Annotated in this window: 50 protein-coding genes, 1 tRNA gene and 1 pseudogene (1 of these 52 cut by a window edge); 31 read left to right on the top strand and 21 right to left on the bottom strand. The window is 72.7% G+C overall.

Annotated elements, in window-relative coordinates; all coding sequences use genetic code 11:
* From ACIPK3_RS12370 to ACIPK3_RS12360, 3 genes are all read left to right on the top strand, one after another.
* Positions 1-668: the 3' portion of a hypothetical protein gene (locus ACIPK3_RS12370; protein WP_402568782.1), read on the top strand. It extends 169 nt beyond the left edge of the window; only the last 668 of its 837 coding nucleotides appear in the window; its start codon lies beyond the left edge, outside the window; it ends in the stop codon at positions 666-668.
* 67 nt (positions 669-735) lie between these two features.
* The gene (locus tag ACIPK3_RS12365) at positions 736-1,983 is read left to right on the top strand and encodes an aminotransferase class I/II-fold pyridoxal phosphate-dependent enzyme (RefSeq protein ID WP_402568780.1); all 1,248 of its coding nucleotides are present in this window, start codon (positions 736-738) and stop codon (positions 1,981-1,983) included.
* Positions 1,980-3,167: an MBL fold metallo-hydrolase gene (locus ACIPK3_RS12360; RefSeq protein WP_402568778.1), complete on the top strand. Its 1,188-nt coding sequence runs from the start codon at positions 1,980-1,982 to the stop codon at positions 3,165-3,167. Before ACIPK3_RS12365 ends, ACIPK3_RS12360 begins: the two co-directional genes overlap by 4 nt.
* A gap of 50 nt (positions 3,168-3,217) precedes the next feature.
* Here the strand turns inward: ACIPK3_RS12360 and ACIPK3_RS12355 are convergent, their stop codons facing one another.
* Together ACIPK3_RS12355 and ACIPK3_RS12350 are read right to left on the bottom strand one after the other, a co-directional pair.
* On the bottom strand, positions 3,218-3,859 hold the full coding sequence (locus tag ACIPK3_RS12355; RefSeq protein WP_402568776.1) for a DedA family protein: 642 nt from the start codon (positions 3,857-3,859) through the stop codon (positions 3,218-3,220).
* On the bottom strand, positions 3,856-4,629 hold the full coding sequence (locus tag ACIPK3_RS12350) for an MBL fold metallo-hydrolase (protein WP_402568774.1): 774 nt from the start codon (positions 4,627-4,629) through the stop codon (positions 3,856-3,858). Before ACIPK3_RS12350 ends, ACIPK3_RS12355 begins: the two co-directional genes overlap by 4 nt.
* 86 nt (positions 4,630-4,715) lie before the next feature.
* Here ACIPK3_RS12350 and ACIPK3_RS12345 point away from each other — a divergent pair, with 86 nt between their 5' ends.
* The 3 genes from ACIPK3_RS12345 to ACIPK3_RS12335 all read left to right on the top strand — a co-directional run bounded on the left by ACIPK3_RS12345 (position 4,716) and on the right by ACIPK3_RS12335 (position 7,889).
* Positions 4,716-5,117, top strand: a complete 402-nt coding sequence (locus ACIPK3_RS12345; RefSeq protein ID WP_402568772.1) for a hypothetical protein — start codon at positions 4,716-4,718, stop codon at positions 5,115-5,117.
* A 158-nt stretch (positions 5,118-5,275) separates the two neighbouring features.
* Positions 5,276-7,348 (top strand): alkaline phosphatase family protein, encoded by a 2,073-nt coding sequence (locus ACIPK3_RS12340; RefSeq protein WP_402568770.1) that lies wholly within the window; start codon positions 5,276-5,278, stop codon positions 7,346-7,348.
* Between the two features lie 115 nt (positions 7,349-7,463).
* Entirely contained in the window at positions 7,464-7,889 is a 426-nt protein-coding gene (locus ACIPK3_RS12335) for an OsmC family protein (RefSeq protein WP_402568768.1), read from the top strand.
* A gap of 52 nt (positions 7,890-7,941) precedes the next feature.
* Here the strand turns inward: ACIPK3_RS12335 and ACIPK3_RS12330 are convergent, their stop codons facing one another.
* The 3 genes from ACIPK3_RS12330 to ACIPK3_RS12320 form a co-directional block, all read right to left on the bottom strand.
* A complete protein-coding gene (locus ACIPK3_RS12330; protein WP_402568766.1) occupies positions 7,942-8,406 on the bottom strand; it encodes a nitrate reductase molybdenum cofactor assembly chaperone in 465 nt (154 codons plus the stop codon).
* A 108-nt stretch (positions 8,407-8,514) separates the two neighbouring features.
* On the bottom strand, positions 8,515-9,378 hold the full coding sequence (locus ACIPK3_RS12325; protein ID WP_402568765.1) for a helix-turn-helix domain-containing protein: 864 nt from the start codon (positions 9,376-9,378) through the stop codon (positions 8,515-8,517).
* 97 nt (positions 9,379-9,475) lie between these two features.
* Entirely contained in the window at positions 9,476-10,297 is an 822-nt protein-coding gene (locus ACIPK3_RS12320; protein WP_402568763.1) for a helix-turn-helix domain-containing protein, read from the bottom strand.
* Positions 10,298-10,408: 111 nt separating this feature from the next.
* On the opposite strand from ACIPK3_RS12320, the gene ACIPK3_RS12315 reads away from it, so the two are divergent.
* The 4 genes from ACIPK3_RS12315 (at position 10,409) to ACIPK3_RS12300 (ending at position 13,189) form a co-directional block, all read left to right on the top strand.
* The gene (locus tag ACIPK3_RS12315; RefSeq protein ID WP_402568761.1) at positions 10,409-10,714 is read left to right on the top strand and encodes a 4a-hydroxytetrahydrobiopterin dehydratase; all 306 of its coding nucleotides are present in this window, start codon (positions 10,409-10,411) and stop codon (positions 10,712-10,714) included.
* Positions 10,715-10,719: 5 nt separating this feature from the next.
* Positions 10,720-11,460 (top strand): methyltransferase domain-containing protein, encoded by a 741-nt coding sequence (locus tag ACIPK3_RS12310; protein ID WP_402568759.1) that lies wholly within the window; start codon positions 10,720-10,722, stop codon positions 11,458-11,460.
* Between the two features lie 111 nt (positions 11,461-11,571).
* Positions 11,572-12,435 (top strand): class I SAM-dependent methyltransferase, encoded by an 864-nt coding sequence (locus tag ACIPK3_RS12305; RefSeq protein WP_402568757.1) that lies wholly within the window; start codon positions 11,572-11,574, stop codon positions 12,433-12,435.
* Between the two features lie 142 nt (positions 12,436-12,577).
* Positions 12,578-13,189 carry an antibiotic biosynthesis monooxygenase gene (locus tag ACIPK3_RS12300; RefSeq protein WP_402568755.1) on the top strand — a complete coding sequence of 204 codons (612 nt, stop codon included), beginning with the start codon at positions 12,578-12,580 and terminating at the stop codon, positions 13,187-13,189.
* Positions 13,190-13,226: 37 nt separating this feature from the next.
* On the opposite strand, the gene ACIPK3_RS12295 is transcribed toward ACIPK3_RS12300, so the two are convergent.
* The 3 genes from ACIPK3_RS12295 to ACIPK3_RS12285 form a co-directional block, all read right to left on the bottom strand.
* Positions 13,227-14,063: an aldo/keto reductase gene (locus ACIPK3_RS12295; RefSeq protein ID WP_402568753.1), complete on the bottom strand. Its 837-nt coding sequence runs from the start codon at positions 14,061-14,063 to the stop codon at positions 13,227-13,229.
* Between the two features lie 78 nt (positions 14,064-14,141).
* On the bottom strand, positions 14,142-15,968 hold the full coding sequence (locus tag ACIPK3_RS12290; RefSeq protein ID WP_402568751.1) for an AMP-dependent synthetase/ligase: 1,827 nt from the start codon (positions 15,966-15,968) through the stop codon (positions 14,142-14,144).
* A 305-nt stretch (positions 15,969-16,273) separates the two neighbouring features.
* Entirely contained in the window at positions 16,274-17,149 is an 876-nt protein-coding gene (locus ACIPK3_RS12285) for a LysR substrate-binding domain-containing protein (protein ID WP_402568749.1), read from the bottom strand.
* Positions 17,150-17,274: 125 nt separating this feature from the next.
* Here ACIPK3_RS12285 and ACIPK3_RS12280 point away from each other — a divergent pair, with 125 nt between their 5' ends.
* The gene (locus ACIPK3_RS12280) at positions 17,275-18,312 is read left to right on the top strand and encodes a bile acid:sodium symporter family protein (protein ID WP_402568747.1); all 1,038 of its coding nucleotides are present in this window, start codon (positions 17,275-17,277) and stop codon (positions 18,310-18,312) included.
* A 147-nt stretch (positions 18,313-18,459) separates the two neighbouring features.
* Positions 18,460-18,987 (top strand): isochorismatase family protein, encoded by a 528-nt coding sequence (locus ACIPK3_RS12275; RefSeq protein ID WP_402568745.1) that lies wholly within the window; start codon positions 18,460-18,462, stop codon positions 18,985-18,987.
* A gap of 33 nt (positions 18,988-19,020) precedes the next feature.
* On the opposite strand, the gene fdhD is transcribed toward ACIPK3_RS12275, so the two are convergent.
* Positions 19,021-19,872 (bottom strand): formate dehydrogenase accessory sulfurtransferase FdhD, encoded by an 852-nt coding sequence (gene fdhD / locus ACIPK3_RS12270; RefSeq protein ID WP_402568744.1) that lies wholly within the window; start codon positions 19,870-19,872, stop codon positions 19,021-19,023.
* 211 nt (positions 19,873-20,083) lie between these two features.
* Here fdhD and ACIPK3_RS12265 point away from each other — a divergent pair, with 211 nt between their 5' ends.
* The 6 genes from ACIPK3_RS12265 (at position 20,084) to ACIPK3_RS12240 (ending at position 26,234) form a co-directional block, all read left to right on the top strand.
* Positions 20,084-21,646, top strand: coding sequence for an aldehyde dehydrogenase family protein (locus tag ACIPK3_RS12265; protein ID WP_402568742.1), 1,563 nt, complete (start codon positions 20,084-20,086; stop codon positions 21,644-21,646).
* Between the two features lie 149 nt (positions 21,647-21,795).
* Positions 21,796-21,880, top strand: a tRNA-Leu gene (locus ACIPK3_RS12260).
* Between the two features lie 109 nt (positions 21,881-21,989).
* Positions 21,990-22,199 carry a hypothetical protein gene (locus tag ACIPK3_RS12255; RefSeq protein WP_402568740.1) on the top strand — a complete coding sequence of 70 codons (210 nt, stop codon included), beginning with the start codon at positions 21,990-21,992 and terminating at the stop codon, positions 22,197-22,199.
* A gap of 490 nt (positions 22,200-22,689) precedes the next feature.
* On the top strand, positions 22,690-24,732 hold the full coding sequence (gene fusA, locus ACIPK3_RS12250; protein WP_402569413.1) for an elongation factor G: 2,043 nt from the start codon (positions 22,690-22,692) through the stop codon (positions 24,730-24,732).
* Between the two features lie 142 nt (positions 24,733-24,874).
* Positions 24,875-25,480 carry a hypothetical protein gene (locus ACIPK3_RS12245; protein ID WP_402568739.1) on the top strand — a complete coding sequence of 202 codons (606 nt, stop codon included), beginning with the start codon at positions 24,875-24,877 and terminating at the stop codon, positions 25,478-25,480.
* Between the two features lie 43 nt (positions 25,481-25,523).
* Complete coding sequence (locus ACIPK3_RS12240) at positions 25,524-26,234, top strand: YcnI family protein (RefSeq protein ID WP_402568737.1); 711 nt, start codon at positions 25,524-25,526, stop codon at positions 26,232-26,234.
* A 63-nt stretch (positions 26,235-26,297) separates the two neighbouring features.
* On the opposite strand, the gene ACIPK3_RS12235 is transcribed toward ACIPK3_RS12240, so the two are convergent.
* A complete protein-coding gene (locus ACIPK3_RS12235; protein ID WP_402568735.1) occupies positions 26,298-27,080 on the bottom strand; it encodes a CDP-alcohol phosphatidyltransferase family protein in 783 nt (260 codons plus the stop codon).
* Between the two features lie 107 nt (positions 27,081-27,187).
* Here ACIPK3_RS12235 and ACIPK3_RS12230 point away from each other — a divergent pair, with 107 nt between their 5' ends.
* The 5 genes from ACIPK3_RS12230 to ACIPK3_RS12210 all read left to right on the top strand — a co-directional run bounded on the left by ACIPK3_RS12230 (position 27,188) and on the right by ACIPK3_RS12210 (position 32,065).
* Positions 27,188-28,162, top strand: a complete 975-nt coding sequence (locus tag ACIPK3_RS12230) for a zinc-binding alcohol dehydrogenase (protein WP_402568733.1) — start codon at positions 27,188-27,190, stop codon at positions 28,160-28,162.
* 165 nt (positions 28,163-28,327) lie between these two features.
* The gene (locus ACIPK3_RS12225) at positions 28,328-28,726 is read left to right on the top strand and encodes a 6-pyruvoyl tetrahydropterin synthase family protein (protein WP_384764896.1); all 399 of its coding nucleotides are present in this window, start codon (positions 28,328-28,330) and stop codon (positions 28,724-28,726) included.
* A complete protein-coding gene (locus tag ACIPK3_RS12220) occupies positions 28,723-29,910 on the top strand; it encodes a glycosyltransferase family 4 protein (RefSeq protein ID WP_402568731.1) in 1,188 nt (395 codons plus the stop codon). The genes ACIPK3_RS12225 and ACIPK3_RS12220 overlap by 4 nt, the downstream gene beginning before the upstream one ends.
* Positions 29,907-30,860: a methyltransferase domain-containing protein gene (locus ACIPK3_RS12215; RefSeq protein ID WP_402568730.1), complete on the top strand. Its 954-nt coding sequence runs from the start codon at positions 29,907-29,909 to the stop codon at positions 30,858-30,860. Before ACIPK3_RS12220 ends, ACIPK3_RS12215 begins: the two co-directional genes overlap by 4 nt.
* Positions 30,857-32,065 (top strand): YbhN family protein, encoded by a 1,209-nt coding sequence (locus ACIPK3_RS12210; protein ID WP_402568728.1) that lies wholly within the window; start codon positions 30,857-30,859, stop codon positions 32,063-32,065. Before ACIPK3_RS12215 ends, ACIPK3_RS12210 begins: the two co-directional genes overlap by 4 nt.
* Here the strand turns inward: ACIPK3_RS12210 and ACIPK3_RS12205 are convergent.
* Positions 31,948-32,697: pseudogene (locus tag ACIPK3_RS12205) on the bottom strand (creatininase family protein); the annotation flags it as partial. The gene ACIPK3_RS12210 and the pseudogene ACIPK3_RS12205 overlap by 118 nt on opposite strands.
* 37 nt (positions 32,698-32,734) lie before the next feature.
* On the opposite strand from ACIPK3_RS12205, the gene ribA reads away from it, so the two are divergent.
* A complete protein-coding gene (gene ribA / locus ACIPK3_RS12200; protein WP_402568726.1) occupies positions 32,735-33,394 on the top strand; it encodes a GTP cyclohydrolase II in 660 nt (219 codons plus the stop codon).
* Between the two features lie 11 nt (positions 33,395-33,405).
* On the opposite strand, the gene ACIPK3_RS12195 is transcribed toward ribA, so the two are convergent.
* From ACIPK3_RS12195 to ACIPK3_RS12185, 3 genes are all read right to left on the bottom strand, one after another.
* Entirely contained in the window at positions 33,406-34,629 is a 1,224-nt protein-coding gene (locus ACIPK3_RS12195) for a serine hydrolase domain-containing protein (RefSeq protein ID WP_402568724.1), read from the bottom strand.
* 65 nt (positions 34,630-34,694) lie between these two features.
* A complete protein-coding gene (locus ACIPK3_RS12190) occupies positions 34,695-36,005 on the bottom strand; it encodes an MFS transporter (RefSeq protein ID WP_402569411.1) in 1,311 nt (436 codons plus the stop codon).
* A gap of 29 nt (positions 36,006-36,034) precedes the next feature.
* Positions 36,035-36,616: a TetR/AcrR family transcriptional regulator gene (locus tag ACIPK3_RS12185; protein WP_402568722.1), complete on the bottom strand. Its 582-nt coding sequence runs from the start codon at positions 36,614-36,616 to the stop codon at positions 36,035-36,037.
* A gap of 96 nt (positions 36,617-36,712) precedes the next feature.
* Between ACIPK3_RS12185 and ACIPK3_RS12180 the strand changes: the two genes are divergently transcribed.
* Complete coding sequence (locus ACIPK3_RS12180; RefSeq protein WP_402568720.1) at positions 36,713-37,150, top strand: PPOX class F420-dependent oxidoreductase; 438 nt, start codon at positions 36,713-36,715, stop codon at positions 37,148-37,150.
* A gap of 15 nt (positions 37,151-37,165) precedes the next feature.
* Here the strand turns inward: ACIPK3_RS12180 and ACIPK3_RS12175 are convergent, their stop codons facing one another.
* The 3 genes from ACIPK3_RS12175 to ACIPK3_RS12165 form a co-directional block, all read right to left on the bottom strand.
* Entirely contained in the window at positions 37,166-38,296 is a 1,131-nt protein-coding gene (locus ACIPK3_RS12175) for a glycosyltransferase (protein WP_402568719.1), read from the bottom strand.
* 10 nt (positions 38,297-38,306) lie between these two features.
* Positions 38,307-39,599 (bottom strand): nucleotide sugar dehydrogenase, encoded by a 1,293-nt coding sequence (locus ACIPK3_RS12170; protein WP_402568717.1) that lies wholly within the window; start codon positions 39,597-39,599, stop codon positions 38,307-38,309.
* 92 nt (positions 39,600-39,691) lie between these two features.
* The gene (locus tag ACIPK3_RS12165; protein ID WP_402568715.1) at positions 39,692-41,143 is read right to left on the bottom strand and encodes a glycosyltransferase family 4 protein; all 1,452 of its coding nucleotides are present in this window, start codon (positions 41,141-41,143) and stop codon (positions 39,692-39,694) included.
* A 112-nt stretch (positions 41,144-41,255) separates the two neighbouring features.
* Between ACIPK3_RS12165 and wecB the strand changes: the two genes are divergently transcribed.
* From wecB to ACIPK3_RS12145, 4 genes are read left to right on the top strand one after another with little or no spacing between them, the layout of a single operon-like run.
* The gene (gene wecB / locus ACIPK3_RS12160; RefSeq protein ID WP_402568713.1) at positions 41,256-42,344 is read left to right on the top strand and encodes a non-hydrolyzing UDP-N-acetylglucosamine 2-epimerase; all 1,089 of its coding nucleotides are present in this window, start codon (positions 41,256-41,258) and stop codon (positions 42,342-42,344) included.
* On the top strand, positions 42,337-43,017 hold the full coding sequence (locus tag ACIPK3_RS12155) for a class I SAM-dependent methyltransferase (protein WP_402568711.1): 681 nt from the start codon (positions 42,337-42,339) through the stop codon (positions 43,015-43,017). Before wecB ends, ACIPK3_RS12155 begins: the two co-directional genes overlap by 8 nt.
* Positions 43,017-44,825 (top strand): hypothetical protein, encoded by a 1,809-nt coding sequence (locus ACIPK3_RS12150; RefSeq protein ID WP_402568709.1) that lies wholly within the window; start codon positions 43,017-43,019, stop codon positions 44,823-44,825. The genes ACIPK3_RS12155 and ACIPK3_RS12150 overlap by 1 nt, the downstream gene beginning before the upstream one ends.
* Positions 44,822-47,011 carry a glycosyltransferase gene (locus ACIPK3_RS12145; protein ID WP_402568707.1) on the top strand — a complete coding sequence of 730 codons (2,190 nt, stop codon included), beginning with the start codon at positions 44,822-44,824 and terminating at the stop codon, positions 47,009-47,011. The genes ACIPK3_RS12150 and ACIPK3_RS12145 overlap by 4 nt, the downstream gene beginning before the upstream one ends.
* A 175-nt stretch (positions 47,012-47,186) precedes the next feature.
* On the opposite strand, the gene gnd is transcribed toward ACIPK3_RS12145, so the two are convergent.
* The 4 genes from gnd to ACIPK3_RS12125 all read right to left on the bottom strand — a co-directional run bounded on the left by gnd (position 47,187) and on the right by ACIPK3_RS12125 (position 52,139).
* Positions 47,187-48,068, bottom strand: coding sequence for a phosphogluconate dehydrogenase (NAD(+)-dependent, decarboxylating) (gene gnd / locus ACIPK3_RS12140; RefSeq protein WP_402568706.1), 882 nt, complete (start codon positions 48,066-48,068; stop codon positions 47,187-47,189).
* A 44-nt stretch (positions 48,069-48,112) separates the two neighbouring features.
* Positions 48,113-49,039, bottom strand: coding sequence for a glucose-6-phosphate dehydrogenase assembly protein OpcA (opcA, locus tag ACIPK3_RS12135; RefSeq protein WP_402568704.1), 927 nt, complete (start codon positions 49,037-49,039; stop codon positions 48,113-48,115).
* Positions 49,036-50,610, bottom strand: coding sequence for a glucose-6-phosphate dehydrogenase (zwf, locus tag ACIPK3_RS12130; RefSeq protein WP_402568702.1), 1,575 nt, complete (start codon positions 50,608-50,610; stop codon positions 49,036-49,038). Before zwf ends, opcA begins: the two co-directional genes overlap by 4 nt.
* Before the next feature lie 143 nt (positions 50,611-50,753).
* Positions 50,754-52,139 carry a glycoside hydrolase family 16 protein gene (locus ACIPK3_RS12125; RefSeq protein WP_402568700.1) on the bottom strand — a complete coding sequence of 462 codons (1,386 nt, stop codon included), beginning with the start codon at positions 52,137-52,139 and terminating at the stop codon, positions 50,754-50,756.
* Positions 52,140-52,444: 305 nt separating this feature from the next.
* Here ACIPK3_RS12125 and ACIPK3_RS12120 point away from each other — a divergent pair, with 305 nt between their 5' ends.
* The gene (locus ACIPK3_RS12120) at positions 52,445-55,129 is read left to right on the top strand and encodes an FAD/NAD(P)-binding protein (RefSeq protein WP_402568698.1); all 2,685 of its coding nucleotides are present in this window, start codon (positions 52,445-52,447) and stop codon (positions 55,127-55,129) included.
* Positions 55,130-55,265: 136 nt separating this feature from the next.
* Entirely contained in the window at positions 55,266-56,822 is a 1,557-nt protein-coding gene (locus tag ACIPK3_RS12115; RefSeq protein WP_402568696.1) for a hypothetical protein, read from the top strand.
* Positions 56,823-56,914 lie beyond the last annotated feature (92 nt).

Below are 56,914 nucleotides of genomic sequence, written 5' to 3'. Positions count from 1 at the left end.
ATGCCGGTACGGATGCCCTCGGCGGCCCGGGCACGGTGGAGAACCCGGGCACGGTGGAGAACCCGGTTGCGATCGAAACCCCGGTCGCCGTGGAGACCCCCGTCGCGGTGGAGAGTGCAGGGGTTGTCGCCGACACAAGCGCGGGGGCCGTCGCAGACACAGGGGCCGTCGGAGCCGGGGCACTGGGTGACGCGGGTGCCGCGGGAGTCGACGCCGCCGCCAAGACCGGGGCCGTCGCGGACACCGGTACGGGCCCGGCCACCGTGCCGACCGCGGCCGCGGACGCGGCGGCCGCAGGCGCATCGGTCGCGGGCGCGGAGGCAACCGCTCCGGCCGCCGCCGCTCCCGGCGAGGCCCCCGCCGCCCCCGGCACCGGCGCCAAGACCGGCACTGACCCCGCAACCACCGGCACCGGCACCACGCCTAACACCGGCCACGAGCAGGCCCAGGGACAGAACAACGGCGGCCAGGGCCAGAACAACGGCGGCGGGGACTGTGCCGCCTCCCGGACCGGCGGCTCCACCTGCGGCCCGGCGACGGTCCAGCACGGCGTACATGCTGGAGAGGGCGGCACCTTCAACGGGTCCGTTCCGGCGTTGGTGGCCGGGGCTCTGCTGATCGCGGGCGCGCTCGGCGCCGCCGCGCACCGGCTGGCGCGCTCCCGATAGGCGGCCGGGCGCGGAGCACGGACCGTACGGGACGGCACAGGGCACGATGGACTGCGCGGAGGCGGGCATGCGGCGGACGGACCCCGAGGGCCACGGCCCGGTCCGCTTCGGACCGCACTTTCCCGGCGACGGACTCCCGGTGCCGGCCGCCCTCGCCGCCGTAATCGCGGCGGCCGCGGACCGACCGGGGGAGGAACCGGTCGGCGGCGGCCCGGCACTCGTCGAGGCGGCCCACGGCTACTGGGCGCGACGCGGGCTGCCCACGGCACCCGGCCGTCTGGTGGCCGGTCCCGGAGCGCCGCCCCTGCTGCTCGCCATGACCGCCGCACTCGGCGGTGACGTCCTGGTCCCGAGGCCGTGCGCCGCCTGGTGGGCGCCGTACGCACGGCTACTGGGCAGACCCGCCTTCCCGGTGGCCACTCCGGCCGAGTGCGGTGGCGTACCCGACCCGTACGCCCTGCTGGAGACCGTGCGCCGGGTGCGTGCCGAGGGCGGCGACCCGCGGCTGCTCGTGCTCTCCGTCGCGGACGACCCGACCGCCACCGTCGCGCCGCCCGAGCTGCTGCACGAGACCGCCGAGGCCGCCGAGGACGCGGGACTGCACCTGGTCAGCGACGAGACATGGCGCGACACCCTGCACGACCCGCACGCCACCGTGCTGCTCAGTCCGGCCGAGATGCTGCCCGACCGGGTCACCGTCGTCAGCGACCTGGCGGGCGCCCTGCTGCCGCCCGGCTGGCCCGCCGCCGTCGCCCGCTTCCCCGCGTCGGACGCCGGACGGGCACTGCACTCGCGCGTGCTCGACGTGCTCACCGCGCTCGGGGCGCGTGTCGCCGCACCGGTCGCCGCGGCCGCCGCGTACGCGTTGGGGGAACCCGAGCCGATCACCACCCACCGCGACACCGCCGTACGCCTGCACGCGCGCCTGGCCGCCGCCGCGCACGCCGCCGTCGTGGCCGCCGGTGCCCTGTCCCGGCCACCGCAGGCCGGGCGGCACCTCTACGTCGACCTCGGCGAGCTGCGCTCCGCGCTCGCCGCGCGCGGCGTCGGCGACGCGCAGGAACTGGAGGACTTCCTCACCGCCCGGCTCGGCATGCCCGCGCCGGGCGGCCACCGCTTCGGCGACGACCTCCTGGCCCTGCGCGTGCGGCTGTCCACGGGCCCGCTGCTGGCCGGTACGGACGAGGAGCGCGAGGCGAGCCTCACGTCACCCGCGCCGTTGGAACTGCCACACGTGCAACACGCGTTGAACTCCTTGAGGTCGGTCTTCGACGACCTCCGCGACGACGCTCAGCGATGGGAGCCTCCTCGATGACGCAGCAGACGCCGCTGTCCGGGTCCATCTCCATGACCGCGCCCACGAGTACGAGAACGAGTACCACCACGGTCACGCCCACGACAGCGACCAGGGAAGCCGCCACCGCGCCGCCCCTCGCAACCCCGGCGCCTCTCGCGGTCCCGGCCGCTCCCGCCCCCCTCGCGCCCGCGTCCCCGCCCCTGGCCGAACCCCGCCCGCTGGGCGAACTCCGTTTCTGGCCGCGGACCTTCCACGACCGGCTCACCGCCCCGCTGCCCGGCTTCAAGGCCATGGCCCGCTTCGCCCGCGAGGGTTCGGTACGCCCCGGTCCCGAGGGCCTCGCCGACATCCCCCGGCTTCCCTTCGACCCCGGCCCGCTGCCCCGTACCGACACCCGCACGGTCGCCGTCACCTGGGCGGGGCACGCCAGCTGGGTGCTGCGGATCGGCGGACTCACCGTCCTGACCGACCCGGTCTGGTCCCGCCGGATCCTCGGCACCCCGGCCCGGGTCACCCCGGTCGGCGTCGCCTGGCACGCGCTGCCGGCCGTCGACGCCGTCGTCATCAGCCACAACCACTACGACCATCTGGACGCCCCGACCCTGCGCCGGCTCCCTCGGGAGACACCGGTGTTCGTCCCGGCCGGACTCGGCGGCTGGTTCCGCCGTCGCCGGTTCACCACCGTCACCGAGCTGGACTGGTGGGAGGCGGCCGAACTGTCCGGCGTCCGCTTCGACTTCGTGCCCGCCCACCACTGGTCCAAGCGGACCCTCACCGACACCTGCCACAGCCTGTGGGGCGGCTGGGTACTGACCGACCAGGACGGACAGCGCGTCTACTTCGCGGGCGACACGGGCTACGGCCACTGGTTCTCCCGTATCGGCCGCCGCTACCCGGGTATCGACCTCGCCCTGCTTCCCATCGGCGCCTACGACCCCCGGTGGTGGCTCAGTGACGTCCACTGCGACCCCGAGGAGGCCGTCCGCGCCGCCCGCGACCTCGGCGCCCGCCGCATGGCCCCCATGCACTGGGGCACCTTCGTCCTGTCCACCGAACCGGTCCTGGAACCGCTCACTCGGGTGCGGGCCGCCTGGGACACGGCCGGACTCGACCGGGAAGACCTGTGGGACCTGCCGGTGGGCGGCTCACGGGTACTGGACCGGGCGGCGGCGAAGCGAGTGGTCCTGCACCCGACCGCCTGAAGCCCGCACCACCCGTCCACCCCGCACCACCCGTCCACCCCGACACCACGTCACCCCGTCCGCCGTACCGGCACGCCCCTGCGCACCCGCCGCCAGGCGCCCGGCAGCACGGCGATGGCGACCGTCACCACGACCGCCACGACCACTCCCTCCCACGGCTCGGCGAACAGCGAACCACCCAGGATCCCGATCAGCTGATAGGTCAACGCCCAGGCCAGACAGGCGGGCAGATTGCCGCGGGCGAAGCGGCGCGGCGGCCAGTCGGCCAGCAGACAGGCCAGCATCACCGGAATGCGGCCCGCCGGGACCAGCCGGGACAGCACGAGCACGGCCACCCCGTGCCCGGCGAGCTGCTCCTGCGCCTGCGTCAGCCGCTCCTCGGGCGCCCGCGCGCGGATCGCCGCCAGCCACCGTGACCCGTTCTTCGAGTCCAACCCGCGCCGCCCCAGCCCGTACAGCAGCGCGTCGCCGAGGAACGCGGCCAGCGACGCCGTCACGAACACCAGCGCCAGCGAGAGGGGCGCCGTCGTGCGGTGGCACGCCACCACCGCCGCCGAACTCACCAGCGCCCCCGTGGGCACCACCGGTATCAGCGCACCGGCCAGCACCAGCAGGAACAGCGTCGGATAGGCCACCGCCTGCTGGGTGGAATCCGTCGGTACGGCCGTGACGCCGGCGGCCCACCAGTTCACCGTGCGGCCTCCACACGTATGCCCTCGCCGTGACCGAGCTTGTGCACCGACACGCCCGGCGCGCGCTCGGCCGCCAGGCGCACGAACTCGTCGCCCGGCGCGTGGAACTCATGGGGGCGCACGGCGTCCATCCCGATCGGCCAGTACGTGCCGTAGTGCACCGGGACCGCGCTGCGCGGTGCGAGAGCGGCGAGCGCCTCGGCGGCCCGGCCCGCGTCCAGATGCCCCGGACCGAGGTACGGCCCCCAGCCACCCACCGGCAGCAGCGCCACGTCCACCGGCCCCACCTCCCGCGCCATGGAGTCGAACAGGCCGGTGTCCCCGGCGAAGTAGGTACGCGCCTCGCCCTCGACGACATACCCCAGGGCGGGGGAGCGATGCGGGCCGAACGGCAGCCGCCGCCCGTCGTGCCGTGCGGACACCGTCCGTACGGTCAGGTCGCCGACCTTGGTCTCGTCCCCGGGCGCCACTTCCGTGATCCGCAGGTGGGTGAGGCGGCGCAGGCCGGGTACCGCCCGTGGCGCGCCCAGGGGCACGAGCAGGAGCGTGCCCGGGGCGAGCCGGGCCAGCGACGGCGGATGCAGGTGGTCGGCGTGCAGATGCGAGACCAGTACGACGTCCGCGCGGCGGGCCTCGGCGGAGGGGGGCGCGCCCCGGCGGCGACGCAGATGCGCGAGCCTGCGTGCGAACAGCGGATCGGTGAGCACGCGCGTGTTCGAGTCTTCCACCGTGCAGGTGGCGTGTCCCCACCAGGTGATCTCCACCGGCACCTCTTCGCCTCCTTCTCGCGTCTCCCCGAAGCCTACGGGCAGGAGTAGGGTCAGCGGCGAAACCCGGAGGTGGGAGGGGGGACGCCATGGGACCGGTCCGCGTCACGGCGATCGCGAGTCTGACACCGCTGGAAGAGCTGGAAGCGGATCCCTTCCTCGTGGATTCCCGCAGTCAGTACGCGATGTGCGCGCGCTGGGCCGCCGAGCGCGGCTATGTCGTCGCCCGCGAACTCCTGGTGTGCGGGCTGCGCGCCGACCACTGTGTGCTGTGGGACGGGGTCAGACCCGGCGTCGACCTCTTCGTCGCTCCCAGCAGACGGGTCCTGGACAGCGCGCTCTCCTCGGCCGACGAGTTCACCGCGGAGTGCGCCCGGCGCGGCGTCCGCATCGAGACGGTCGGCTCCGCGGAACCCCTCTACGACTCCCGGATGAAGGCCCTCGTCCACCGACGCCTGTCCATGCCGACGGCCGGATACGACGGGCGGTAGCGGCTGGGGCGGGGCGCCGACGGGTGGCGAGGCCGGACCCTTGGCCTGTGACTCCGGCCCTTGGCCATGACCCAGGGCCCTTGGCCCGTGACCCCCGGACCCTTGGCCTGTGACAAGGTGGACCGGAGCCCGCGACGGCGACGGGCCGGACGTGAGAGGTGCGGGGCGTGGGCGAGGGGCGTTGGCGACGGGGCGCCGGTCAGGTGGGTCGCAGCGTCACGGTGTGGGCGGTCTCCACCCTCACCATGCTGGCGCTCGCCGGGATCCTGCCCGACTTCCGGCTCCAGTCCCCGGACGGCGACAGCGCCACCCGGATCGCCGTCACCGCCGCCCTCGGCGCCGGTGCCTTCGGCGTACTGTCCGCCCTGGTCTGGCCGCTGCTGGTACGGCTTCTGCTGCTCGTGCCCGCCTTCTTCCTCGGCCTGCTGGTGTTCTTCCTCAACGGCTCCCTCCTCCTCGTCGCCCTGCGCGTCAACCCCACGGGAAGCAGTGAGGCCGCCCCCGAGACCGCCGTCATCGTGGCCGCCGTCATGTCCGCCGTCGCCTCCGCCACCGGTGCCGCGCTCGCCGTCCGTGACGACGACGCCTACCGGCGCAGACTCGCCCGGCTCGCCGACCGCCACCGCCGGGCCCACCCGCCGTGCGCCACCACCCCCGGCACCGTCTTCCTCCAGCTCGACGGCGTCGGCCACGACGTCCTGACCGGCGCCGTCGCCGGCGGCCTCATGCCCACCGTCGCCCGCTGGACCGGCGCCCGCGGAGAACGGTCAGCCACCCACCGGCTCACCCCCTGGCGCACCGACTGGTCCAGCCAGACCGGCGCCAGCCAGCTCGGCATCCTGCACGGCTCCACCTACGACATCCCCGCGTTCCGCTGGTACGAGAAGGAGAGCGGCGAGGTGATGGTGTCCAACCGACCGACCAGCGCCGCCGAACTCCAGCGCCGTGCCATCGCCCGCACCGGCGACGGCGGACTGCTCACCGCCGACGGCGCGAGCCGCGGCAACCTGTTCGGCGGCGGCGCCGACGAACAGGCTCTCGTGCTGTCCATCGCCACCCGTCGCCGTGGCCGCGCCAACCGCTCCCGGGCCGGCTACTTCGCCTACTTCTCCGACCCGGCGAACGCCGTCCGCACCGTGCTCTCCTTCACCGCGGAGGTCTGCCGCGAGATCACCCAGTCCACCCGGGCCAGGATCCGACGGCAGCGGCCGCGCGTCGCACGCGGCGGCCTCTACCCGCTGGTGCGCGGCTTCGCGACCGTCGTCGAACGCGACGTCGTGGTGGCCGCCGTGATGGGCGACCTGCTGGCGGGCCGCACCGCCGTCTACGCCGACCTGGTCGCCTACGACGAGGTCGCCCACCACTCCGGACCGCACAGCAGGGACGCCGAGCAGGTGCTGCGCCGCCTCGACCGCTGCCTCGCGCTGATCGAGAAGGTCGCCGAACACGCCCCGCGCCCCTACCGGATCGTGGTCCTGTCCGACCACGGCCAGAGCCCCGGCGAGACCTTCCGCGCCCGCTTCGGCCTCACCCTCTCCGACCTGGTCAGAGCGGGCTGCGGACTGCCCGTGCCCCGCCGGGCCGAACGCACCTACAGCGGCACCGAGGCACGCGCCGCCGTGCGCGCCGCGCTGCGCCGCCCCGTCGAGGAGCACCCCGACCGCCTTTCCGAGCCGATCGTGCTCGCCTCCGGCAACCTCGGCCTGATCTCCTTCCCGGACGTCCCGCACCGCATGACCAAGGAAGAGATCGACGCCCGCCACCCCGCCCTGCTCAGCACCCTCGCCAACCACCCCGGCATCGCCTTCCTGCTGGTGCGCGGCGAGGAACACGACGGCCTCCTCCTCGGCGCGCACGGCGCCGAGATCCCGCTCGACCGGCTCGACACCGAGCCCGGCCCGCTGGCCGCCTTCGGACCCGGCGCCGCCGACGCCGTCCGCCGCACCCACGGCTTCCCGCACACCGCCGACATCATGGTCAATTCCTGGTACGACCCCGACGACGGAGAAGTCCTCGCCTTCGAGGAGCAGATCGGCTCCCACGGCGGCCTCGGCGGCGCCCAGTCCAGACCCTTCCTGCTGTCGCCCGTCGCCCTGTCCGCGCCGTGCGACGACGGGACGGAACCGGTCGGCGCCGAGCAGATCCACCGCATCCTGCGCCGCTGGCTGCGCGAGACCGACGGACCCCAGGTGCCGGTCACGGCGTCCCCGGACGAGCGCCGGGCGGCCTGAGACGAAACCGGCCGTACATCCCCTGTGGGCCCGTCTTCAAGGTGCGGTGAGGACGGATGTGATCGGATGGGACCCGCAGAACCCGGAATGGGGATCCCATGCGAAAGGAAGAACCGTGGCCACCACGCGCACCGCACACACCGTCTGGGAAGGCAACCTGATCGAGGGCAACGGGGTCGTCACCTTCGACTCCTCCGGCATCGGCCAGCAGCCGGTGTCGTGGCCGTCGCGCGCGGAGCAGGCGAACGGCAAGACCAGCCCCGAGGAGCTGATCGCCGCAGCCCACTCCAGCTGCTTCTCCATGGCGCTGTCGCACGGCCTGAGCGGCGCCGGCACCCCGCCCACCAAGCTCGTCACCTCCGCCGACGTCACCTTCCAGCCCGGTGAGGGAATCACCGGCATCCACCTGAACGTGGAGGGCACCGTCCCAGGCCTGGACGAGGACGGCTTCACCGCGGCCGCCGAGGAGGCCAAGAAGAACTGCCCGGTCAGCCAGGCCCTGTCCGGCACGAACATCACCCTGTCGGCGAAGCTCGCCTGACCGACGCACGACCACCGATGCCGCGCCCGGCCCGGGCGCGGCATCGTCGTACCTACGCGGCCGGCAGCGCCACGCACACCGCGTTCAGCACGGACGCGTACGGCGTACCGAAATCGGTCAGCCGGGAGCGCAGCTCCTCCAGGGCCCCCCGGTGGTCGGTCAGCAGCTCGGTGCTGCCGGTGCGGGAGGCGCACTCCAGCACCGCAGGCAGGAAGTCGGGCAGCTCGTCGCGGCTGAACTCCAGGCCGTGCTCCCGGTAGACGTCCGCGAACCGGCCGAGCGACACCTCACCGGACCGGCTCCACCGGCTCAGATGCAAACTGTGCCCGCTTCCCTGGCCGAAGACCCGCTCATAGTGCGCGGCCAGCTCGCCGAGGGGGGTCACGGCCGCGTGGTCGGTGAACTCCCGCAGCTGCGGGGCGGCTTCGCGCAGCAGCGGCACCCGGGCGACGAGATCGCCGTCCGGGTACGTCAGACAGAGCGCAGCCGCCTGGTACAGCACCGCGTCCGAGGGCATCAGGTCTCCTTCATGGCTTGCCCCTGGTTCCGAACGTAGGGGTCAAAGACTCCGCGCACCCGCCCGCCGCACCCGTCCGGGTCAGGGGGCCGGTCCCTCGCCGGTCCCTCACAGGCCCGCGCGGTACTCCCGCAGGATCTCCTCGGTGCGCCGGGCCGAAGCGGCCCGTGCCGTCATGTGGTCCAGGACCTCCAGATGCGCCGAGACCTCCTGGCGCGAGTCCAGGTACAGGGCGCCGGTGAGGTACTCGGTGAACACCATGTCGGGCAGCTCCGGCTCCGCGAAGCGGAACAGGGTGAACGGCGCGTAGGTACCGGGGTGCGGGCCGGAGGAGAACTCGGCGACCTGGAGTGTCACCCGGTCCCGTCCGGCGTACTCCAGCAGCCTGTCCAGCTGCTCGCGCATCACCTCGGGCCGCTCGCTCACCGGACGCCGCAGCACCGTCTCGTCCATGATCACCCACAGATGGGGCGGGTTCTCACGGTCCAGCAGCCGCTGCCGGGTCATCCGCAGGGACACATGCCGCTCGATCGTCTCCGGACCGGTGTGCCCGATCGTCCCGGCCTCCAGCACGGCACGGGCGTAGTCCTCCGTCTGGAGCAGACCGGGCACGAAGTGCGGTTCGTAGGAGCGGATGATGCGGGCGGCGCCCTCCAGACTCACGTACAGGCTGAACCAGTCCGGCAGCACGTCGTGGAACCGCTGCCACCAGCCCGGCTGGTTGGCCTCCTCGGCCAGTTCCACGAACGCGGCCGACTCCTCGTCGGGTACGCCGTACGCCGTGAGCAGCACCTGCACATAGGGGATCTTCAGCGCGACCTCGGCCATCTCCATCCGCCGTACGGTCGCGGGCGCCACCCGCAGCAGCCGTGCCGCCTCCTCGCGTCCGAGGCCGGCCGCCTCCCGCAGCTCCTGCAACCGCTTGCCGAGCACCACCTGGCCCACGGTCGGCGCAGCACGCCGCTCGCTCACGCCACGCCCTCCCCAACGCGCCGAAGTACGCGAGCAGTCTGTCACGCGACGCCGCCTCGCACACCTGCACGAAGCGAAGCGTGCGTCACACCGGTCCTCAACCCGCCAGTGAATGAAGGTACTTGGCGGTCGCGGGGTCGGCGGGCAGAAACGTCTCGATCGCCAGCTCGGCCACGGTCACGTCCATCGGCGTATTGAAGGTCGAGATGGACGACACGAACGACAGCACCCGGCCCTCGTGCTCGATCCGCATCGGCAGCGCGAAGTACGCCACGGGTTCGGCCGGTTCGCCGTCGGCGTCCGGCTCCGGCACCGGATAGGCCGCCACCTCCTCGTACAACTCCCGCAGCGCGTCCGAGCGGCGCAGGGCGATCCGCCGCTCCATCTGGGTCAGCAGATGCCCGCGCCACTCGGGAAGATTGCGGATGCGCGGTGCCAGACCCTCGGGGTGCAGTGTCAGCCGCATCGCGTTCGGCGCGGGCGTCATCAGGGACTCCGGTACGCCGTTCAGGAACATGGCGATGCCCCGGTTGGCGGCGACCACCGTGTAGAGGGCGTCCACGATCAGCGCCGGATACGGCTCGTAGCCCTGGATCAGCCGCTCCATCCCGTCCCGCAGCGCGTCCAGCGCCGGGTCGTCCAGCGGGGTCTCGGGATAGTGCGGGGCGTAACCGGCCGCCAGCAGCAGCGCGTTGCGCTCCCTTACCGGTACGTCCAGGTGTTCGGCCAGCCGGAGCACCATCTCCTCGCTCGGCCGTGCGCGGCCCGTCTCGATGAAACTGATGTGCCGGGCCGAGGAGTCGGCACGCAGCGCCAGCTCCAGTTGACTGATCCGGCATCGCTCCCGCCAGGCGCGCAGCAGCGGGCCCACACCCTTGTCGGCGGGCGCGGAGAACGAGGAGGCGGCGGCAATTGTCATACGGGCGACGGTAGTCGAGACGGCCGTGGTCGAGACGGCCGTGCTACCGGGCCGGACGCCCCGCCTGTGGCACGCTGAGCGGGTACGCGACCCCACGAAGGGAGCCGTTCCATGGCTGTCGAACCGCTGTCCGGCAAGGAGATCGAGGACCGGCTCGCCGAGCTGCCCGGCTGGACCGTGGAAGGGGACCGCCTCACCCGCTCGTACGGGCTCGACTCGCACTTCGCCGCGACCGCACTGGTCGTGCACATCGCCCGTATCCAGGACGAACTCGACCACCACTCCGACCTCACCCTCGGCTACAACACGGTGGCCCTGTCGGTGAACACGCACAGCGTGGGCGGCGTCGTCACCGCGAAGGACTTCGGTCTCGCCCGCCGGGTGGAGGACATCGCACCGGGTCACGGCGCACACTGAGGACTGTGCTCGACTACGACAGGGAAGCCGACGCCTACGACGCGACACGCGGCGGCGAGCCACGCGCCGAGGCCGCCGCGCACGCCGTCCTCGGCCTGCTGCCCGACACCGGCCGCCGTCTCCTCGACATCGCCTGCGGCACCGGCAGCGTCACCCGGCGCCTGGCGGCGGCCCGGCCGGGCACGCGGGTCACCGGCGTCGACCTCTCGCCCGGCATGGCGCGCATGGCCGCGGCCCGGCTGCCGGGGGCGGTCCTGCTCGCCGACAGCCGCCGACTGCCGTTCGCGGACGGCACGTTCGACGCGGTCACCAGCGTCTGGCTGCTGCACCTGCTGGACCGGCCCGCCGATGTGGGCGCCGTCCTCGCCGAGGTCGCCCGGGTACTGCGGCCCGGCGGGGTCTACGTCACCACCGTCGACAAGGCCGCGGCGCACGACGTGGGCAGTGACATCGACGCCGTCCTCGTCCCACGGCCCCGCCGTCCCGCTCCGGACTCCGCGCACCGGGTGACCGAGCACGCGGCCGGCCACGGCCTGCTCCCGGCCGGACAGGCCTCCTTCCCCGGCCTCGGCCAGGGCCGCAGTCCCCGCGACACGATCGCCGACCTGCGGCGGGGCTGGTTCACCATGCTGCCACCGGGCGACCCCCGGGCGGACCGCCTTACCGAGCGCCTGGCCGCACTCCCCGCCCAGGACCGCCGCAGGCCCGACCCGCGTTTCCAGCTGAGGTCGTTCAGGAAGCCGTAGCTTTCGGGTCCCTGGCTGTCGGGCCTGGTTTTTGCCGGACCGGCAAGGGAAGTGGCCGTGACGGGATGCGCCGGAGCAGGCTGGGCGGACCCGGACGAGAGGCCTACCACCATGGCGCATCACCACGACCACACCGACATCGACTGGGCGCGAATGGCCACCCACCTGGAAACCCAGGCGGAGCTGTTCGCCCCCACATACGAGCAGGTCATGTCCTGGCTGGGGGAGGAGGTGACCGAGCCGGGGCTGATCGTGGACGCGGGCAGCGGGCCCGGCGTGGTGTCGTGCATGTTCGCCAAGGAGTTTCCGGGCGCCCGAGTCGTCGCCGTGGACAGCGCCGAGCCGCTGCTCGACCGTGCCCGCGACCGCGCCGCCCACCAGGGCGTGGCCGACCGCTTCGGCACGCTGGCCGGTGAACTCCCTGACGTGCTGAACGAGTTGGACCAGCCGGTCGACCTGCTGTGGGCGAGCCGCAGCCTGCATCACCTCGGGGACCAGCGTGCCGCGCTCGCCGCCTTCGCCGCCCGGCTGGCCCCCGGCGGCACCCTGGCCCTTCTGGAGGGCGGCCTGCCCGCCCGCTTCCTGCCCCGGGAGATCGGCATCGGGCGCCCGGGGCTCCAGTCCCGGATCGACGCTGTCGAGGGGGAGTGGTTCACACGGATGCGGGCCGAACTGCCGGGCTCCGTACGGGAGACCGAGGACTGGCCGGCCCTGCTGACCGCGGCCGGCCTCAAGCACACCCGCACCCGCAGCTTCCTGCTGGACCTGCCCGCCCCCGCCTCCGCCCCGGCCCGCGCCTACATCGCCGGGTTCCTCACCCACCTGCGCGACACCCTCACCGACGGCCTCGGCCCCGAGGACCGCACCACCCTGGACCGCCTCACCGACCCGGCGGACCCGGCGAGCGTGCACCACCGCCCGGACGTGTTCGTACTGGCGGCGTACACGGTGCACACGGCGGTTCGAGCCGAGTAGGACCCTTCTATCAGGAAAGTTTCCTTACCGAGTGCCCCGGCGGCAGCGGGACGTGCTTCCGGGGCCGTTTGCGGCGGCCCGGTCCCGAGCCGAGACTGACGGTATCGGCCCGTTCGCGTCCGGCTCCGGGAGGCGAGAGGTCATGTTCGTACGGACCGTCTATGCGACCGGGGATCCCGCGAAGATCGACACCGCGCTCCGGGCCCTGAACAGCGAGGGCCGTGACCTCCTGGAGGAACGTCCGGGGTACCGGGGCTCGGACGTCCTCACCGACCGGGAACTCGGCAAGCTGTTCGTGGTGAGCTGGTGGGACTCGGAACAGGCCAGGCGCAACAGCGACGAGGTGATGCGCGAGCGGCGCGCCGACCTCCTCGAACCGTTCGCCGCGACACTGGCCGTCGAGAACTACGAGGCGGCGGTCTGTCACACCATCCGGATGCCCCGGGCTGCCGGGGGACTGCGCCTGACCAGGCTGGAGTTCGATCCGGTGGACACGGACCTGCTCGTCGACGCCTACCGGGCCGGGGCGCTCCCGCGGATCGAGATGCTCCCCGGGCTGGCCAGAACCTCACTGTTCACCGACCGGGAGCGCGGCCGCGGCACGGTCAGCGCCCTGTTCACCGACCGCGAGTCCATGACCGCGGCCCGCACCGCCCTCGCGGACGTCAGATGCGAGGCCGCGGCCAAGACCCACGCCACCGTCACGGCCCTGGAGGAGTTCGACATCGTCCACGCCGACGTACGCCCCGACTGACGCCCCCGGCCGGCCTCCGGTCCCGGTCGATCCGGTCTCAGCCGATCTCGAAGGTGGCCGGGTCCGGGCCGATGCGGCGGTCCTCGTTGAGGGCGCTGATCGCCGCGAGGTCCTCGTTGTCGAGGCTGAAGCCGAAGACGTCGATGTTCTCCTGGATCCGCGACGGCGTCACCGACTTCGGGATCACGACGTTGCCCTGCTGAAGGTGCCAGCGCAGCACGATCTGGGCCGGGGTGCGGTTGTGCTTCTGGGCGATGGCCACGATCGCAGGCACCTCCAGCAGGCCCTTGCCCTGGCCGAGCGGGGACCACGCCTCGGTGGCGATGCCCTGCTCCGCGTGGAACTCGCGGACCGCGTGCTGCTGGAGATGCGGATGCAGCTCGATCTGGTTGACGGCCGGGATCACCGAGGTCTCGGCGATCAGCCGCTCCAGATGCTCCGGAAGGAAGTTGGAGACGCCGATGGCACGGACCCGGCCGTCGGACAGGAGCTTCTCGAACGCCTTGTAGGTGTCGGTGTAGGTGCCCCGTGACGGCAGCGGCCAGTGGATCAGATACAGGTCGAGGTAGTCCAGGCCCAGCTTGTGCAGGGAGGCGTCGAAGGCGCGCAGGGTCGCGTCGTACCCCTGGTCGCTGTTCCAGAGTTTGGTGGTGACGAAGACTTCCTCGCGCGGCAGACCCGACGCGGCGATCGCCCGGCCGGTGCCCTCCTCGTTGCCGTAGATCGCCGCGGTGTCGATACTGCGATACCCGGCTTCGAGCGCCGCGGCGACGGCCGGTTCGGCCTCGTCGTCCGGCACCTGCCAGACGCCGAACCCGAGCTGGGGCATCTCGACGCCGTTGTTGAGGATGATCGGGGGGACCTTGCTGCTCACGAGCTCTTGATCCTTCGGTTGTCGACAGGTCGTACCACTATCGTCAATGATCATGGCCCATCGCGCATTCCTGACACGTCAGGCCTGGTAAAGCGCTGCCACCTCGTCCGCGTAGGCGTTCTCGATCGCCTTGCGCTTGAGTTTCAACGACGGGGTGAGCAGGCCGTGTTCCTCGGTGAACGGCTGGGCCAGGATGCGGAACGTGCGGATCGACTCGGCCTGTGACACCAGCGTGTTGGCGGCCACCACCGCGCGCCGCACCTCCGTCTCCAGATCGGGGTCGTGCACCAGCTGGGCCGGAGTGAGCCGCGGCTTGTCGCGCATCTGGAGCCAGTGCTCCACCGCCTCCTGGTCCAGGGTGACCAGTGCCGCGATGAAGGGACGGTCGTTGCCGACGACCACACACTGGCTCACCAGCGGATGGTCCCGCACGCGCTCCTCCAGCACACCGGGCGAGACGCTCTTGCCGCCGGAGGTCACCAGGATCTCCTTCTTGCGGCCGGTGATGGTGAGATAGCCGTCCTCGTCCAGCGAGCCCAGGTCACCGGTGGCCAGCCAGCCGTCGTGCAGGGTCTCGTCCGTGGCCTTCTGGTTGTTGAGGTAGCCCTGGAAGAGATGGGCGCCGTGCAGCCAGATCTCCCCGTCCTCCGCGATGTACACGGCCGTGCCGGGGATGGCCTGACCGACCGTGCCGTAGCGGGTGCGCTCGGGAGGGTTGGCGGTGGCGGCCGCGGAGGACTCGGTCAGGCCGTAGCCCTCGTAGATGTGCACGCCCGCGCCGGCGAAGAACAGGCCGAGGCGCCGGTCCATCCCCGAGCCGCCGGACATGGCGTTGCGGATCCGGCCGCCCATCGCCGCGCGCACCTTCGAGTAGACCACCTTTTCGAAGAACTGGTGCTGCACCCGCAGACTCGCCGAGGGCCCGGGGCCCAGGCCCCAGGCCTTGGCCTCCATCGCGTCCGCGTACTTCACCGCGACCTCGACGGCCTTCTCGAACGGGCCCGCCTTGCCGTCCTTCTCCGCCTTGCGGCGGGCGGCGTTGAACACCTTCTCGAAGATGTACGGCACCGCGAGGATGAACGTCGGCCGGAAGGCTTCGAGGTCGGGCATCAGGGCGGCCGCGTTCAGCTGCGGCTGGTGCCCGAAGCGGACCCCACCGCGCACCGCGGCCACCTCCACCATCCGCCCGAAAACATGCGCCAGCGGCAGGAACAGCAGCGTGGACGCCTCGTCGTCCTTCTTCGAGTGGAACACCGGCTCCCAGCGGCCGATCATCGTGTCCGCCTCGAACATCAGGTTCCCGTGCGACAACACACAGCCCTTGGGGCGGCCGGTGGTGCCCGAGGTGTAGATGATCGTGGCGACCGAGTCCGGGGTGACGGCCCGCCGGTGCCGGTGCACCGTCTCGTCGTCCAGGTGCGCGCCGGTGTCGTAGAGCTCCTGCACGGCGCCCGAGTCCAGCTGCCACAGCCGGCGCAGCCGGGGGAGCCGGTCGATGACGGTGGCGATCGTCATCGCGTGGTCCTCGTGCTCCACGATCGCGGCCGTGCACTCGGCGTCGTGCAGCATCCAGAAGCACTGCTCGGCGGAGGATGTCGGGTAGACCGGTACCACCTGGGCGCCGATCGTCCACAGGGCGAAGTCGAAGAGGGTCCACTCGTAGCGGGTGCGGGACATCAGGGCGACCCGGTCGCCGAAGCGGATGCCGTCGGCCAGCAGCCCCTTGGCAAGGGCGAGCACCTCGTCGTGGAACTCGGCCGCGGTCACGTCCCGCCACTGCCCCGACTCGTCCTTGCGCCCCAGCGCGACGTGGAGCGGATCGGACAGGGCGCGTTCGAAAACGACGTCGGCCAGACCGCCCGTCGGCGGCTCCGACGCCGAAGGAGGATTGCTGAACTCGCGCAAACCCCTCTCCTCGCTCCTCAGTGACGCTCCGAACGGCGCCGTGAAAGCTACCCCACGCCGGGCCGGTGCGGGAGGGGCGAGAACGCGAACAACGCTCACGTCCGGGCCGGTCACCGCCGGGAAAATGCCCTCACATGGGGAAGGGCCGGACAGAATACTGACGCTTCGGTAAGTTCCGGGGCCGTAATCTCCACCGAATCTGTACGACGCGATTACCGCCCCTCGGCCTTCCGGGCAGCTCACAGGGGATGCCGACGGGTCCCGCGGGGACGAGGCCACCGCGGTGCCGGAGCCGGGGCGCGGTCTCAGCGGCCCCCTGGAGTCCGCCCGAGGGACATCCCGCCGTTCAGGATCGCCGCCGCCAGCGCGTCCGCCGCCGCCTGCGTGGAGGCGCGGCGCAGACCGTGGACGAGGACGAAGTCGACGCGGCCCAGCTCCGGCAGCCCCGCCCGGTCCGGTACCCGGACCAGACCGGGCGGGATCAGACCCCGCGAGTGCGCCATCACCCCCAGCCCGGCCCGTGCCGCCGCGATCAGTCCGTTGAGACTGCCGCTGGTGCAGACGACACGCCACTCCCGGCCCTGCCGCTCCAGCGCCTCCAGGGCGAGTGCCCTGGTGATGCCGGGCGGCGGGTACACGATCAGCGGCACCGGGCGGCCGGGATCCAGGCGGAACCGCTCCGCGCCGATCCACACCAGGTCGTCGTGCCAGACGGGCTCCCCACGCGGATCCTCCGGCCGCCTCTTGGCCAGGACCAGATCGAGGTTCCCGGCGGTCAGCTGCTCGTGCAGCGTCCCGGACAGCTCGACGGTGAGTTCGAGGTCGACCTCCGGGTGGTCGTACCGGAAGCCCTCCAGGATCTCCGGCAGACGGGTGAGGACGAAGTCCTCGGACGCGCCGAACCGCAGCCGCCCGCGCACCCGGGTGCCGGTGAAGAACGCGGTCGCCTGCTCGTGCACCTCCAGGATCCGGCGGGCGAAACCGAGCATGGCCTCGCCGTCCTCGGTCAGCCCGACGGAGTGGGTGTCACGGGAGAACAGCTGACGCCCGGTCGCTTCCTCCAGACGCCGGACGTGCTGGCTCACCGTGGACTGGCGCAGCCCGAGCCGCCGGGCTGCCTGCGTGAAGCTGAGGGCCTGGGCGACCGCCAGGAAGGTGCGCAGCTGGGAGGGGTCGTACACACCGCCAGGCTATCGCGATACGTGATGACAGTCAGAGCGGTGTACGGGTTTCCCGATCGCCACCGGCGGGGCCACGATGGAGAGGAAATACCCCGACCGCCCCGACCGACAGCACGTGGAGCACAGTGAAACGCCTGCGCCGGCCCCTTCGGACGCCGATCGACCCGTACATCCTGCTGCTCCTCGCGACGGTCGGCATCGCGGCGCTCCTCCCTGCCCGCGGCGCCGCCGCCGACGTGGCGTCCGGGGCGTCCACGGTCGCGATCGCCTTCCTCTTCTTCCTCTACGGCGTCCGGCTGTCCACCCGCGAGGCGCTGGACGGAATGCGCCACTGGCGCCTCCACGTGACCGTCCTGGCCTGCACCTTCGTCGCCTTTCCGCTGCTCGGACTGGCAGCCCGCGGCCTCGTCCCGGTGCTGCTGACCCAGCCGCTCTACCAGGGCCTGCTGTTCCTGACCCTGGTGCCGTCGACGATCCAGTCGTCGATCGCGTTCACCTCGATCGCCCGCGGCAACGTGCCCGCCGCCATCTGCGCGGGCTCCTTCTCCTCCCTCGTCGGCATCGTGCTCACCCCACTGCTCGCGGCGGCCCTGCTGGGAAGCGGCGGCGTCGGCTTCTCCACCGACTCGGTGGTCAAGATCGTGCTGCAACTGCTGGTGCCCTTCCTCGCCGGACAGGTGCTGCGCCGGTGGATCGGCGACTTCGTCACCCGGCACAGGAAGGTGCTGGGGCTGGTCGACCGCGGCTCGATCCTGCTGGTCGTCTACACCGCGTTCAGCGAGGGCATGGTCCAGGGCATCTGGCACCAGGTGAGTCCCGTCCGGCTGGCCGCGCTGCTCGCCGTGGAGTCCGTTCTGCTTGGCGTGATGCTTGCCCTGACCTGGTACGGCGCCAGGGCGCTCAAGTTCGGCCGGGCGGACCGGATCGCGATCCAGTTCGCCGGGTCGAAGAAGTCCCTGGCCTCCGGGCTGCCCATGGCGAGCGTCCTGTTCGGCGCGCACGCCTCGCTCGCGGTGCTGCCGCTGATGCTCTTCCACCAGATGCAGCTGATGGTGTGCGCGGTCATCGCCAGACGCCGGGCCCACGACCCGGAGGCCATGACGCCGGCCGGGCGGTCCGCACAGTCACCGACGGCGGTCGGCACGGGACCACGGCCTCGCTGAGCGCGTGCTCAAGGGGGGTCCGTCGGTGCGGAACCGTCGGTGCCGCCGCTGCCGAGGCCGAGCCGACGGCGGCCGAACGCGACCAGTTCATGGGCATGTTGATCCGGATTCACGGCACGGACGGCTGACGACGGCTAACGTTCCGTCATGACCGCACCTCGCGTACTCGACCCGGCGCGCTGCGCACTCGTTCTCGTCGACCTGATGGACCGCATCGTCGCGCTGCCCCTGGAACCCCGCAAAGGCGCAGAAGTCCTCGTCGCCGCCGAGCAACTGGCCGACACCTTCCGCTCCGCCGGGGCACTCGTCGTCCTGATCCGTGTGGAACGGGCGGGCGTCGCCGAACAGCCGCCGGGCAGCGGGCTCGCCGCCGGACTGCGTCGGGACGGCGACCTGGAGATCGTGAAGCGGACCATCGGCGCCTTCCAGGGCACGGAACTCGACGCACGGTTGCGCGAACACGGCGTCACCACAGTGGTGTTCGGCGGCATCGCCACCAACCTCGGTGTCGAGTCGACCGCTCGCGCCGCCCACGACCACGGCTACGAGCTGGTCTTCGTCGAGGACGCCATGGCCGCCTTCACGGCCGCCGAGCACGAGGCATCCGTGCGGCTGGACTTCCCGCGGCTGGGCTCCGTGGTCTCCGCCCGGCAGTTGAGCCTCCAGGACCGCTGACGGACCGGACCGAACGGGACCTGCCGGGCCTGGTCAGGGCTGGGCGGCCGGGCTGGTGCGCAGAGCGATCCGGTGGTCACCGGCGTACACGTTCATGGAAGTGCCCCGTAGGAAGCCCACCAGCGTCAGACCGGTCTCGGCGGCCAGGTCCACGGCCAGCGACGAGGGCGCGGACACCGCGGCCAGAATCGGAATGCCCGCCATGACGGCCTTCTGCGCCAGCTCGAAAGAGGCCCGGCCCGACACCAGCAGAATCGTGCGGGACAGCGGGAGATCCCCGCTCTGCAGGGCCCGGCCGACCAGCTTGTCCACCGCGTTGTGCCGGCCCACGTCCTCCCGTACGTCCAGCAGATCCCCGTCCTCGGTGAACAGCGCCGCCGCGTGCAGGCCACCGGTCCGGTCGAACACCTGCTGGGCCGCGCGCAGCCGGTCGGGGAGCACCGACAGCAGGGCGGGTTCGACGCGCAGCGGCGGGTCGTCCGCCAACGGCCAGCGTGCCGTCGTACGCACCGCGTCCAGGCTCGCCTTGCCGCACAGCCCGCACGACGAGGTCGTGTAGACGTTCCGCTCCAGCGTGAAGTCGGGCAGCGCGAGGTCCGGCGCGGTCCGCACGTCCACCACGTTGTAGGTGTTCGAGCCGTCGGCGGTCGCGCCCGCGCAGTACACGATGTTCCGCAGCTCGGAGGCCTCGCCCAGCACTCCCTCGCTCACCAGGAACCCCGCGGCCAGCGCGAAGTCGTCACCCGGCGTGCGCATCGTGATCGCGAGCGGCTTGCCGTTGAGCCGTATCTCCAACGGCTCCTCGGCGACAAGCGTGTCGGGCCGGACCGTGACCACTCCGTCCCGGACCCGGACCACCTTGCGTCGTTCCGTGACTCGTCCCATGTCCTGTCTCAGCCCCGGTTCTGTGAGGTACGGGTGGCGGCTGCGGGCGGCGGCCGTCGGTGCCCGTCCATTGTCCTGCACAGGTCGTGCCCGGGGTCGCCCTGTCCCCGCCCGAGTCCGCGTCCAAGCGCGCTCAGGTGCCGCCGACGAGCCTGGCGGGACCCCGCCCCGATCGCCCTGCCGATCGCCGCCCCGAGAGCGGAGCAGACGTATGGCATCCACGCTCACCACCACCCGCCCCACCCTCGCGCTGAAGCCCGGCACGGCATGGAGCGACGCCTGGCGCCGCTGCCTCGCCGTGGCTCCCGAGGCCTTCCGGGAGGACCGGGTCCTCAACCTCTACGGCGCCGACTGGCGGCCGGAGGGCCGACCCCTGCCCGCGACCACCCCGGTCGACGGCAGCCCCATCGCGGGTGCCCCCCGGCTCGACCGGGCCACCGCACGACAGGCCGTACGAGCCGCGCTGGACCAGCACCGGGCCTGGCGGAACGTGCCCCTCAAGGAGCGCCTGGCCCGGGTCTCGGCCACCCTCGACGCCCTCACCGAGCACCGCGACCTGCTCGCGCTGCTGCTCGTCTGGGAGATCGGCAAGCCCTGGCGGCTCGCACGCGCCGACGTCGACCGGGCGATCGACGGGGTGCGCTGGTACGTCGACGGCATCGAGCCGATGCTCGCCGACCGGGCCCCGCTGGAGGGACCCGTGTCCAACATCGCGAGCTGGAACTACCCGATGAGCGTCCTGGTCCACGCCATGCTCGTGCAGGCACTCGCGGGCAACGCCGTCATCGCCAAGACCCCGACCGACGGCGGGGTCGCCTGCCTCACCCTGGCGTCCGCGCTGGCCGCCCGCGAGGGCATCCCGGTCACCCTGGTCAGCGGCAGCGGGGGCGAGCTGTCGGAGGCGCTGGTCCGCGCGCCCGAGATCGGCTGCGTCTCCTTCGTCGGCGGCCGCGACACCGGGGCCGCGGTGGCCACCGCGGTCGCGGACCTCGGCAAACGGCACGTGCTGGAGCAGGAGGGGCTCAACACCTGGGGGATCTGGAACTTCTCCGACTGGGACGCGTTGACCGCCGTCATCCCGGCGCTCTTCGACTACGGCAAGCAGCGCTGTACGGCCTACCCGCGCTTCGTCGTCCAGCGGACGCTGTTCGACGAGTTCCTGGCGGCCTACCTCCCCGCCGTCCGCGGCATCAAGGTCGGTCACCCGCTGGCCGTCGGACACCCCGACGACCGGCCGCCGGAGCTGGACTTCGGCCCCCTGATCAACGCGGCCAAGGCCGCGGAACTGCACGCCCAGGTGGCCGACGCCATCGACCGCGGCGCCGTCCCGCTGCACCGCGGCCGGCTGTCCGACGCCCGCTTCCTGCCCGGCCAGGACACCTCGGCGTACGTCCAGCCGTTCACCCTCCTCGGGCCGCCCCCTTCCTCCCCCCTGCACCACGCGGAGCCGTTCGGCCCGGTCGACACCATCGTCCTGGTCGACACGGAGGCGGAACTGCTCGCCGCGATGAACGCCTCCAACGGCGCCCTGGTCGCCACCCTCTCCACCGACGACCACACGACCTACGACCGGCTCGCCCCCCAGATCCGCGCCTTCAAGGTCGGCCACGGCAAGCCCCGCTCCCGCGGCGACCGCAACGAACTCTTCGGCGGCTTCGGCGCCTCCTGGCGCGGCGCCTTCGTCGGTGGCGAACTCCTGGTCCGCGCCGTGACCCAGGGCCCGGCGGGGGAGCGGCCGCCCGGCAACTTCCCCGACTACCAGCTCATGCCCTGACCTGCGAGTAGCCCTCCAAGCGTAGTCACCCGGACACGTCGGGTTACCGGAACCCGTCCACGAATACGCAGGTGAAACGCGGTCCGAAACCTTGGTATTGTTGTCCACGTCGCCGCGGGGCAGTGCCCCGCACAAGCGGCAGACACCTTGTCCGGGTGGCGGAATGGCAGACGCGCTAGCTTGAGGTGCTAGTGCCCTTTATCGGGCGTGGGGGTTCAAGTCCCCCCTCGGACACCGACAGAGACCCCAGTCGATCTGGGGTCTTTCTGTTTCTCGGGCTGTGGCGAGCGGTGGTGCGGCTGGAACAGGGGCTGTGCCCCGGCGGCACCGGTACCGTTGCCGCATGTCGCGGCAACCGAACCTCGAAGGGGCGTCCCGCGCCGGCCCGCCGGCGGCGCCGGAGATCACCTCGACGCTCTGCGCCCAGTGCGGAACGGTCGTCCACGGCGTGGACAGTCGATACGCCTGCCCCGGCTGCGGGTGGGTCAACCACTGGTCGGAGGGCTCACGGGACCTGCCGACGGCTGAGGACGACCCGGACTACCCGCGGTAGTGACTCGGTTCGCCGACGAGGGCACCCCCAGGGGTTCCGGCGGCCGCACGGGCTTTCATGGCGGGAAGGGGCTGACCCGAACCGGGCTCGCTTCCGATCCGTGTCGCCGTCAACGGCCGCTCCGGAAAAAGCAGATGCCCGAGACCCGGCCCGCTTCCTACACTCGCTCCGACGAGCCAGTGGACAGATGAGAGAGGGGAGCGGCGTCATGCGAGACCGTGCCGTTGCCGCCCCTGTCCGCGCCCGCTACGAGGTGATCCTCGTGTCCTCGTCCGTCCGGTGCCCGCTGCGCGCCCGGCACCGGACCTCCGTGACGCACGTCTGATCTCGATTCACCGTCGACCCGGCTTTCTGCGATGCCCTGTTGACGAAGTACTGCTTCGAGCGTGCCCGCACGGAATCGCGCCGCCCTCCTCCAGCCCATCCTTGAAAGGCAATCGGGCCCGTGCGCACCAACACCAACTTCAACATCCGTTCCAACACCGACGTCATGCCCCGGACCCTCGTCCGCAACCTCGGCATCCTCGCCCATGTCGACGCCGGGAAGACCACCCTCACCGAGCGGATCCTGTACGCCACCGGGACCACGCACAAACGTGGTGAGGTCCACGACGGCACGACCGTCACCGACTTCGACCCGCAGGAGCGCGACCGGGGTATCACCATCTTCGCGGCGGCCGTCAGCTGTGCCTGGTCCGGGCACCGGATCAACCTCATCGACACTCCTGGACACGTCGACTTCGCCGACGAGGTCGAGCGTTCGCTGCGCGTACTCGACGGCGCGGTGGCCGTGTTCGACGCCGTCGCCGGTGTCGAGCCGCAGAGCGAGTCCGTGTGGCGGCAGGCCGACCGGCACGGGGTGCCGCGGATCGCCTTCGTCAACAAGCTGGACCGCGCGGGCGCCGACCTGGACACGGCCGTCGAGTCGATCCGGCGCCGGCTCCACCCGGCCCCGCTCGTCGTTCACCTGCCGATCGGCCGCGAGGCCGCATTCACCGGCGTGGTCGACCTGGTCCGAATGCGGGCGCTCGTCTGGCCCGACGGTGACAGTACGGCGGACGGTACGGCGACGGAGGGCCCGGTGCCCGCGGAACTCCGCGAGGAGGCGGCGCGGCGGCGTCGGCTCCTGGAGGAGGCGGTGGCCGAGTCGCACCCCGCCGCCCTGGAGGAGTTCTGCGCGCATTCGGCCGTGTCCACGCCGACGCTGGTCACCGCCCTGCGCGAGCTGACCCGCACCGGCGACGGCGTGGTCGTGCTGTGCGGCTCCGCGTACCGCAACCGCGGCATCGAGTCGCTGCTGGACGCGGTCGTCGCGTATCTGCCGTCACCGCTGGACGTGCCCGACGTGCGCGGGACGTACGACGGTGCCGAGCAGCGGCGGCCCGCCGACGCCCAAGCCCCGTTCGCGGCACTGGCGTTCAAGGTGAACGCGACCGCCACCGGACGGCTCACCCATGTCCGCGTGTACTCGGGGACGCTGGAGAAGGGAGACACCGTGTGGGACGCCGTCGGCGGGCGCACCGAGCGCGTCGCGCGGATCGTGCGGGTCATGGCCGACCGGCACGAACCGCTGGGCCGTGCGGTCGCCGGGGACATCGTCGCCCTCGCCGGACTCAGATCAGCGCGTGCGGGCTCCACGCTGTGCGATCCGGGCGCCCCGCTCGTCCTGGAACCGCCGGCCGTCGCCGACCCGGTGGTGTCCGTGGCGGTCGAGGCCCGCAGGAGCACCGACACCGGCCGGCTGGTCGCCGCGCTGGCCCGGCTCGCCGAGGAGGACCCTTCGCTGGTGGTGCGCACCGACACCGAGACCGGCCAGACCGTGCTCTCCGGCATGGGCGAACTGCACCTGGAGGTCGCGGTGGAGAAGATCCGCCGGGACGGCGGACCGGAGATCGGCGTCGGCCGCCCCCGGGTGTCCCACCGCGAGACCGTCGGCCGCGGTGTGTCGGGACTCGTCTTCCGGCACGTCAAACAGGACGGCGGGGCCGGGCAGTTCGCGCATGTCGTGCTCGACGTGGAGCCGCTGGCCGAGGGCTTCGAGTTCCGCTCGGCCGTGGTCGGCGGGCGAGTGCCGCAGGAGTACGTCCGCGCGGTCGAGGCAGGCTGCCGGGACGCCCTCGCCGAGGGGCCGCTCGGCGGTCACCCGGTGACCGGGCTGCGGGTCACCCTCACCGACGGGGCGACCCATGTGAAGGACTCCTCGGACACCGCCTTCCGCACGGCGGGCCGGTTCGGGCTGCGGGAGGCCCTGCGCGGCTGCGCGATGGTCCTCCTGGAACCGGTCGCCGAGGTCACGGTCACCGTGCCCGAGGACGCGGTCGGGGGTGTGCTCGGCGACCTCGCCGCGCGCCGCGGCCGGGTCTCCGGCTCGGCCGTCACCGGAGGTGCCGCCAGTGTGACGGCGACGGTTCCGCTGGCGGAACTCTTCGGCTACGCCACCCGGTTGCGCAGCCGGACACAGGGCCGTGGCACCTTCACGACCCGGCCCGCCGGATACGCACCGGCACCGGCCGCCGGGACGCCGACGGGCTGACTCGCACGGTCGGCGGCCCGCCCCCTGGAATTCGCCGCCCAGGGGCGGGCCGCCCCACCCGTGCGCCCGCGCCGCGCCCGAGCGACCTGAACAGGAGCGGCACCACCGCACGTATACCGTGTCCGTGGGAGGATCCCCGACCATGAGCGCGTCACCGGCCGTGAGGAGCCTGCGCGCCGCCGTGTTCGCGGCGGTGTGTGTGCTGCTGGCTGCCGCCGGGCACGGGCTCGCGATGGGCGCGATGCCGCCGCTCCGGGCCGACACCGCCGGATTCGCTGCGGTGTTCGGTCTCGGCTGGCTGCTCGGCGGGCGGGAACGGTCGCTCGTCGGGATCGGCGCGACCATGCTCGCCGTCCAGGCGGGCCTGCACACGGCGTTCGGCCTGGCCCGCTCCGCCGCTCCTGCCGCGGCCCACGCCATGCGGATGCCGACCGAGCACGGGCACCACACCCTCACCCATGTCAGCGATCCGCACGCGCTCACCGGTCACGCCACCGCCGCGCACGTCCTCGCCGCTCTGGCCGCGTCCTGGTGGCTGCGGCGCGGTGAGGCCGCCCTCTGGTCGCTGCTGCGGCGCGCCGCAACCCTGGTGCCCGGGCTCGTTGCCTGGTGGCACCGCTGCCCGCTGCCCGCCGCCCCGGACGAGCGACGCGGTGCCCCTGCCTCCGCCGTCCCGCACCGGCGGCCGCTGCTCCGCTACGCGGTGCGCCGCCGTGGGCCTCCTGCCCGGATCCCGTACGCCGTCTGATCCGCAATCACACCTTTCATCCCGTACGGAGATCCACTCACCCATGTCCACGACCCGAACCGCCCTGCGTCGCGCCGCGACCGCCACCGCCCTCGCCGCCGCCGGAGTCCTCGCCGCCGCGGGCATCGCCTCGGCCCATGTCACCGTCCACCCCGAGAACTACGCCAAGGGCGCCACGGACGGTCTGCTGACCTTCCGCGTGCCCAACGAGGAGGACAGCGCCTCCACCACGAAGGTGCAGGTCTTCCTGCCCACCGACCACCCCGTGCTCGGCGTCCTCGTCCACCCGCGGGACGGCTGGACCGCCAAGGTGACCACCACCAAGCTCAAGACGCCGGTCAAGACCGACGACGGCACCATCACCGAGGCCGCCTCCGAGATCACCTGGACCGGCGGGAAGATCGCCCCCGGCGAGTACGCGGACTTCGACGTCGCCTTCGGCGAACTGCCCGAGAACACCGGCAAACTGGCCTTCAAGACCCTCCAGACCTACTCCGACGGCAAAGTGGTCCGCTGGATCGAGCAGGACGACGAGGAGTCGGAGAACCCCGCGCCCGTACTGGAGCTGACGGCCGACGACGAGGCCACCGCCCCGTCCGCCAGGAACGCGTCGGCCACGAAGGCCGAGGGCGGCTCCGGTTCCGCCTCCGACTCCACCGCCCGCGGCCTCGGTGTCGCCGGCCTGCTCGTCGGAGCCCTCGGCCTGGCGGCGGCCGCGTTCGCGGTGGTACGGGGACGGCCGTCCCGCTCCTAGACCGTTCCGCGAAACCGCAGGGGCCCGGACCGCAATGCGGTCCGGGCCCCTGCGGGCGGGAGGTCACCGTGTGGTGACGAGTTCCCTCACCTCGCGGTCCCCCGTCCCGGACCTCGGCGTCTCCTCGACGACGCGGCGGGAGGTCCGCCACAGCCACAGCACGTCCCGCCCGAACGACCACAGCAGCGAGCCGAGAGCCAACGCCCCCACGGCCAGGTTCGCGGTGTGCGGCAGCAGTCCGGAACCCGCCACCAGCAGGCAGATGCCCTGGAGCGCGGCGACCGTCTTGCGGGCGAAGGACGGAGGCAGCGGGGCGTTCAGCCAGGGGGCCACGCGGGCCGCGGCGACGAAGCCGTACCGCATGGCGCCGATCAGCAGCACCCACGGCCCGAGGTCCATGGCCACGTACACGCTCAGCACCAGGATCAGGAACGCGTCGACCTCCATGTCGAACCGCGCGCCCAGCGCGGTCGACGTGCCGGTACGCCGGGCCACCTTGCCGTCGACGCCGTCCAGCAGCAGCGCCACCGTCGTCAGCGCGACCAGCAGGGTGACCGGGGGAGAGCTCTCGAAGGAGTCGGCGACCAGCGCCGTGACTCCGCCCACCAGCGTGGCCCGGCCGAGCGTGACCCGGTTCGCCGGCCCGAAGGAACGCAACTGGGAGCGGTGCAGCGCCCGGGAGAGGACCGCCCAGGTCGCTATCGCGAACGTCAGCCCCGTCAGCCAGCCCGCCGGGCCCAGGCCGATCACCGAGCCGAGCAGGGCCAGCAGCAGAATCTGCACGCCCGCTCCGACCGCGGGCTCCTGCTGGACCAGCCTGGCTTCGTAAGTAATGTTCAGGGCCACCGCACGTCCTCCGGCCGAGTGACAGAGTCGATCAACGCCGCGTACTGTGCGCGGCCTGTGCACATCTCGGTACGTGAACAAGTTGCCGATCGTTCAGGAGGATGCCGATGAACCGTCCCGCACGTGCGTTCTGGCTGCGCTCGCCGGGCCACGGAGAGATCCGTGACGTGGACCTCGCCGCTCCCGCCGAAGGCGAGGTGCTGGTGCGTTCGGTGTGCTCCGGGGTGAGCCGCGGCACGGAGACACTCGTCTTCCGCGGTGGTGTCCCGGCCGGGCAGCACGACGTCATGCGGGCGCCGTTCCAGGAGGGCGACTTCCCCGGACCGGTCAAGTACGGCTACCTCAGCGTCGGCATCGTGGAGGAGGGCCCCGCCGCACTCGTCGGCCGTACGGTGTTCTGCCTGTACCCGCACCAGACCCGCTACGTCGTCCCGGCGAGCGCCGTCACCGTCGTACCCGACGGTGTGCCCGCCGAACGCGCGATCCTCGCCGGGACCGTCGAGACCGCCGTCAACGCTTTGTGGGACGCGGCACCCCTGGTCGGCGACCGGATCGCGGTGGTCGGCGGCGGCATGGTCGGCTGCTCGGTGGCCGCCCTGCTCGCCCGTTTCCCCGGCGTACGGCTCCAACTGGTCGACGCCGACCCGGCGCGGGCGCGGACGGCCGAGGCGCTCGGCGTCGGCTTCGCCACACCGGAGAACGCGCTCGGCGACTGCGACCTGGTCATCCACGCCAGCGCCACCGAACAGGGCCTCACCCGCTCCCTGGAACTCCTCAGGCCCGAGGGCACGGTCGTCGAACTGAGCTGGTACGGCGACCGCCGCGTCAGCCTCCCGCTCGGCGAGAACTTCCACTCCCGGCGGCTCACCATCCGCAGCAGCCAGGTCGGCACCGTCTCCCCGGCCGGCCGCACCGGCCGAACCTACGCCGACCGGCTCGCCCTCGCCCTCGACCTGCTCGCCGACCCCGCGCTCGACGCGCTGATCACCGGGGAGAGCACCTTCGAACAGCTCCCGGAGGTGATGCCACGGCTCGCTTCCGGCGAGATCCCCGCGCTGTGCCACCGGGTCACCTACGCCTGACCCGAAACGGGTCACCTGCGCCCGACCCCGAAAAAGGCTCGTTCCAGGCCCCGGAAAAGAGTGAGATGTCGCTGAACACGGGGAACTGGTGAGCCGTACTACACGACATCCCCCGGCAGGGACCTGGCGGGGGACCCAGACGCGCCGCACCTGGAGGGTCGTCCGTTGTTCAGCATCACCGTCCGCGATCACATCATGATCGCCCACAGCTTCCGCGGCGAGGTGTTCGGACCCGCGCAGCGACTGCACGGAGCCACGTTCCTCGTGGACGCCACATTCCGCCGCGAGCAGCTGGACGACGACAACATCGTCGTAGACATCGGACTGGCCACACAGGAGCTGGGCGCCGTCGTCGCCGAGCTGAACTACCGCAACCTCGACAACGAGCCCGACTTCGCCGGTGTCAACACCTCCACCGAGTTCCTCGCGAAGGTCATCGCCGACCGGCTCGCCGAGCGGATCGAGAAGGGTGCCCTCGGCGAGGGCGCCAGGGGCCTGGCCGGCCTCACCGTCACCCTGCACGAGTCGCACGTCGCCTGGGCGAGCTACGAGCGTGCCCTGTGACCGACACGACCCTCGACCGGCCGCCCACCCTGCCCGCACTGCCCGCGCAGCTCACGGCCGTTCCGGCGAACCTCGGGATCCTGCCCATGTCCCTGCGCACCGTGCACTTCGTCATGCCGGGCGGCGTCGACGACCCGACGGCACCGAGCGGCGGCAACGCCTACGACCGCCGGGTCTGCCTCGACCTGCCCGGCTTCGGCTGGCAGGTCGTCCGGCACGCCGTGGACGGCGACTGGCCCCTGCCGGGCGCGGCCGCCCGCGAGGAACTCGCCCGCACCCTGCGCGAACTGCCGGACGGCACGGTCGTGCTGCTCGACGGGCTGGTCGCCTGCGGTGTCCCCGAGATCGTCGTCCCCGAGGCCGGTCGGCTGCGCCTCGCGGTACTCGTTCATCTCCCCCTCGGCGACGAGACGGGCCTCGACCCGGCGGTGGCCGCGGACCTGGACGCCCGCGAGCGCACCGTGCTCCGTGCGGTCCCGGCCGCGATCGCCACCAGCGAGTGGGCGGTCCGCCGCCTCGTCTCCCACCACGGCCTCGCCCCCGAACGGGTGCACGCCGCCGCCCCCGGCGCCGACATCGCGCCGCTGGCCGCCGGCACCGACGGCGTCTCCCACCTGCTGTGCGTGGCCGCGGTGACCCCCCGCAAGGGGCAGCACCGGCTGGTGGAGGCGCTCGCGGCGGTGCGGAACCTGTCGTGGACCTGCACGCTGGTAGGCGGCCTCACACAGGACCCCGAGTACGTCGCCCATCTCCGGTCCCTGATCGAGCGGCACGGCCTGACCGACCGCCTGCACCTCGCGGGCCCCCGCTCCGGCGCCGCCCTCGACGCCAGCTACGCCGCCGCCGACCTGATGGTCCTCACCTCCTACGCAGAGACATACGGCATGGCGGTCACCGAGGCCCTCGCCCGCGGCATCCCGGTCCTCGCCACCGACGTCGGCGGACTGCCCGAGGCCGTCGGCCGCGCCCCCGACGGCGGCGTGCCCGGCATCCTCGTCCCGCCGGAGGACCCCGCCGCGCTCGCCGCCGAACTGCGAGGCTGGTTCGGCGAGGCCGACGTACGCCGCCGGCTGAAGGCCGCCGCCCGCGGCCGTCGCGCGGCCCTCGACGGCTGGGCCACCACCGCCCGCAGCCTGGCCGGAGTCCTGCTGAGGCTCCCCGACGAACCCCGGAGCGCAGGATGACCGAGACCACCACCACCCGCGAGCACAACGGCCCGGACGAGGTGATAGCCGGCGCCGGACCCGTCGCCCGCCCCGGCGAACGCGCCACCGTACGGCTGCGGGAGGACGCCGAGGAGGGGCCCCGCTACGCGCCCGAGTGGCTGCAGCTGCGGGAGGGAGCCGACGCGGCCGCCCGCGCCACCGGCCTGCTCGCCCCGCTCCGCTCCCGGTTCGCCGGTCTGCCGGGCCGGGACGGCGGGCTGGCCGTGCACGACCTGGGCTGCGGCACCGGCTCCATGGGCCGCTGGCTGGCGCCCCGGCTGGACGGCACCCAGCACTGGATCCTGCACGACCGTGACCCCTATCTCCTGCACTTCGCCGCGGTAGCCTCGCCGCGGGCCGCCGCCGACGGCAGCCGGGTCACCGTGGAGACCCGGCGCGGCGACGTGGCCCGGCTCACCCCGGACGCGCTGACGGGCGCCTCCCTGGTGACGGCCTCCGCACTGCTGGACGTGCTGACCCGCGACGAGGTCACCGCCCTCGTGGACGCCTGCGCCGGCGCGGGCTGCCCGGCCCTGCTGACCCTGTCGGTGGCCGGACGCGTCGAGCTGACCGCACCGCACCCGCTGGACGCCGAGATCGCCGAGGCGTTCAACGCGCACCAGCGCCGCGACGGCCTGCTCGGCCCCGACGCGGTCGACGTGGCCCGCGAGGCGTTCGAGGCGCGCGGCGCGACCGTCGAGGTGCTGCCGAGCGCCTGGCGGCTGGGTCCGGCCGAGGCCGCGCTGACCGCCCAGTGGTTGCGCGGCTGGGTCGGCGCGGCCGTCGAGGAGCGCCCCGAGCTGGCCGAGCACGCGGCCCGCTACCTTCAGGAGCGGCTGGCCGCCTGCGCGGCCGGTGAGCTCCGGGTCGTGGTCCACCACAACGACCTGCTGGCGCTGGTCCGGCCGACGGGCGAGGCGGCGGCATGAGCGCACACGCGGCGGGCGTGGACACGACGCCCCGGGGGACCCGCGTCGGCACTGCCCCGGGCGTCGGCCGCCGGCTGCTCGCCCGCGTCAACACCCCCGCGGTGCGCACCCACTTCGGTACCGTGGCCGGCGCCGCCATCCTGGCCGCGCTGCTCTGGCGGCTCGGCACCGGCGCCCTCCTGGACGGGCTGCGCCGCATCGACACGACGTCCCTGCTGGCCGCCCTCGCCATCGGTGCGGTCACCACCGTGCTCAGCGCGTGGCGCTGGCAGTTGGTGGCCCGGGGGCTGCGGATCCGGCTGCCGCTCGGCACCGCCGTCGGCGACTACTACCGTGCCCTGTTCCTCAACGCGGCCCTGCCCGGTGGTGTCCTCGGCGATGTCCACCGGGCCGTCCGGCACGGACAGAGCGCCGGCGACATGGGCCGCGCGGTGCGCGCGGTCGTCCTCGAACGGGTCGCCGGACAGCTCGCGCTGACGCTCGTCGGCGGCGCCACGCTGCTCACCCTGCCGTCCCCGGTCCGCGACGAGGCCCGCGAGTTCGCCCCTCTCGCCGCCCTCGCCGTCACCGGGGCGCTCGCCGTCGTCCTCGCCGTCCGCATGAACCGGTCCGCCCGACGCGGCGGCGCGCTGCGCAGGACCCTCGGCGAAGCCCGCAGGGCTCTGCTGTCGCGCGGCAACTGGCCGGGCATCGCCCTGTCGTCGGTCGTCGTCCTGGCCGGACACCTGGCGATGTTCGTCCTGGCCGGCCGCATCGCGGGATCCGACGCCGCCGCCCCGACCCTGCTGCCGATCGCGGTGCTCGCCCTGCTCGCCATGGGCCTGCCGCTGAACATCGGCGGCTTCGGCCCCCGCGAGGGCGTCACCGCCTGGGCGTTCGGCGCCGCCGGACTGGGCGCGGACACCGGCGTGACCACGGCCGTCGTCTACGGCGTGCTCAGCCTCGTGGCGAGCCTGCCGGGCGCCGTAGTCCTGGTCGTCCGCCGGTTCGGCGGACGAGACGCCGGGACCGTCGCGCCGGACCCGGCGCCCGACGCGTCGTCCTACGCCGAATTCTCGGGCCCCGTCGACAAGTTCACCGGTGCGTCCGACGAGGTGAGCAGCGTGAAATACGCACCGAAGGAATCGGTGAGGCTCGCCAGCAGTTCCTTCCCCTTTTCCGCCGATCCCAGTGAAGGACGGCCGATGACACCCGAATCGGTATAGACGGACATTCCCACGGTGAGCAGATGGCGACGGTCGTCAGCGACAAAGTCGGCGCTCTTGTATCCAGGGCGGACCAATTCAGGATGAGCGTGCAGAAGAATGGACGTCTCGATTTCTCCCGCGTGCATGTCGGTGAGCAGCGAGGTCTGTACCCCGGCCCGCTGCAGGGCCGCCTCCCAGTCCTCCACGGCCGGGAACAGCGCCATCCGTTCACCGCGCGCCGAGGACTCCTGCACGACGTTTCCCAGCACGTAGTTCCCGCCGTGGCCGTTGACCACCACGAGCGCCTCCACCCCGGAACCGCGCAGCGAGGCGGCGATGTCCCGCACCACCGCGTGCAGCGTCACGGAAGAGATGCTCACGGTGCCCGGCCAGGCGGCGTGTTCGTGCGAGCAGCCGATCGTGACCGGAGGAAGGAGCTGCACCGGGTACGCGGCGGCGATCTCCCGCGCGACGGCACAGGCGATGAGGGTGTCGGTGGCCAGCGGAAGGTGGGGGCCGTGCTGTTCGAAGCTCCCGACGGGAAGGACGGCGACCCGTGTTGAGACGCTCGCGCCTCTGGTCCGTACCTCTTCCGTAGTGTCCGTCGGCAGCACACCGTATACCGTCGTACGCGCGCCCGAACCATCCATTGTCCACGGCCTTTCGTCTCTGCTTAGGAATCAGATCATGACAGACAACATCGGCATACTCGACAAGAAGACCCCACGGCGTTCGGGCGTGGAACGCGTTGTGAATGCCCCGCTGCCCACCGTGTACGGCAAATTCCAGGCGATCGGCTACCTGGACCACGATCGCGGTGACGAACAAGTGGCCCTGGTCCATGGAGACATCAGCACCGAGAACGTGCTCACCCGGCTGCACTCGGAGTGCCTGACCGGTGACGCCTTCGGCTCCCAGCACTGCGAGTGCGGCGACCAACTGGCCGCCGCGCTGCGCGCGGTCGTCACCGAAGGCAGCGGTGTCGTCGTCTACCTGCGGGGGCACGAGGGCCGTGGTATCGGTCTGCTGGGCAAGCTGCGCGCGATGGCCCTCCAGGCGGAGGGCCTGGACACCGTCGAGGCGAACCTCGCCCTCGGACTGCCGGTCGACGCACGGGACTACGGCGTGGCCGCGGGCATCCTGAGCGACCTGGGCGTCCGTTCCGTCCGGCTGATGTCCAACAACCCGCGCAAGCGCGAGTCGCTCCAGCAGCACGGCATCGAGGTCGCCGAGACGGTCCCGCTGCTGATCGAGCCCTGCGAGAACAACATCACCTATCTGCGGACGAAGCGTGAGCGACTGGACCATGTCCTGCCGCACCTCGACGCGGTCGCCCACTGGTCCTGACGGGCCCGGTCTCAGTCCGTGAGCGCCGCGTGCACCAGCCGTTTCAGTTGCGTGAACACCTTCAGCGTTCTGGGGCGGACCTGGGTCATGAACTGCACGGTCAGATCGTGGCCCGGGTCGACCCAGAACGTGGTGGTGGCGACGCCGCTCCAGCCGTAGGCGCCGAGGCCGGCCGGGGCGAGGGTGCGCTCCGGGGCGACCACGACGGAGACGCCGAGGCCGAAGCCCACGCCGTCGTTGCCGGGCTCCTGGTGGGGCGGGGCACCGAAGGCACGCAGGTCGGCGCCGCCGGGCAGGTGGTTGCGGGTCATCAGGGCGACCGTGGCGGGGGAGAGCAGACGGGTGCCGTCGAGTTCGCCGCCGCGACGGAGCATCTCCATGAAGCGGTGGTAGTCGTGGGCCGTGGCCACCATGCCACCGCTGCCGGACAGGAAGCGCGGGCGGCCGTGCAGCGGCAGCCCGGGGATCGGGGTGATGCCGCCGGTGTCGGTCTCGCCGTACAACTCCGCGAGCCGCGGAGCCTGTTCGTCGGTGATGTGGAATCCGGCGTCCGTCATCCCCAGCGGGCGGAAGATCCGCTCGGCGAAGAACTCGTCCAGCGGCCGCCCCGACACCACCTCGACGACCCGGCCCAGCACGTTGGAGGCCACCGAGTAGTTCCACCGCGTGCCGGGCTCGAACTGCAGGGGCAGGCCCGCGTACACGTCGGTGGTCTCGGCCAGGTCGGCACCGGGCGGCACGGAGGACTCCAGTCCGGCCTCGCGGTAGAGGGCGTCGACGGGGTGGGAGTGGTAGAAGCCGAAGGTCAGTCCCGCGGTGTGGGTGAGCAGATGGCGGATCAGGACGGGACCGTCCGCCGGACGGGTGCGCACCCCGGCGCCCGATCCGCTCTCGTACACCCGCGGCGCGGCGAACGCCGGCAGATGGCGTTCCAGCGGGTCGTCCAGCGCCAGCCGGCCCTCCTCCACCAGCAGCAGCACCGCGACCGCGGTGACCGGCTTGGTCATGGAGTAGATCCGCCACAAGGTGTCCGCCTCGACCGGCAGGCCGCCCGCGACGTCCCGCCACCCGTGCACCGTGAGGTGGGCGACCCGGCCGCCCCGGGCGACGGCGACCAGGAACCCGGGCAGCCGTCCTTCGCCGACGAGGTCCGTGAAGTACTGGTCGAGCCGTTCCAGAGCCCGCCCGTCGAGCCCCACCTCGCCCGCCTCGACGTCCTGCCGCAACTGTGCCATCGCTCTCCTCCGGTCACCCCGTGGGTGATACGGCCCGGCGCGTCCCGCCGTGCGCTCTTCAGGTCTCATGGTCGGGCAGGAGCGCGGGACCGGTCCCGCCGACCGGCGTGTGGTGTGGCCGACGTGCTGCCCCGTGCGGGCAGCGCCGCGGCCGCCGCCACCCCCAGCCCCGCCAGCGCGGCCGCCACGGTCAGGGGGAGCGCCACGCCCGCCCCCATGAGGGCGCTCGTCGTGGCCACGCCCAGGGCCGGGCCGATGTTCAGCGCGGTCTGCTGGAGGCCGCCGGCGACTCCCGCCGACCCGAGGTCCGCCTGCCGTACGACGACATGCGTCGCCGCCACCATCACCGTGCCGAAACCGGCGCCCAGCAGGGCGAAGCCGACGGCCAGGGCGGGCGCGCCCGACGCCCGGGACAGCAGCAGGGCGCCGGCCGCGAGGACGGTCATCGCCGCCCCCGTCGTACGCCGGGCACCGACCCGGCGCAGCAGTACGGCGCAGGCGGGAGCGGCCGCCACCATCAGCGCCGGCAGCGGCAGTCCCCGCAGCGCGCTGTGCAGCGGGTCGAGGCCGAGGGCGCCCTGGAGTTCGTAGGTGACGGCGAACAGTGTGCCGAACAGCGAGGCCGAGGCGACGGTGAGGATGCCCAGGGCCGCGCCCACGGACGGAGAGCCGATCACCTCCGGTGGGAGCAGCGGGCGTGCGGTGCGGCGTTCGTGCCGGACGAACGCGACGCCGGTGCAGCTCGCCAGGACCAGGCCCAGCGGGTGCGGTGCGGCCAGCGAGTGGACGAGGCAGGCCAGTGTCACGGCGAGGAGCAGCGCGCCCGGGATGTCCAGTGCGGTGTGCGCGTCGCCGGTGTGCCCCGGGTCCGGTGTGACCAGGGCGAGCACGCCGAAGCCGACCGCGGGCGCCACGCCGAGGAAGAAGACGGCCCGCCAGCCGAGGCCGGACACCAGTGCCCCGCCGAGCAGCGGCCCCGCGGCGGCGGCCACACCGATGGCGGCGGTGCGCACGGCGAGCGGAGTGGCGAGCCGGTCGGGCGGGTAGGCGGCACGCAGCATGCCGAGCGTGGACGGTTGCAGCAGCGCGCCGAACGCCCCTTGGACGACGCGCAGTCCGATCACCCAGCCGACGCCCGGCGCGAGGCCGATGGCTGCCGACGCGGCCCCGAAGCCGAGCATCCCCCAGCCGAACGCCCGCCGGTGCCCGTACCGGTCGCCGAGCCGTCCGGCGAACACCAGCAGGGCGGCCACGGTGACGAGATAGGCGGTACTGGTCCACTGCACCTCGGCGACCGACGCGTCGAGGTCCCGTTGCAGGGTGGGTTGGGCGACCGTGAGCACGGTGCCGTCCAGGGCGACGACCACGGCTCCCATCACACTGCTCGCCAGCGTGAGCCGGAGCTTCACCGCCCGCCCTCCGGACCGAGGTGGGCGTCCAGCGCCGCGAGCAGCAGGGGAGTGAAGTCGGCCTGCCCGGTGGCGAGTCGGAGGCTTCCCCAGGTCCACAGCTGGGCGATGCCGTGCAGGTTCGCCCACAACGCCCCCGCCACCAGAGGTGCGTCCGCCTCGGGCCTTGCCCGCCCGACCAGTTCGGTCAGCGCCCCGAACAGCGGCAGGCTGGTCCCGCGCAGCCCCAGATGACCGCTCTCCAGCAGGTCATGACGGAACATCAACTCGTACATGCCGGGGTTGTCCAGAGCGAACTCCAGGTAGATCCGGCCGAGCGCCGTCAGCCGGGCGCGCGGCCCGGCCGTGCCGTCGGCGAGCGCCCCGGCGGCCCGTTCGGCCAGCTCTTCGAATCCGCGCCGCGCGATGGCCGACAGCAGTTCCAGATGGGTGGGGAAGTAGCGGCGCGGCGCACCGTGCGAGACCCCGGCCCGGCGGGCGATCTCGCGCAGGGTCAGTGCCTGGGCGCCCTCGGCGGCCACCAGTGCCACTCCGGCGTCGACCAGCCGGGTTCGCAGACCTGTGTCGGACTCGTTCATAAACAGTGTCTACCAGGCGCACGTAGACACTGTCTACTGTTGTTCGCGGGCGTCCGCCGGGGAATGCGCGGGCCGCCCTTCCCGGTTGAGAAACACATGACTCAGGACGCGACGCAGGACGCACTGCTGAAGCTGCTCTCCGAGAGCCACGGCGGAGTGCTGGTCACCCTCAAGCGCGACGGGCGCCCCCAGCTGTCGAACGTGGCGCACGCCTACGATCCGGGCGAGCGGATCATCCGTGTCTCGGTGACCGACGACCGCGCCAAGACCCGCAACCTGCGCCGCGATCCGCGCGCCTCGTACCACGTCACGAGCGGCGACCGCTGGGCCTACGCGGTCGCCGAGGGCACGGCCGACCTCACCCCCGTCGCGCGGGACCCGCACGACGGGACGGCGGACGAACTCGTCCGTCTGTACCGCGAGGTGGCCGGCGAACACCCCGACTGGGACGACTACCGGGCCGCCATGGTCCGCGAACAACGGCTCGTGGTGCGGATCCACGTGGAACGCGTGTACGGCACTCCGCCCCGCTGATCCATAAGAATCTGCCTAGGCGGCCGCCCCGGTGTGCGCCCGCCGCTCGTCGGCCCAGGCCTCCAGTACATCGGTGAACCCGGCCGCCCGGTCCCGCCAGTCCAGTTCCGCCAGGACGGCCGCGCGGCCGCGGTGGGCGGCGCGCAGCCGCAGTTCGGGATCGTCGGCCAGGCGCCGGACCGCCCGCGCGGCGGACACCGGATCCTCGTACGGCACCACGAGACCGCAGCCGTGCCGTTCCACCAGCTCCGCGGCCAGCGGGGTCGGCGTGGTGACCACCGGGACCCCGTGGGCCATGTACTCGACCACCTTGGTGGGCCGCGAGTGGCGGTAGTTGGGCTCGTCGTGGAGGAGGGACAGGCCCGCCAGGGCGCCCGAGAGCCTGGCCAGCGCACGGTCGTTGGGCAGGAAGCCGTGCCAGCGCAGCACCCCGTCCCGGTCGGCCCGGCCGAGGGCCTCGCGTACGTCCGGGTCGGCGGCGCCGATCGCCTCCACGTGGATGTCCGGCGCCAGCTGACGTGCGGTCTCGATCAGTTCGAGCGCGCCGCGCGCCCGGGACAGCTGGCCCACATAGACGACCCGGTCGGTACCGGGGGGCGCGGGCGGTTCGGCCGGGACCGTGGCGAGGTTGGGGACGACGGGGTGGACGTGCCGGAAACGGCGCTGGTAGGCGTCCTCGGCCAGCAGCAGCCGCAGATGACGCTCGGCAAGCCGCTCGGCCGTCCGCACGGCACGGCGCAGCGGCGGCCGCAGGATCCGCGGCACCCAGCCCTTCATGACCAGCGCCGCCGCCGTGTCCTCGTGCACGTCCCAGACGGTCACCGGCACCTTTCCGCCGCGTCGCCAGCGGCGCAGCGTGCCGGGGAGCGCCAGCAGCAGTTCCGGGTCGTGGAGCAGCACCACATCAGCCTCCGGGCCGCGTTCGGCCAGCAGGGTGCGGGCCGCGCGCAGCGCCGCGCGCCGGTCGCGTCCGCCGGCCCGAGGGAGGTCGATTCCCTCCAGGTCCGGCCGGGGCCTCGCGTCACGGGCCGAGAACGGTGCCGCGTACACCACCAGGTGGCCGCGCTCCCGCAGCGCGGCGATCTGCCGGTGCAGTATGCGCGCGTCCTCGGGGTGGTGGACCACGGTGACCACGAGTATCCGCATCAGACCCCCTCTACAGGACCTCGACGTCGGGCCGGAAGATCCGTCCCCGGGTGTCGAACAGCAGCCGGGCGCCGTCGGCGATGGCCGGCAGGTCGTAGGCGGAGTGGTCCTGGAGCAGGATCGTCAGGTCGTGCTCGCGCACCGCAGCCATGACGTCGGCCGCCCGGGGCACGGCCGTACCGTCCACCGACCACAGCGGCACATGCGGATCGTGGAAGGTCACCTCGGCCTCCCGGTCGCGCAGCAGCCGCGCCACCGGTACGGCGGGCGACTCGCGCTGGTCGGCGACGTCCGGCTTGTAGGTGACCCCGAGCAGCAGCACCCGGGAGCCGCGCAGCGGGCGCCCCGCGGTGTTCAGCTGATCCTGGGCACGGCGCACCACGTACTCCGGCATCCGCCGGTTGATCTCCTGCGCCAGCCCGACGAACCGGAACTCGTAGCCCAGCGACGAACGCACTTTGTAGGAAAGGTAGTTGGGGTCGATAGGAATGCAGTGGCCACCCACCCCGGGACTCGGCCGGAACGCCTGGAAGCCGAACGGCTTGGTGCCCGCGCAGCGGATGGCGTCCCACAGGTCGACCCGCAACTCCCGGCTGATGATGGCCAGTTCGTTGACCAGCGCGATGTTCACATGCCGGTAGGTGTTCTCCAGGAGCTTGGCCATCTCGGCCTCGCGGGTGCCCTTCGCCTGCACGACCGTGTCCACGAACTTGCCGTAGAAGGCCACCGCGCGCGCCGCGCAGGACGGGGTGCAGCCGCCGACCACCTTCGGGGTCTCGCGCAGCCCGTGCTGCGTGTTGCCGGGGTCGATCCGTTCCGGCGAGAACGCGAGCGCGAAGTCCACGCCCGCCCGCAGCCCGGACTCCTCCAGCAGTGGCCGCAGGACCTCCTCGGTGGTGCCCGGGTAGGTGGTCGACTCCAGCACCACCAGCTGCCCGCGCCGCAGCCGGCCCGCCACCGCGCGCGCCGCCGAGGTCACCGCGCCCAGATCGGGCCCGCCGTCCTTGCCGAGCGGGGTGGGCACACAGATCACCACGGTCTGCGCACGGCTCAGACAGGCGTCGTCGGTGTGCGCCGTGAAACCCGCCCCGAGCATCCGGTGGATGTCGTCGTCGGACACGTCGTCGACATGGCTGCGTCCGGCGTTGAGACCTGCCACGATCCGTGGATCCCGGTCCAGGCCCATTACGCGCAGGCCGACCGACACGGCCTCCCGCGCCAGCGGCAGCCCGACGTAGCCGAGCCCGATCACCGCCAGCTCGACGCCGTCGGTCCGGCCCGCGCCCCCGGGCGGCTCACTCATGTCCTCGGATGGTTCGGTCCGTTCGACCCGCATAGGAATCACCCGGCCTCACAGCAGGACTTGTGGGCCTCCCAGGGAGTCGTCCCGGGGAGTCAGGCGCACCCAAGAGCGCGATACGCCTCCAGGGTCGTCATGGCGACCCGGTCCCACGTGCGTTCCCGCGCGACCAGTGCGCGAGCGGCGGCTCCCCATTCGAGCCGCCGTTTATGACTGTAAAGCAATCCTTCGATACCTTCCGCCCAGGAATCCGGTGCCTCGGGTGGAATAAGTATCCCGTTCACCTCGGGTTCGACCAGTTCTCGCAGCGCGGCCAGATCGCTCGCGGCCACCGGAACACCGCTCGCCAACGCCTCCACGGGCTTGAGCGGGGTCACCAGACGGCACACCCGCTCGTCGGTACGCGGAACCGCGAACACGTCCAGTACGGCGTGATAGTCGCGGACCTCCGCGTGCGGCACCCGGCCGGTGAACAGGGCGGCACCGTCGCCCAGCCCGAGCCGGGCGGCCAACCCCTCCAGCGCCGCCCGCTCCGGGCCCTCGCCCACGATCAGCAGGCGCAGCGGAACCCCGCGCCGCCGCAACTCGGCCCCCGCCCGCAGCAGCGTGCCGATCCCCTCGTGCGGGGTGAGGCTGCCGACCGTGCCGACCACGAACTCGTCCGGCGCGATACCGAGCCGGGCGCGCATGGGCGCCCCGTCCGGCGGCGGGGCCAGGAACGTGGCGTCCACGGCGTTGGGCACCACCAGCACCCGCTCCTCCGGCACCCCGCGCGACACGATCTCGGCCTTCATGGCCGCGCCCAGCGTCAGCACCAGATCCGCCTCGCGCATACAGCGGGACTCCAGCTCCCGCCGCATCCGGTACACGTCGTCCCGCGCACTGCGCCCCGGAGCCTGCGTCAGCCAGGTCTCCTCCAGAAACCCCCGCACCTCGTACACCACCGGCAGCCCGTACACCTCCCGCAGCGCCAGCGCCACCCGCCCGTTGCCGTGGTCGGTGGCCGCGTGCAGCACGGCCGGCCGCAGCCGCTCCACCAGCCGCCCCGCCAGCGCCGCGTTGCGTGACAGCAGCGGACCCTGTCCATACGGCAGCCAGGCCGGCAGCAGCCGGTGCTGCGGCACCGGCCCCACCCACTGCGACACGCTCGCGTCCAGCACGCCCTGCGCCACCGGGAACCCGATCCGCGTCACCACATGCGGATCGAGCCCCGCCGCCCGCTGCGCCTCGGCCAGCTTCTGCGTGCGCACGGTGTAGCCCGCGTGCCGGAACGGCAGCGAGTTGGTCACCAGATGCAGCACCCGGCCGGGCACGGGCCGTACCGCCCGCCCGGCCGGTGCCATCACCCGAATGGCGGAGGGAGTGGCGCCCGGCCCCGCCGCGCGCGCCCGGTCCGCCAGCCACCGCTCCACCCGCCCCACCCGGCGCCGTACCCGCGACGGCAGCACCCGCACCCCCAGCAGCGCCGCCCGCGCCGGGTCGTGCCGCAACTCGCCCCAGACCACGGACGCGGCCAGACTGACAGCGCGGGGAATACGACGACTCATGCCGCCACGGTAGGCCGACCTGGCGGGGAACGCGGATCCGCGAGAGCCCGCCGGACCGGCCGTCCGGCCGCGCCGGGGCCCGGACGGCCGGGCGCCCACGGGAGGTGACGACATGACCGGCCGAATACTCCATGTGGTCGGCACCCGGCCCAACTTCGTCAAGGCGGCACCCGTCGTCGCCGCGCTCGACGCGGCGGGTCACGACCAGGTGCTGGTGCACACCGGACAGCACTACGACGCCCGGATGTCCCACGTGTTCTTCTGCCAGCTGGGGCTGCCCGAACCGGACACCGACCTCGGCGTGGGCTCCGGCAGCCACGCCCGGCAGACCGCCGACCTGCTGGTGGCCCTGGAAGCCGAACTGACCGCCCGCGCACCGGCGCTCGTCGTCGTGTACGGCGACGTCAACTCCACGCTCGCCGCCGCCCTGGCCGCCGCGAAACTCGGCATCCCGGTGGCCCACGTGGAGGCGGGCCTGCGCAGCTTCGACATGACGATGCCCGAAGAGGTCAACCGGCGCCTGGTCGACCAGCTCGCCGAGCTGCTGTTCGCCACCAGCCCGGAGGCCGTCGGCCACCTCGCCCGCGAAGGCGCCGACCCCGCCCGAGTCCACTTCGTCGGCAACCCGATGATCGACACCCTCCTCGGCCACCTGCACCTGTTCGACCCGGTCGCCGCCCGTGCCGCCCACGGACTCCCGGAACGCCACGGGGTGGTCACCCTGCACCGCCCCGCCAACGTCGACGACCCCGAGGCCGCCCGCGCCGCCGCCCGCGCCCTCACCGAGGCGGCCCGCCATCTCGACCTGGTCGTACCGCTGCACCCGCGCGGCCGGGAGGCACTGCGCGCGGCAGGCCTGGACGGCGCACCCGGGGTGCACCTCCTCGAACCGCTCGGCTACATCGAGTTCATGAGCCTCGTCCGCGGTGCGGCCGCCGTCATCACCGACTCCGGCGGGGTACAGGAGGAGACCACCGTCCTCGGTGTGCCCTGCCTGACCCTGCGCACCACCACCGAACGCCCCGTCACCCTCACCCACGGCACCAACCGCCTGGTCACGCACACCGAACTGGTCCCCGCGCTGCGCAAGACGCTCGACGGCGGCCGCCCGGCACCCGGCGAGGGCCCACCACTGTGGGACGGCAGGTCCGGGCCCCGGATCGCCCGTGTCCTCACCCGCCACCTGGAACACCATGACTGAGTCCGTGAGCGAGTCCGCGACCGGGCCGGTCAGCGAGGTTGCCATGACCGAGCATCCGCTCGCCTACTGGGACACCCGCCACCGCGAGCACGACGACCTCGCCTCCGGCGGCCACATCGGCCTCGACCGCGCGGGCAACGAACTCTTCTACACGCTCCGCACCGGCCAGCTCCTGTCCCTCGTCGGCGACCTCACCAGCCCCGCGGCCCCGCTCTTCACACTCGACGCGGGCTGCGGCAAGGGCCACTTCGCCCGCGCCCTGGCCCGCTGCGGCCACCGCGTCGACGCCTTCGACACCAGCGGTGCGGCCATCGCACGGGCCCGCGCCGAGGGCGGCGGACCACGCTACGCCGAGGCCCGCCTCGACACCTGGCGCAGCCCTTGGCCGTACGACGTCGTGATCTGCGTCGACGTCCTCTTCCACGTGCTCGACGACCCCACGTGGGCGGCCGCACTGCGCAACCTCGCCTCCCTGGTCCGGATCACCGGACGACTCGTCCTCACCGACGAGGACAACCCCGGCCGCCGTGCCCTCGGCGACTACATCCTGCACCGCCCGACAGCCGCCTACCGGGATGAACTCGAACCCCTCGGGCTGCGGCACACCGAGTTCCGGCCCTACGGCTTCCGGGAGAACCGGGTCGGCTTCCACGTCTTCACGAGGACCCGCTGATGCGCCTGACCGATCTGCTCCACCCCCATCTGGACGGCGTCACCACGGTCGTGGACGCCACCACCGGCACGCTGTGCCTGGAGCCCTACCTCCACCTGCCCGACGGCGTCACCCTGACCGCCGGGCAACGCCCCGTCGGCGCGGGTGAACTGGTGATCCTGTCCTACGGCCCCGACCCCGCCCTGCACGGCACCGAGGCCGACTGCCTCGCCGCACTCGAACGCCTGCGACCCGGCGCGCGCGGACTGCTCCTCTTCGGCCACCCCGGGCCCGAACCGCCCTACCACCGGCTTCTCGACGGCCTGGTGACCCACCGCTGCCAGGTGCTGCGCGCCACCCACCTCGACTACGCCCATCTGCACGCGGGGGCCGTGTTCACCCGCACCGACGAACTCCTCCCGCCGCACGACTGGTTCGGCCGGCCGGTGCCCTCGGAGGGCTTCGCCACCGCGTTGCGGATCGCCGACGAGTACGTCCTCGCCGACCTCGTCTCCCGCTCCCTGCGCGCCCGTGTCCTCGACCTGGAACGGCGGGCGGAGGAGGCGGAGGCGGCCCGCGACCCGGGCGGCCAGGACGGGCTCGCCGACCGGCTCGCCGCCGCCGTCCGGGAGAAGGAACAGCTGGCCTCCGCCCTGCGCGGGGCCCGCGACCGGGTGGACCTCCTGGAGGCCCGCGTGGCCATGCTGGAGGGCTCGACCTCGCTCAGGGTGGGACGGGCCCTGGTCTCCGCGGCAAGGGCACCCCGGCGCGGAGTCCCCGGCCTGCCCAGGGAGTTGTACGGCCTGTGGCGCGGCCGGCGGTCCGGAGCGAAGCATCCCGCCCCCACGGTCGGCCCGGCGTTCGCCGACACCGCTCCCCTGGTGTCCGACGACCGCCTCCACCTCGCCCACCGGGCCCTGACCTCCACCCCCCGCGACCGTTTCGTCGTCGTCGGTGTGCTCACCGACGACACCGCCGCGGACTTCGCGGCGGACGCGGTGGTCAACCGCGCGCTGCCGCACGACGGCGGCCTCCTCGTCCGGCGCACCGATCCCGACGCCGTCGTGGTACAGCTCAGCGCCTGCACCGGCCACGGCCCCTGGTCCCTCACCGGCACCGGCTTCGCGCCCGACCTGGACCGCAGACTCGCCGAACTCCTCACCGAGGCAAGGGCGTCCGGCCGGGCCGCCGTCCTGTGGCGGGACGCTCCGCCGACGACCGCACCCGGCCTCGCCCGCTTCACCTGGGACGCCGTGCTCGACGCGAACACCGGCGTACGGCTCGCCGGGCTCGACCCCGCCGAACGCGGCCGCGACTGGATGCGCGAGGTGTTCCTGCGCGACAGCACCCGCCTGCGGCTCGCCGCCCTGGCCCGGCTGGCCGGCGCCCCCGACCCGCTGGACGGCCGCCGGATCGCCGTCCTGGCCGACCCGCGCGACGCGGCCGGACGGGCCCGCCTGACCGCCCAGATCCTCGGCCAGCGGCTGCGCCCCGCCGAGGTGGTCGTGCCCGACCCGGCGGGCCTGGACGAACTCGCCGCCGCAGGCGTCCCCGTGCGCACCGGCACGCCCACCACCGCCTGGGTCGCCGACTGGACCGACCCCGCCGAGGACCGCCCGGACACCTTCCTGCTGGACCTGATGTGCGCTCAGGAGTACTCGGGCGCGGACGCGTTGGGACGTACGCCGGCCGACGACGACTACACGTTCGTGGCCGCCCTGCGTCCGCAGTTGGTCCGCCTGGCGCTGCACCGGGCGGGCACCCCGCCCGAGGCCTGGTCCGCCCTGGGACACCGTCTGTTCGCCGTACGCGCCAAGGAGCCGTCATGAGCCGCATGCCCAGGGCACTGGTCTACGGCGACGTGGACCTCAACCTCATCGACGGCTCCGCCGTCTGGGCCCAGTCGACCGTCCAGGCCCTCGCCCGCGCCGGATGCGAGGTCCGGCTCGTCCTCAAGGCCCCGGTGCGCACCGGCCGGCTAACCGACCCGCTGGCCGGACTGCCCGGGGTGACCCTGGTACGGCCCCATGAGGAGCGGCTGGTCGAAGGGCAGCCCGGCCGGCCCCTGTCACCGGCCCAGGCCTCACGGCTGCTCGCCCGGCTCGACCAGGAGGAGCCCTGCGACCTCCTGGTGCTGCGCGGCCGCAGACTCGTCGGCCGGGTGGTCGCCGACGGCTGCTTCGACGGCCGTATCTGGGCCTACCTCACCGACATCCCGCAGTCCGCGGCCGCGATGACCGAGACGGCCCGGGCGGAACTGACCGGCATCGCCGCAGCCTCCCGCCAACTTCTCTGCCAGACAGAAGAGTTGCGGTGCTTCCTGGAGGCGTGGCTGCCGGGGGCGGCCGGCCGGTGCGTACTGGCGCCGCCCGCCGTACCGGAGCCCGGCTTCCCGCCACCGGACCACGACCGCCCGCACGACCCACTGCGCCTCGTGTACACCGGCAAGTTCGCACCCCTGTGGAACACCCTCCCCATGACCAGGCTGCCCGCTCTGCTCGCCGAGCGGGGAGTCCGCGCCGAACTCCACACCGTGGGCGACAAGATCCACGACGACGCGTCCCACCCCGGGTTCCGGGAGGCCATGGAACAGGCCCTGCACGGCGGCGCTTCGGGCGTACGGCACCACGGCGGACAACCCCGCGAGGAAGCCATGCGCATCGCCGCCGACTGCGACCTCGGCCTCGGCTGGCGCGACCCCGAGCTCGACGCGAGCCTCGAACTGTCCACCAAGGTGCTGGAGTTCGGAGCGCTGGGGCTGCCCGTCGTGCTCAACCGCACCCCCGCTCACGAGGCACTGCTCGGCACCGACTATCCGCTCTACGTCCCCGGCCGGGCCGAACTCGCGGACGCCGCGGCGGCCGTGACGCTGGCCGCCCGGGACCGCTCGGCCCGTCAACTGGCCGCCGCCCGCTGCCGTACCGCCGCCGAACGGCACACCCTCGACGCCGCCGCCACCCGCTGGCGCGCACATCTCGACCGGGCCTTCCCCGCCGCACCTCCCTCGGTGACCGCCCGCCCGCGCCCACTACGGGTCGGCATCGCGGGCCACGACCTGAAATTCCTCACCCGTCTTCTCGACCACTTCCACTCCCTTCCCGGACTCGACGTACGCGTGGACGCCTGGCCCGCGCTGGCCCGCCACGACCCGGCCGAGAGCCGCGAACTCGCGCACTGGGCGGACGTGGTGGTCGTCGAGTGGTGCGGACCTGCCGCGGTCTGGTACAGCCGTCACAAGCGGCCCGGCAGCCGGCTCGTGGTACGGCTGCACCGGTTCGAACTGGACGCCGACTGGCCGCTCCAGGTCGACATCGACGCGGTCGACCAGGTCGTGTGCGTGAGCCCCTACTACCGCCGCCGCACCGTCGAACGCACCGGCTGGCCCGAGGAGAAGGTCACGGTGGTCCCCAACTGGGTGGACACCGAGCAGCTCGACCGCCCGAAGGCGCCGGGAGCCCGCTTCCGCCTGGGCATGATCGGTATCGCGCCCAGCCGCAAACGCCTCGACCTCGGCCTGGACGTCCTGGAGACACTCCGCGCCCGGGACCGGCGCTGGCAGCTCTCGGTGAAGTCCAAGCCGCCGTGGGAGTACTGGTGGATCTGGAACAAGCCCGAGGAACGCGCCCACTACGACGAGATCCTGCGCCGTATGCAGACCTCCCCGCTGCTCGAGGGCGCCGTCGTCTTCGACGAGTTCGGCGCGGACGTGCCCGCCTGGCTACGACGTATCGGCCACGTCCTGTCCACCAGCGACGACGAGAGCTTCCACCTCGCCCCCGCCGAGGGCATGGCCTCCGGCGCCGTACCGGCACTGCTGCCCTGGCCGGGCGCAGACGAGATCTACGACCGACGCTGGATCCACGCCCACCCCGAGGCCATGGCAGAGGCGATCACCACCCTGACCGACCCAAAGCCCTGGCACGAAGCAGCAGCCCTGGCCCGAACCCAGGCCCGCGAGTCCTTCGCACTGGAACGGGTGGCGGCAACCTGGACGGACCTGCTGGTGGCCGACTGAACCGCTCGGCCCACGGCCCGGACGACCAAGCGGTCACTCCGCTCTCGCCGGAGCCATTGCAAAAGGCGAGGGGCCGCTCGCTTCCCCTCCGTGCCGGAGCGTCCTCGGAGGCACGGGACCGAGAGGGAGGCGAGCGGACCCACGGGACCTCAACGTCAGTGCGGGACGCCGGGGTTCACTGTCCGGACTCCTCCACCGCATGTCCGCCGAACTGGTTGCGCAGGGCGGCGATCATCTTCATCTGGGGGGAGTCGTCCTGGCGGGAGGCGAAGCGGGCGAAGAGGGAGGCGGTGATCGCGGGGAGGGGTACGGCGTTGTCGATGGCCGCCTCGACCGTCCAGCGGCCCTCGCCGGAGTCCTGGGCGAACCCCTTCAGCTTCTCCAGGTGTTCGTCCTTGTCGAGGGCGTCGACGGCGAGGTCGAGCAGCCAGGAGCGGATTACCGTGCCGTCCTGCCAGGAGCGGAACACCTCGCGGACGTTGTCCACCGAGTCGACCTTCTCCAGCAGCTCCCAGCCCTCGGCGTAGGCCTGCATCATGGCGTACTCGATGCCGTTGTGGACCATCTTGGAGAAGTGCCCGGCGCCGACCTTCCCGGCGTGGACATAGCCGTACGGTCCTTCCGGCTTGAGCGCCTCGAAGATCGGCTGGAGCCGCTCGACGTGCTGCTCGTCGCCGCCGACCATCAGGGCGTAGCCGTTCTGGAGTCCCCAGACGCCGCCGGAGACGCCCGCGTCCACGAACCCGATCCCCCTGGCGCCGAGTTCCGCGGCGTGCTTCTCGTCGTCCGTCCAGCGGGAGTTGCCGCCGTCCACGACGGTGTCGCCGGCCTCCAGCAGTTCGCCCAGCTCGTCGACGGTGGACTGGGTGGCGGCGCCGGCCGGGACCATCACCCAGACCACCCGGGGGGCGTCGAGCCGCGCGACCAGTTCGCTCAGGTCGGCGACGTCGGAGAGCTGGGGGTTGCGGTCGTAGCCGTAGACGGTGTGGCCGGCGCGGCGGATCCGCTCGCGCATGTTGCCGCCCATCTTGCCGAGGCCGATGAGTCCGATCTGCATGTCAGTTCACTTCCCGATCGTTCGTGGGGCTCAGGTCAGTCAGGTCAGGCGTTTTCCTTGGCACCCTCTCCGCGCAGTGCGATCGCGTACATCTCGTCGGCGTCCAGGCGGCGCAGCTCCTCCGCGATCAGTTCCGAGGTCGGCCGGACCTTCAGGGCGAGGGTGCGCGGCGGCTGGCCCGGCAGGGTCAGCGTGGCCAGGGGTCCCTCGGGGCGGTCGATGACGATGTCGCCGTTGGCGGTGCCCAGGCGTACCGCCGTGACGACCGGACCCGCGGTGACGACCCGCTCGACCGGTACCCGCAGCCGGGCCTCCAGCCAGCGGGCGAGCAACTCGGCGCTGGGGTTCTCGGCCTCGCTCTCGACCGCCGCGGAGATGATCTCGACGCGGGCCTGGTCGAGCGCGGCGGCCAGCATCGACCGCCACGGGGTGAGCCTGGTCCAGGCGAGGTCGGTGTCGCCGGGCGCGTAGGAGCGGACGCGGGCCTCCAGGGCACCCAGCGGGTGCTCGACGGCGTACATGTCGGTGATCCTGCGTTGCGCCAGGGCACCCAGCGGGTCCTTCGCGGGCACGTCCGGCGCGTCCACCGGCCACCACACGACGACCGGCGCGTCCGGCAGCAGCAGCGGCAGCACCACGGAGTCGGCGTGGTCGGACACCTCGCCGAAGGTCCGCAGGACGACCGTCTCGCCGGCGCCGGCCTCGGAGCCGACCCGGACCTCCGCGTCGAGCCGGGACTGGGTGCGTTCGCGTGGGGAGCGGGCGTGCCGCTTGATGACGACCAGGGTGCGCGAGGGGTGCTCGTGGGAGGCTTCCTCGGCCGCCTTGATCGAGTCGTACGCGTTCTCCTCGTCCGTGACGATCACCATCGTCAGGACCATGCCCACGGCCGGGGTGCCGATGGCGCGCCGGCCCTGCACCAGCGCCTTGTTGATCTTGCTTGCCGTGGTGTCGGTCAGGTCGATCTTCATGGCCTGCGCCAGCTCCGTCCGTCTCGTGCGAGCATCTCGTCCGCTTCCTCGGGTCCCCAGCCGCCCGACGCGTACTGCGCCGGACTGCCGTGTGCCGCCCAGTGAACCTCGATCGGGTCGAGGATCTTCCAGGACTCTTCCACCTCCTGGTGACGGGGGAACAGGTTGGCGTCGCCCAGCAGTACATCCAGGATGAGACGCTCGTACGCCTCCGGGCTGGACTCGGTGAACGACTCGCCGTAGGCGAAGTCCATGGACACGTCCCGGATCTCCATCGAGGTGCCGGGCACCTTGGAGCCGAACCGCACGGTCATGCCCTCGTCGGGCTGGACCCGGATGACGATCGCGTTCTGCCCCAGCTCCTCGGTGGCCGTGGAGTCGAACGGCGAGTGCGGGGCCCGTTTGAAGACCACCGCGATCTCGGTGACCCGGCGGCCGAGCCGCTTGCCGGTGCGCAGATAGAACGGGACCCCCGCCCAGCGGCGGTTGTCGATCCCCAGCCTGACCGCCGCGTAGGTGTCGGTTCTCGACTCGGGGTCGATGCCGTCCTCCTGGAGATAGCCGGGCACCTTCTCGCCGCCCTGCCACCCCTCCGCGTACTGTCCGCGCACGGTGTACGCGCCCAGGTCCTCGGGCAGTCGTACCGACTTCAGCACCTTGAGCTTCTCGGTGAGCAGCGCGTCCGCGTCGAACGCGATGGGCTCCTCCATCGTGGTGAGCGCCATCAGCTGCAACAGGTGGTTCTGGATGACGTCCCGGGCCGAGCCGATGCCGTCGTAGTAGCCCGCCCGGCCGCCGATGCCGATGTCCTCGGCCATGGTGATCTGCACATGGTCCACGTAAGAGCGGTTCCAGACCGGCTCGTACATCGTGTTGGCGAAGCGCAGCGCCAGGATGTTCTGAACGGTCTCCTTGCCGAGGTAGTGGTCGATCCGGAACACCTCGTCGGGCTCGAAGACGTCGTTCACGACCGCGTTGAGCGCCTTGGCCGACTTCAGGTCGTGACCGAACGGCTTTTCGATGACCGCGCGCCGCCAGGAGCCCTTCGGCGCGGCGGCGAGTCCGTGCTTCTTCAGCTGCCGTACCACCTTGGGGAAGAACTTCGGCGGCACCGAGAGGTAGAAGGCGAAGTTGCCGCCGGTGCCCCGGGAGGTGTCCAGCTCCTCGACGGCATCGCGCAGCTGTTTGAACGCCGTGTCGTCGTCGAAGTCGCCGGGGATGAACCGCATGCCCTCGGCGAGCTGCTGCCACACCTCCTCGCGGAACGGGGTGCGCGCGTGCTCGCGCACCGCGTCGTGCACCACCTCGGCGAAGTCCTGGTGCTCCCAGTCCCGGCGGGCGAAGCCGACCAGGGAGAAGCCCGGTGGCAGCAGGCCGCGGTTGGCCAGGTCGTACACGGCGGGCATCAGCTTCTTGCGGGACAGGTCACCGGTGACACCGAAGATCACCAGACCGGACGAGCCGGCGACCCGGGGCAGCCGCCGGTCGCGGGGGTCACGCAGGGGGTTGGTCCACGAGGCCCCCTCGTCGCCCTCGTCCCACTCGGTCCTCTCGGCGAGGCTCGTGCTCATCGTGCGTCAGCTCCCTCGGTCCCGTGATCACCGCTTCACCTGTGAAGCATCACCAGTGAAGCGGTACCCCGTGAAACGGGTTACGGTCCCGATCGGGCCCCGGGCCCGCACGGACGGACGAAGCGGACGTGGCTCCTGGCGGATCAGTGAGCGAACCCGAACCAGTTCACGTTCACGAAGTCCGCCGGCTGCCCGCTGGTGAACGTCAGATACACGTCATGCGTGCCGGTGACGCCGCCGATGTTGGCGGGGACCGTCCGCCACGACTGCCAGCCGCCCGTGTTCGCCACCGCGAAACTGCCGACGGGCGCGTTGGACCGGCTGTCGAGCCGCACCTCCACCAGACCGCTCACGCCCGCGCCGGCACCGCTCGCCACCCGCGCGCGGAACTGCCGGGCCGGCGTCGAACCGAAGTCCACGCCCCGGTACAGGGCCCAGTCGCCGTTGGTGAGCCAGCCCAGGTTCTGGCCGCCGCCGGTGTCCGTGGTCGCCTCGGTGGCGACGCCGGACTGGCCGTCGTACGACTCGGCCTGGATGGTGCCGTAGGCGTCCCGGCCGCCCGTGGGCGGGGGAGTGGTGCCGCCCCCGCCGGACCGCAGCACCTGGACGTAGTCCACGACCATCGGGTGACCGGGCTGGGTGTCCCCGTCCAGACCGCCGCCCAGCGCGTCCGGGAAGCCGCCGCCCATCGCCACGTTCAGGATGACGAAGTAGCCGTGACCGGTCGCGTTCGCCCAGGTCGTCGCGTCGACCTGATTCGCCGTCACGGTGTGGTAGGTCATCCCGTCGACGGAGAAGCGGATGGCCTCGGGGCTCACCGACCGGTCCCACTCCATCGTGTAGGTGTGGAAGCCCGACTGGCAGGTGCCGCCCGGACAGGGGACGGAGTTGCCGATGCCGGTGGTCTCGTTGCAGGGGCCGCCCGGACTGGTGCCGCAGTGCATGGTGGCCCAGACCCTGTTCAGCCCCTGGACGTTCTCCATGATGTCCAGCTCGCCGACCCCCGGCCAGTTCTGGTAGTTGCCGCGGTACGGCGCGCCCAGCGTCCAGAACGCCGGCCAGTAGCCCTCGGCCGCGACACCGGTGACGTTCGGCATCTGGATGCGGGCCTCCACACGCAGCTTTCCTCCGGACGGGGGCTGGAAGTCGGTGCGGGTGGTCTCGATACGGCCCGAGGTCCAGCGTCCGGCCGAGTCGCGCAGCGGGGTGATGCGCAGGTTGCCGCCGCCGTCCAGCGACACGTTGCCGGTGCCGGCGGTCATCGTCTCGACCTCGCCGGTGCCCCAGTTGGCGGGGCCGCCGGGATACGAAGTGCCTTTGTCGTACTGCCAGTTCGCGGTGTCGACCCCGGAACCGGCCGGCCCGTTGAAGTCGTCCAGGAAGACCTGGGTCCAGCCCGAGGGGGGAGTGGGGGCCGAGGCGTCGGCGGGCAGGGTCGCGGCCGTGGCGGACACGGCCGCAAGGGCGAGGGTGGCCAGGACGGCGACGAGGGTGCGCCGCCGTGCGGGAGTACCGGAGGGTTCACGCATGGGGGCCTCCAGGACACGGAGTGGATGGTGCGTTGGGGGGATCCGTTGGGACCACTGGGTGAGAGCGCTCTCAAATTGGGCCCAATGTGCTCCCGGCCGCGTCGACCGTCAAGCGTTGGAGCAAGGAAAGTCACTCATTTCCAAGGGAGTTCACCCGATGCGGCCACGCTCGCGGGCGGGACGGCCGGAAAACGCGGTTCACCGCGCGGCGCCGCCCGCGAACACGGTATGAACTGCTCACGGGTGTCCCCGCAGTCTCATCGAACCAGTCCGCAGCAGTTGGCCGATCCTCGCCGGAGGTATCCGTGTCCGAAGTCCGCAAGCGGCCCACCGTGGCCATCGTCGGAGCGGGCGCGGCGGGCGCCCTGACCGCCGTCCAGCTCTGCGAGACGGCGGCCCGCCGCCGGACCACCCTCGACATCGTCCTGGTCGACCCGGCTTCCGAGGCGGGCCGCGGCACCGCCTACGCGACCCCCGACCCGCGCCACCGCCTCAATGTGCCCGCGGGCGGCATGAGCGCCTACCCCGACGACCCCGGCCACTTCCTGCGCTGGCTGTGCCGGCACGGCGAACCGGCGGTCACGACAGCCGACTTCGCCACCCGCTACCGCTACGGCGCCTACCTCGCCGACACCCTCGGCCAGGCCGTCGTCCGCTCCCACGGCACGGTCTCCGTCAGCCGGCTGCGCACCCGCGCCGAGGGCTGCGCCGGCACCCCCGGCGACCGGGTGGCACTCCACCTCGCCGACGGCCGGCACCTGCTCGCCGACGCCGCCGTCCTCGCCACCGGCCCCGCCGCCGCGACCGCGGCCTGGGCCCCGCCCGCCCTGCGCGACTCGCCCCGCTTCCTCGGCTCGCCCTGGACTCCGGGCGCCCTGGACGGACCCCGGGAGAGCGACGGTGACGTGCTGCTCGTCGGCACCGGGTTGACCGCCGTCGACCTCGCCCTGACCCTCGACCGGTCCGGCCGCACCGTGCACGCCCTCTCCCGCGGCGGCCTGCTGCCCCAGCCGCACGCACTCGGCCCGGCCGGGGTGATGCCCGCGCCCGAGAACCTCTACGACGACACCTCCCTCGGCAGGCTGCGCCGGGCCGTCTACCGTCACCTCAGCCGCTCGGTCCGCATCCACGGCGACTGGCGCCCCGGACTGGACAGCCTGCGCCCGCACACCGTCCGGCTGTGGCGCAGCCTCACCCCCGAGGAACGCGAGGAGTTCCTCGCCAGGGAGGGCTCCCTGTGGAACACACACCGCCACCGCATGGCGCCCGCCACCGCCGAACGCGTCTCCCGCGCCCGGACCGCCCGTCGGCTGCACGTGCACACCGGCGCGGTGGTACGCGCCACCGAACGCGCGGACGGCACCCTCGCGGTCGAGCTCTCCGGCGGCCGCACCCTCCAGGTCGCCTGGGTGATCGACTGCACCGGTCCGGGTCGGCGCATGGACGACCCGCTGTGGCGCACGCTGTTCGCGTCCGGCGCGGCCGTGCCCGGCCCGCTCGGCATGGGCGTTGCCACCCGTGACGGCAGGCTCCTGGACGCCGGGGGTCGCACCGGGCTCCCGCTGTTCACCCTCGGCGCACCGCGCCGCGGCGAACTGTGGGAGACCACCGCGATCCCCGAGATCCGCGTCCAGGCAGCCGAGTTGGCCCAGCGGCTGGTGGCCCCGCTCGCCCGGAAACCGCGCGGCGGCCGCCGGCCCGTCGACGGGCAGGGACTCGCCCTGTCCACCCATGCCGAGGCCGCAGCCGCCCACCGCAGCGGACTCGAGCGTGTGCAGAAGGTCCGCTCCGGAGCCCAGGACGCGTTCGCCCGCGCAGTCGCCCTCGATCCCGGATTCGCCCTCGGTCACGCCGCCCTCGCCCTGCTGGGCCACGAGTGCCAGGCCGCCGTCGATGTGCCGCGCGCCCTCGCCGACGCCCAGCGTTCGGCCCGCGAACGCGCCGACGAACGCGAGCGTTCCTTCGTGGACGTGGTCACCCGTCGGATCACCGGTGACGACGGGGACGAGGCACTCGTACGCCATCTGCGGGCACACCCCGGCGACGCGCTCGCGCTCGCCGCCGCCGTCCCCACCATCGCCTTCTCCGGAGTGAACGACCTGCACGACGACGACGCGATCGCCCTGCTCGACCTGACATCGCCCGCCTACGACGGACACTGGTTCCACACCTCGCTGCTCGCCTTCCTGCGCCAGGGGCAGGGCCGACTGCACGAGGCCGGTGAACTCGCCCACCGGGCACTGGCCGTCGAACCCGCCTCCGGACACGCCGTGCACGCCCTGGCCCATGTCCACTACGAGTCCGGCACGCACGAGGCGGGCCGCGACTGGCTTGACCGCTGGATGTCCGGTCGCGGCCGGGGCGCGGTGCACCGGGCGCACTTCTCCTGGCACATCGCCCTGCACGAGCTGGCCCTGGACGACCCGGCCGCCGTCCGCAGGCGCTGGTTCGCCCAGCTCGCGCCCGGCCGGGTGACCGGCGTACGGGCCCTGGTCGACTCGGGGTCGTTGCTGTGGCGGGCCCGGCTCAGCGACAGCTGGCAGGGCGACCTCCCCGCGGCGGACGTGCTGGACTCGGTCGAGCGCGAGGTGCTGGAGCGCCCCGCGACCGCGTTCACCGCGCTGCACGTGGCGGTCGCCCTGGCCGCCGCGGGCGACCTGCCCGCCCTGCGCCGGCTGCGTGACCACGCGGCGGGCGCCGATCCGGTGCAGCGGGAGGTCGTCGCCCCGCTGTGCGAGGCGTTCGTGGCGTTGGTCGAGGAGCGCTTCCGGGAGGCGGCGCACGGTCTGGACGCCCTGCTGCCCGTACTGCGCAGGGTCGGCGGCAGCGCGGCACAGCGCGAAGTGGTGGAGGAGACACTGCTGTACGCCCTGACGGCGGACGGCCGCTGCGACGCGGCCCGCCGTCTGCTGGACGCCCGCCTCGACCGCAAACCGGCTCCCCGGGACCGCCGGCTGCTGGCGGCACTGCCGGGCCGGCAACGGGTTTGACGCCATGTCAGGCGGCGCGACCGCTGAACCTGTGAATGTGTGATCCACCCGTTGTGCTGTCACCCAAGCATCACTAGCCTCCTCGATCGCCGCACCGACACACACCTGCGACACACACACATGACCGGGAGTTGCCGTGCTCAGGAAGAGGAGTCTGGGGCTGCTGATCACGGCCGCCCTGGTGGGCCTGACCGCCCTGCCCGCCTCCGCCGAAGGAATCGAGTTGCCCGCCATACCGATCCCGGGCGATGTACGTGGCACCGGCCTTGAGCCCTTCCGGGGCAAGCCGGTGACTCCCGACCCCGTCGCCGCCCCCGACGTTCCGCAGCATCCGTTCATGGCTCCCAACGGGGCCAGCAACATCCATGACGACGCCTACCAGACCGACGCCTACAAGGGCAGCGGCCCCTCCGGGAAGAACCTGACCGTGCGCAGCAGGCTGCAGGCCGGGCTGTGCGGCTCGCTCACCTTCGACTCCGGGGGCCGACTCGTCAGCGTGTGCATCACGCCCGGGTCCTCCCCGAAGCTGGTGCTGCTCAACCCCCGCACGCTGGCCACCATCGACACCCTGACGCTGCCCGGCACGGCCTCCGCCAGCTTCACCGATGTCAGCGGCGGCGGGTACTTCTACCTCGACAACAGGAACCGCGCGGTCGTCCCGACCAAGGACGGCGGCATCAGCGTGGTGGCCATCGAGGGCGACCGGCTGGTGAGGCAGCGCAGCTACGACCTGTCCTCGACGGTCGGCTCCAGCGGGATCCTCTCGGCCCTGCCCGACTGGTCGGGACGGCTGTGGTTCGTCACCGGCGGCGGCGTGGTGGGGACGCTGGACATGGCCACCGGCGCGGTGGCCTCGCACGCGCTGCCCGGCGAGCGCATCGCCAACAGCCTGGCGGTGGACGAGTCCGGCGGGGTGTTCATCGTCAGCGACCACGCCCTCTACCGCTTCGACGCGGGTCACGGCGGGGAGCCCGAGGCCACCTGGCGCATGGTGTACGACCGCGGGACCCGGCAGAAGCCCGGCCAGCTCAGCCAGGGCAGCGGCACCACCCCGACGCTGATCGGCCCGGCGTCCGGCCCCGGCGGCGGATACATCGCGATCGCCGACAACGCCGACCCCCGGATGAACGTGATCGTGACCGCCCGCGGCAAGGCCGGGCCCACCGAGGTGTGCCGGCAGCCGGTGTTCCCCGCGGGCGAAGGCGCGGACGAGAACAGCCTGGTCGCGGTCGGCGGCGACCTGATCGCGGAGAACAACTACGGGTACAGGCTCGACGAGCACCCACTGCTCAAGGGCATCCTCGGCGGCCGGCAGCCGGACACCACACCCGGCGTGGCCCGGGTGCACGTGGACTACACCCGCCGCAGCTGCTCCATCGCCTGGGCCAACACCACCGCGCGTGTCCCGAGCGTGGTCAGCAAGGGCGCGCTCGGCAACGGCCTCCTCTACACCTACACCCATCCCCTCGCGTCCGAACTGGACCACAAGCCCGGCGGCGGACTGCTCGGCGCGCCGGACGCCTGGTACCTGACAGCGCTCGATCTGCGCACCGGCAAGGAGGTGTGGAGCCGACTGGCCGGGACCGGGCCGCTGTACAACAACCACTACGCGACGATCGCGATCGGCAAGGACAAGGCCGCCTACAGCGGAGTGGTCGGCGGCCTCGTCCGCATCGCCGACGCGGACGACTAAAGGGTGTTGCACAAGGCCGCGTTTGGGCAGGTCAAAGCGTGTGAGCACAGTCTTCTGGTCATGATGTGAGGGCGAGGTTGTGCATGTGTGCG

The sequence above is a fragment of the Streptomyces sp. NPDC086787 genome (assembly GCF_044745865.1).
Taxonomy (GTDB): Bacteria; Actinomycetota; Actinomycetes; order Streptomycetales; family Streptomycetaceae; genus Streptomyces.
Note: the sequence above shows the minus strand (reverse complement) of the source record. Positions and strands in the feature narration are given on the sequence as shown.

Coding starts and splice junctions, on each gene's coding strand:
- ACIPK3_RS12300 (WP_402568755.1), top strand. CDS start 12,578: ATGTTCGTACGGACCGTCTATGCGACCGGGGATCCCGCGAAGATCGAC.
- ACIPK3_RS12230 (WP_402568733.1), top strand. CDS start 27,188: ATGAACCGTCCCGCACGTGCGTTCTGGCTGCGCTCGCCGGGCCACGGA.
- ACIPK3_RS12305 (WP_402568757.1), top strand. CDS start 11,572: ATGGCGCATCACCACGACCACACCGACATCGACTGGGCGCGAATGGCC.
- ACIPK3_RS12330 (WP_402568766.1), bottom strand. CDS start 8,406: ATGCCCTCGGACGCGGTGCTGTACCAGGCGGCTGCGCTCTGTCTGACG.
- opcA (WP_402568704.1), bottom strand. CDS start 49,039: ATGAAGATCGACCTGACCGACACCACGGCAAGCAAGATCAACAAGGCG.
- ACIPK3_RS12145 (WP_402568707.1), top strand. CDS start 44,822: ATGAGCCGCATGCCCAGGGCACTGGTCTACGGCGACGTGGACCTCAAC.
- ACIPK3_RS12170 (WP_402568717.1), bottom strand. CDS start 39,599: ATGAGTGAGCCGCCCGGGGGCGCGGGCCGGACCGACGGCGTCGAGCTG.
- ACIPK3_RS12255 (WP_402568740.1), top strand. CDS start 21,990: ATGTCGCGGCAACCGAACCTCGAAGGGGCGTCCCGCGCCGGCCCGCCG.
- ACIPK3_RS12150 (WP_402568709.1), top strand. CDS start 43,017: ATGCGCCTGACCGATCTGCTCCACCCCCATCTGGACGGCGTCACCACG.
- ACIPK3_RS12175 (WP_402568719.1), bottom strand. CDS start 38,296: ATGCGGATACTCGTGGTCACCGTGGTCCACCACCCCGAGGACGCGCGC.
- ACIPK3_RS12365 (WP_402568780.1), top strand. CDS start 736: ATGCGGCGGACGGACCCCGAGGGCCACGGCCCGGTCCGCTTCGGACCG.
- ACIPK3_RS12265 (WP_402568742.1), top strand. CDS start 20,084: ATGGCATCCACGCTCACCACCACCCGCCCCACCCTCGCGCTGAAGCCC.
- ACIPK3_RS12185 (WP_402568722.1), bottom strand. CDS start 36,616: ATGAACGAGTCCGACACAGGTCTGCGAACCCGGCTGGTCGACGCCGGA.
- zwf (WP_402568702.1), bottom strand. CDS start 50,610: ATGAGCACGAGCCTCGCCGAGAGGACCGAGTGGGACGAGGGCGACGAG.
- ACIPK3_RS12215 (WP_402568730.1), top strand. CDS start 29,907: ATGACCGAGACCACCACCACCCGCGAGCACAACGGCCCGGACGAGGTG.
- fdhD (WP_402568744.1), bottom strand. CDS start 19,872: ATGGGACGAGTCACGGAACGACGCAAGGTGGTCCGGGTCCGGGACGGA.
- ACIPK3_RS12320 (WP_402568763.1), bottom strand. CDS start 10,297: ATGACAATTGCCGCCGCCTCCTCGTTCTCCGCGCCCGCCGACAAGGGT.
- ACIPK3_RS12125 (WP_402568700.1), bottom strand. CDS start 52,139: ATGCGTGAACCCTCCGGTACTCCCGCACGGCGGCGCACCCTCGTCGCC.
- ACIPK3_RS12360 (WP_402568778.1), top strand. CDS start 1,980: ATGACGCAGCAGACGCCGCTGTCCGGGTCCATCTCCATGACCGCGCCC.
- ACIPK3_RS12245 (WP_402568739.1), top strand. CDS start 24,875: ATGAGCGCGTCACCGGCCGTGAGGAGCCTGCGCGCCGCCGTGTTCGCG.
- fusA (WP_402569413.1), top strand. CDS start 22,690: ATGCCCCGGACCCTCGTCCGCAACCTCGGCATCCTCGCCCATGTCGAC.
- wecB (WP_402568713.1), top strand. CDS start 41,256: ATGACCGGCCGAATACTCCATGTGGTCGGCACCCGGCCCAACTTCGTC.
- ACIPK3_RS12195 (WP_402568724.1), bottom strand. CDS start 34,629: ATGGCACAGTTGCGGCAGGACGTCGAGGCGGGCGAGGTGGGGCTCGAC.
- ACIPK3_RS12345 (WP_402568772.1), top strand. CDS start 4,716: ATGGGACCGGTCCGCGTCACGGCGATCGCGAGTCTGACACCGCTGGAA.
- ribA (WP_402568726.1), top strand. CDS start 32,735: ATGACAGACAACATCGGCATACTCGACAAGAAGACCCCACGGCGTTCG.
- ACIPK3_RS12240 (WP_402568737.1), top strand. CDS start 25,524: ATGTCCACGACCCGAACCGCCCTGCGTCGCGCCGCGACCGCCACCGCC.
- gnd (WP_402568706.1), bottom strand. CDS start 48,068: ATGCAGATCGGACTCATCGGCCTCGGCAAGATGGGCGGCAACATGCGC.
- ACIPK3_RS12165 (WP_402568715.1), bottom strand. CDS start 41,143: ATGAGTCGTCGTATTCCCCGCGCTGTCAGTCTGGCCGCGTCCGTGGTC.
- ACIPK3_RS12315 (WP_402568761.1), top strand. CDS start 10,409: ATGGCTGTCGAACCGCTGTCCGGCAAGGAGATCGAGGACCGGCTCGCC.
- ACIPK3_RS12275 (WP_402568745.1), top strand. CDS start 18,460: ATGACCGCACCTCGCGTACTCGACCCGGCGCGCTGCGCACTCGTTCTC.
- ACIPK3_RS12155 (WP_402568711.1), top strand. CDS start 42,337: ATGACTGAGTCCGTGAGCGAGTCCGCGACCGGGCCGGTCAGCGAGGTT.
- ACIPK3_RS12190 (WP_402569411.1), bottom strand. CDS start 36,005: ATGGGAGCCGTGGTCGTCGCCCTGGACGGCACCGTGCTCACGGTCGCC.
- ACIPK3_RS12180 (WP_402568720.1), top strand. CDS start 36,713: ATGACTCAGGACGCGACGCAGGACGCACTGCTGAAGCTGCTCTCCGAG.
- ACIPK3_RS12210 (WP_402568728.1), top strand. CDS start 30,857: ATGAGCGCACACGCGGCGGGCGTGGACACGACGCCCCGGGGGACCCGC.